The organism is Ruegeria sp. AH12, from assembly GCF_056541465.1.
Genome location: NZ_JBQFYL010000003.1, coordinates 1 through 57,671 on the forward strand (window position 1 = coordinate 1; position 57,671 = coordinate 57,671).

A 57,671-nucleotide genomic window follows, 5' to 3' on the forward strand; every position below is an offset into this window, starting at 1 on the left:
CGATCATCGACGCGAGGCTTACCGTGAGACTTCGGGAAGAAAGGCTCAAGACGCGCCATTTGCGTGTCCGTTAGCCAGAAAAGATCAGACATGGTCACCGCTCGGCTTTCCGACCGTGAATCACGCAGCCAAGCGGAAATCAATGGGTCCTGACCCTAGCTATTCCCTGAGTGGTAAAGTGGAAGCGCTAATTTTGGTATTTTCTTAATTGGCCGTAAGGCCAATTTAGTGAAGCGACTTAGACATCCAAAAATCCCAAGCCCGAGCTGTGTTTGCGAGCTGTTTTTTTTGTTATTGGCTTTGGATCGTCTCCTTCATCATGCAATCCAACGTAAACACGGGTTCGGTTTTCAGCGACTACCTCCGATCACAATTTCGTACCCGGTTAAGCCGCTTGACACCAGACTGATAAACTATAATCCGGATGCGATCCAAAACAGAGCGTGGTGCGGCAGACCAGCCGAGTGGTTTAGGTTGACGAACTCACAGCCTAAAACCTGACAGACGCATAACCGGGAAGGCGAATAGATGAAGACAGGTCGGTTCTTGATGGTTGGTGCAGGGTTGTCCGGGGCAGTTATCGGTCGCGAGTTGGCTGAGGAAGGACATGAGATTGTCGTCGTCGATAGTCGCGATCACATCGGTGGCAATTGCCACACGGAACGAGACGTGGATACAGGCGTCATGGTTCATGTTTATGGGCCGCACATCTTTCATACAGATGACCAAGAAGTGTGGAACTATATAAACCGGTTCGCTAGGTTTTTGCCATATAAGAACCGCGTGAAAACGACTTCGAAGGGGCAGGTCTTCTCACTGCCGGTCAATCTACACACCATCAATCAGTTCTTTGGCAAAACTATGCGCCCGAGCGAAGCTTACACTTTCATCACTGAGGAGCAGGCTGATACCTCAATAGCAGACCCGCAGAACTTTGAAGAACAAGCACTTCGGTTCGTTGGGCGCGAATTGTACGAAGCTTTTTTCAAAGGCTACACTATCAAGCAGTGGGGTTGCCACCCGTCTGAGCTACCAGCTTCGATCCTCAAACGTTTGCCAGTACGTTTTAACTATGACGACAACTATTTCTTCCACAAGTTTCAAGGAATGCCTGAAAATGGTTACACCAAGATGATTGAGGGTATACTTGATCACCCTGCGATCAAGGTACGGCTTGGCACGGTTTTCGATCGCAGAATGGCCGATGGTTTTGATCATGTTTTCTACTCTGGTCCACTGGACGGCTACTTTGATTATGAGCTCGGCCATCTTGGCTATCGTACATTAGATTTTGAGAAGTTCACCTATGATGGGGACTTCCAAGGTTGTGCGGTCATGAACTACGGAGAGAAGTCTGTGCCTTATACACGTATTACCGAACACAAGCACTTTGCTCCTTGGGAGACCCACGAAGGATCAGTTTGCTATCGTGAATATTCCCGCGCTGCCGGACCGAGTGATATTCCGTACTACCCAATCCGGCAGGTAAAAGAGAAAGCGCTGCTAAGTAAGTATATTGAATTGGCTAAGAAAACGCAAAAAGTTACATTTGTTGGAAGGCTCGGCACATATCGCTATTTGGATATGGACGTTACTATTCGCGAAGCTTTAGATACCGCTGAAATTGCGCTGTCCGCCATAGCCAAAGGGGAGACATTAGATCCCTTCTGCGTTTCTGTCCGCTAGGGGCAGGACCCATTAATCCCACACCACTGGTTTGTCTGAATTTAGGTTTGACCTGCGTTACAGTCGCTTGAGATTGACGGCTTCAGTCTCGACGCGCTCAAAGTCACTGCTTTCTCGCGGTTTGCGTGCCGGTGTCGCGGGACTAATGGGCGCTGACCCTGGCCAATAAAATGACATAGCCGGGGTAAGGTTGGTCAACGGTCTTGGTTTGACTTGACTCCTGGAACTTCCCTCTTTGTTAGCTTGAGTTTGCTCAACCTTTGGGAGAAGCAAACGAACGCGAAAGAGCTGTTTCAGGAAAGTGCAGACCATGGGAATGATCAAGGAATAGGAGGCGGGAATGCCGACGATAGAGGTATGCTGCAGTGCCGCCGCCAGAACCAATCGACGTTCTTCAGTCTATTCCCATAAACTGAATCAAATCGTAGCCGGTAACAGCGCTTGCACAAGTTTTCCTACAAAAAAGATAAAACCCAGATCAGAGTTCTTCTGATGCTCAAGATCATATTACCGGTCAGTTTTGAACCACTCCGTAGTCGTTTTGGATTTCGGAAACAAGCTTGGCATAGTTTTTGGCGAAAGTGCTTTCAGTATAAAGCGATTCATAAGAACGTCTGGCCCTCGCTCCCAAATCGGTGCGGCGCTCCTCGTTGCTTAGCAACTCTCGGATTTTTTTGAACAGTGCGCTGACAGAAGGTTCAGCCAGTTCGACAGCGTGGTCGGTGTCTTTGGCAACGGTTTTATTCCCGCCGGTAGCACTCGCGACTACCGTTGCACCTAGCGACATAGCTTCAAGCAATACGAGGTCAAAATAGGTATTCTTGTTCGGTAGCACAAAAACATCCGACGCGCGGATCACCTTCTCTGGTTTATCATACCACCCGAGCTCCTTCCAGCGAGGATGATCCAATGCGGGCAATCCATCCTGTTTTCCAGCAACAAGAATGGTCATGTCTTCGAACTCCGCCAGCAACTGAGCTCCAGCTTCTTTCATCAAATCGTAGCCTTTGGCTTCAATGTGCCGACCGATAAAGCTGATGACACGCTGTCCGGACAAACCAAACTCCAGCTTTGCAGCTTCTTTTGTCATATTGCAGACTTTCTCCGGCGAACCCGTGCGCACGAAGCGGATATCTTTCTTTGCTGACCACTCTTCGAAACGAGGAATCGTTGCGAAATAGGGATCCATTGCTTCTTCGCTTGGGAAAATCCAAACGTCTGCCTCGCGAAACGCCTTAGCCTCAATCAATCGGGACACACGTTCTAGGTTATCAACATGTTCACCAGAGTGTCCTTTTGAGCGCCAGATGTCCGCGACTTCCTTGCCCCAGCTTTCTGGTGCATGGCTCGAGAAAATCGTAAGCGGACGTGGCTCACCCATGCGATCAAAATGATTATACAGTGCCACCATGTCAGTGCATATATGGGCATGAATACTCTTTGGAGCTAGTTCCGCGATTTTACTTTTTGCTTGTTCCGGTAAGCTCAGATTATCGGCGTTGCTAAACCAATTTGCTAGTTTGACCAAATCTTCTTCACCATACTCCGGCTCATAGTCTGACACGCTTTTAGTCAATCTTTGAATGAAGATTGGGTGTGTTGTCTCTCCTGCTAGCCGGTCTGTACCTCTACGTAAGTTCGCCAGATAACCCGGGGGGCCGCCCGCTCCTTGCGATAGGAACCAATTGATCAACACCATATGTTGAAAGTCAGAGCTATTGAGCTGAGATTGCTTGGCCTTCTCTGGCAACGGAGTTGCCAATTTTCGTTTTGTCAGTTCTACATTAACATCTTCAAAGATTTCTGAGACTAAGCGGCGGCGCCGGCGTTTGTGACGGTCTTTGAATTTTCTGATTGCATCAGAGACTCTGCGGGACCGAAGCCCTGTTCTGACAGGTGTGTTAAGAAGAAGTCGCTGAGCATATTTCTTGCTTGCCCAAGCGGGCCTCAGCACTTCAACCATTTCATTGTCTTTTGCGTGGGAATTACCAAAGGCTTCCCAGATATCTTCTACAACACTCTGAGAATGTTGAACGAATGAATTCGCGAATTCGGAGTCAATATCCAGAGTGCAGAAGCGTTCCAAAAGCACGCGGGTTAGGTAACGCGCATATGCGGTTCTATCAGATTGCAGTTTTTTATCGTTTGCAACTATGCTCTTTACGCTGTCAATAACTGGGAAAATCTCGAAGCATCGCGCAGAGTTGTCCTTAGTGATCTGCCCCTCATGTTCGCGATAGAGATATAGAGGTTCTTCGGTGGCGACCAGGGATCTGGCCTGCTGGCCAAACTCAAAATGAAAACGATGATCTTCGTAGTAGAGGTTTTCATCGAAGCGCAGGTCGCCAATCAAACTGCGCCGCCGAATTCCCAACCACATAGAAGGCCAGATATCGAACAAGATGCTACGATCGTTCTCAAGATCAACAACGCCTGATTGTGCCGCGTATCGCGCGGATTTAGCGTGATACGGCGGTATGAACATAGGGCCGTTGTCTGCACACGTTAAAGATGAGCATATGGCCCAGTCTGCGTGGTTCATTTCAATTAGAGAAACGAGCTTCCGACATGTGTTGGGTCGTAGCAGATCGTCCGAATCGACAAATTGGACAAACTCACCTAGCGCAACATCAAGACCAGCATTTCGAGCTCCGCCCAATCCGCGGTTGGTTTTGTTGTGGATGATTTTGAAGCGAGGATCATCTCCGATTGCCCGCTTCAGCAATGGAATCGAGTTGTCCATTGTTGCGTCATTGACACAGATCACTTCAAAGTCTTTAAGCGTTTGCGCTCTTATTGAAAGTACACATTCCTGAATAAAATTTTCTACTTCATAGACTGGCAATATTATTGACAACTTTGGGTTGGTCATTCGTCTAGCTCCAGCGTGTGCATATCCGAGCGTCTCATCGGTCATCGACTTAGATGAGTAAAAGGTTTTCCACAAGTGACGAGATCAAGAAGCCTAGAACAGTTTGCTTCACTCCCGCGCCAAACAGACAGAATCGGGTTGTTTGTTCGTGAAGAGGCTCTGTCTCAGATGAACGTTTCTGAGGCCGGGAGTCTATTAGACCCTCCGTGAAGTTGACACAGAACAGAGGTCATCTTTGGTTGGTCAAATCGACAAATCGAAACATTTGATCGAGCGAATCAGCGCAGCTCACTTGTTTTCAGAGGTCTGTCGAGTGACAAACTACTCCTCAAATTGAGGGGCTGAGATTGCCAATAAACGATACAGTCTTGAAGCCACTGCGTCGCTGCTATTGCAAGATCAAGGTGCTGGGTTTGCCGTGGCCGGGTGCCAGATCGGCGCAATACAGAAGCGGCTATCGTCGATAACATAAGCTCTGTAGCGGAATGCAGCTATCGTTGGTAGCTTCTCAAAAGTTGTTGGTGCTCTCATCTCACCACCTCAGTAACTAGCTTACTCAGAACTCCTTGAATGCACAGGTATCATTTCAGTCACAGTCGTCATCAGTTTCGAGTATCAACAATACACATACCATCAACTTTGGCATCAAATCCCAAATCCTATATTTGGGGAAAGCTAGTCTAAATCTCCTCCATCTCAAGTGGTTTGGTCAACTGACGGCGGGCGATCTTGATGATTCCCGCGCGGGCCTCGCTTTTGCTTCGGAAATCCGATAGCATCGCCCACCACGCACGGCACATACGCCAGCCAACTTGCATCCGGCCCGAGATTGGCTGGCCACTGTTCAAGATGCCAGCAAATACAATCGGAACCGTGCGGCGCGAAAGATCAAACATCTCTTTCAGAACCGCCTCTTCCTCTTCCGAGCTTTGGTTGCCGCTTGCGGCCATAGCGGATTTGAGGTTCTTGCCGACCGGGCGGGTGTGATGCATCGCGATCTCATCCAGAATGGCGGTGCGAAACGCGCCCGCCTCTTGCCAGCGGCACCAGATGTAATCCAGGCCGTAACCGCTCATGGTGGACTGAAACAAGGGCAAGGCTTTTTTCAGGACATCGCGATGTAGGCAAGGGGCCATGATCTCGATGTAGTTGGTGTATCGCAGCACAAACCCGGGGCATTGGCTGAAGACAAAATGCGAGAAATAGCTTTCGGGTGTCAGTGATGGTTGTGCGATCCTTAGCCCATGGGAATCCATGGCGTTGAACAAGTCATTCACATTCTGTGCTGCAATATCTAGATCGTCATCTGGCAGCCAAACATAGTCATACGCTTCCAGATCCCTGCCCGAAAGCGTCAGAAACAGACCGTCCCATTTCCCGCCCTTGACCAGAACGGCCTCGACCCCGGGTTCGGGCTTGAACGCAGCAAATGCCTCATCCGAGAAAAAGCTGATCAGCAGATCATAGTTGCGATCTTCATACGAAATCTCTTGCCAGCGGGGATGCAAGGATTTTCCGCCTGCCCGGACAACAACGAGGTTTTTCTTCATGATCTGTCCTGAGCCCCGCTTCGGTTGTCTAGAAGGGGAGTTAGTCCCGCAATCTCGGCAGGTTTGAGCGGATGACTAAACCGCCCATAACTATATCTGAGTTGGTATAGCGCATTGCTTAGAAAGCGCCCCAGAGAAGAACCGGCTTTCTTGCTGTTGCGGTTCGCCTCGATTGTACTGTCAAAAGTTCCGCGTTCTGCAACCATTCGATGCGCCAACGTCAGAATTGGCACTTGGTGTTCCCAGTAGAACTTGAGGTCGATATCGACGGGGCGGGCAAACGGGGCATGGACAGCGGCCAGATGCGTCGCCGCTTTGCGGCCAATGAGATAGCCTGTTGTTCTAGGGGGCAGCCGATCCGACAGGACAAGGCTTTGATCTGCGACCGACCCCAAAACCTGCCCGCCGCTACCTGCCAAGCCATCCAGTTTGATCATAACGTCTTGATAGCGCTCTGATGACTCGGACAATGCATCCAGAAATGGCATCGGGTTCTGAAGAAATGTCGCATCATCTTCCAGCACAAGGGTCAAGGCATTTTCAGCCTCAGCGATTGCTTGCCAGATTTTCAGATGGCCCAAGGCACAGGCTATTTCATTGCGGCTAAGCGGTCTCTTGAACGCGCGCCGGTTCCTTTTGGCATCGTAAACGCGCGACACATCCTCGTCTGACAGTTGATCGCCGTAGATGGCGTCGAAAAAAGAGTGCGACAACCCCAGCTGTGTACATTCCGCCTCACATGCGTTGCGCCGATCAATGTCCCTTGGAAGGTTTAGAATGACGGCTTTGATCGACACTGGCGGCTTACCTAAACAAAATCTGGCAGGTTTCTAAGGGTCAAGTATAACAATCACAAGCAGTAAACGCTGCCTAGCCCTGTGCCAGCTGTCAGCGGCGCTCTGGTGGCAAATATCCGCTCAGCTGGAGAAACTCTGAATTCCCTCAATGATATAACCGTTGGGATCAGGGTTATCGAAGCACCGGATTGCCTCCAATTGTTGCGCTTGCTGTTGCATCGTGCCTGGATCGTACCTACCTGTGCACGCCTGAGCGACGGTGCGTTGCCGTCGCCCATGCGCGATCAATTGAAAGGTCACTCTGTCACGCTTGGGTATCTGCCCTTTTGGCCAAAATGATTTTAGGTTATCTGAGCGAGCGCATGGTTTCATGATCTGGAGAATGCAATGATTAAGCGCGCCTGGGATAACTGGCGGTCTGGTTATATGGGCCGCCTGATTGGCGAAAGCTTTTATGCACAAGGCTGGATGTACGGGATCGCAATCGTTGCGATGATACTGGTCGCCGCCACCACTGCCGGCGCGGCCTATATGATGGAGTACATCGTCGATGCCATGACCAGCCCCGAGATGCGTGGCTGGGCGCCGTTGATCGCGCTATCTGTTGTAGGCCTGTTTCTTGCAAAAGCGGCGGCAACTTACATACAGGCCATCTATTTGGCACGGGCTGGAAACCGGATTGTCGCCGCGCAACAGGACAAGGTTTACCGCAAGCTTCTTCGGCATGGGGTTGATTTTTTTGGGCAGAACGAGTCATCCGAACTGTTGATGCGGACGACACATGGCGCTCAAGCTGCCCGCACCTTGATTGATGTGTTGGTGACAGGCTTTGTAAGGGATTTGCTAACACTTGTCGGTTTGATCGCGGTAATGGTTTACCAGCAACCGCTTCTGTCTGTTATGTTTTTAGTTGTCGGCCCCGTGGCGCTACTGGGGGTTCGCTACCTGTTGAAGAGCGTTCGAAAAATCATGCAGGCGGAGTTTACATCGCTTGCCGAGATTATCCGGGTACTTCAGGAAACCTCTGCCGGTATCAAGGTTATCAAGGTCCTCTCGCTCGAAGAACTGATGACCAATAGGATGGATGTGGCAATCAGGAAAGTTGAGGCGCGATCCAACGATATCGCACGCTTGCAAGCCATTGCCAGCCCGCTGATGGAGTTTCTGGCGGGTCTCGCCATCGCGGGTGTTTTGGTGGTCAGCACATTGGGGATTGCCGGCTCCGAGCAACCAACGGCAGGCCAGTTGATGTCATTTATTACTGCGCTTTTGATGGCATATGAACCCGCAAAAAGACTCTCGAAAATGCGCGTCCAGATCGAAGCAGCGATGGTCGGCGTAAGCCTTGTGTTCGGTCTGCTGGACCAGGAAGACACTATGACCGAGAGCCCAGATGCCGAAGATATTCCAGATGGTCAGGGTGAGATCACACTGCGCAACGTGACCTTTGGCTATCAGGGTTCAATCTCTGTGATTGAAGATATGAACCTGACCTTTGCAGCGCGGCAAACCACTGCTTTGGTCGGTCAGTCTGGGGGTGGCAAGTCAACGATATTTGGGTTGATCATGCGGTTTTATGATCCCAACGAAGGGTCGGTCGAAATCGACGGCCAGGATGTACGCCATGCGAGTTTCGCGTCGTTGCGCAAGAAAATCTCTTACGTGGGCCAGGATACCTTCCTGTTCTCAACTACAGTGATGCAGAACCTGCGCTTTGCAGCCCCTGATGCGACGGATGAGGAGATCTACGACGCAGCCCGCGCCGCACATGCGCATGATTTCATCTCCGAACTGCCGAATGGGTATGACACACTTGTCGGTGAGAACGGTGCCTTCCTCTCCGGGGGTCAGAAACAGCGTTTGGCCATTGCCCGCGCGATTTTGCGTAAGGCTGAGATCCTGTTGCTGGACGAAGCCACCAGCGCCCTGGATGCAGAATCCGAAAACCTGGTGCGCGAAGCGCTGGATGCGTTGACAAAGGACATGACAGTGGTCGTCATCGCGCACCGCCTGTCCACGATCCTTGAGGCGGACAATATCATGGTGATTCAAGACGGGGCCGTTGTCGAACAAGGCAATCTGGATCAGCTGATCGCCCGAAACGGCAGCTTCCGCAGACTTTATGACCAACAATTTAAAAAAGGTGCTGAAAAAGCCGAGGTTGCCGAATAAAACCGGGGCAGCGGTATGATCCCGATGCCCTGGTTTTTTCGGATTGTTCACCTGTTCTAAGGCAGATCGTCCAGCAACATGGGATACAGCAGGTTGCCCGCTTGTGGCCCGGCACCCAGATAATCGACCCACTGATCCGTCGATTCATTGTAACGGCGATAGCGTTCAATCTTGTCATACAGGCCATTGACGATGGTCTGCTGTTCCGAAATGGGCAGGCGCACCCAATCATCTTCGGTAATGGCCATGATCTGTGATTTATAAGGTAGGTCCGCCAGATACTCGTCCAAAGCCACAGCCTCGGCCAGGCTTGGGTCGGATTGGCGTGACACCTGGTCGGGCCGACGGCTCATATCAGCGGCCACACCAAGAACCTGAGTAAAGAACTGATCAGGGTTCACCACGTTGCGTTCAGCCTGATCCACGATGATCCGCAGCGCCTCTTCCAGATTGCTTAGGTCGGCTTTGGAGATCAGTAGACGGATAGACAGTGGTTTCAAACCGGTGCGGTCGAAATCCCGGTCGGCCACATAAGCCTCGAACAGATCGGGTGCTTGCGCGCCTTCGGTCCGGCCCAGATAGGCCAGTTGCATGGTACGGCTGGCGGTATTGAGGCCACTGAACAACCCGCCTTCGGCTTCATCGACGATAGCATCTTCATCCAGCAGCGCGTCGCCGTCGCTGCCACGATAAGACGACGCCTGTTGCGCCACGAACTGTCCGAGCTGGCGAGCGGTGTCCTTATAGATGGTAGGGTCGCCGTTTTCGATAGGGAAGTACAGCGGGGCAGAGTTGGGAAAGGCGGTCAGTTGCTTATAGGCCGCCTCGGCCGAGGGATGATCCTTGGACCCGCGTGCTGTGCGCAGATGCATGACGGCCATGGCGCCCCCGATCCGCTCGCGAATAAGGCGGTTCAGGCTTTCAGCGCTTAGACCGGTCGAGGAATATTCATCATCAAATTCGCGCGGACCCGCATCGGTCACCAGAACGATGAACCGGCTTCCGAAATCGCTCCAATCCATATCCTGCAGGGCATGTTCGATCCCGCGATAGCTGTCTTCGCGGAAGTTCTTACTGCTGGCCTTCGCTTCCTGCATCTGGTCTATCCCGGCCAGAAAATTCTCGACATCCAGCCCCTGTTGCAAATCCACGAAAGTCTTGACGTCATATCCCAGATCAGGCGCCGCTTGCAGACTGTCGCGATAGCCAACAAGAGCAAAGCTGACTGCGTCGGCGGCGTCCGAGGATGCAGCCTCGCGGTACACTTCCTGCAGCGCATCGCGGGTGGCGCGTATGTAGGGCTCCATGGAAATGGTGGTGTCGACGACAAACACCACCCCGGTTTTTAGATCACCCGCAGCCTGACCACTTGGGGCGGCTGGTGGGTTCGGTGCATTGGCACTGGCAACGGCGACTTGTAGCAAATTTACGAAGGGCCCGATGTCAAACACCGCTTCTTCGGTCGATAGGATCGGCATCACGTACAGGTTCTGCCGTTGATCAATCGTCTCACGCGGACCAAGGGCGATTACGGTTTCCGATGGGTCTCCCCCCTGCTCGGCCGACAGAGCTTCATCCCGAGCATCCGCGGCCAGATCGGCGGGATTTTCGCTTTCGATGATGTCGTAGATCGGGTCGATATCGTTGAAGAACAAAACCCGGCCCACATTGTCACTGCCTTCCAGCGTCGCAACGATGTTTTGGTTCCAGTCGACCGTCGCGGCCTGAGGCACCCACATCAGGTCGTCTCCCTGATCAGTGGCCCCGATCTGCATCCAGTCACCATTGCGGTCATACACAAAGAACACCTGCAGCGGCGACAGGGCCGTGCCGGGGCTTTCGCTTTCCGGTTCTGCGCGCGCTTCGATCCTTTCTCGGATCAGCACGCGCTGGAAAAGGCTGGTTTTGCCCTCGATAGGCAATGGTGATTTCGATTGCGCCAGCAGCGGTCCGGCCAGCACCAGCGCCGTTACAAGAAGGAGTATCCGTTTCAACATCATATCCGTCTCCTCACTCGCCCAATCTGTTCAGGGCTTCGCGCGCCGGGTCTGATCCCAGATCAGCGGCGCGCTGATAATATCGCCGCGCCGCCGAGGGGTTGGGGCGCGGAAAAGGGGAAGTCACTGTGCTATGGGTTTCGGGGTCATACATTTCGGCAATCAGGATATTGGCGTCTGCCCGATCCTGTTCCGACAGCTCTTGATCATTGCTGATCGCAATCAAAGCACCCAGGGCCGCATCCAGATTCTGCGCCCCGCCGGCGGCCAGCAACTCGCGTGCTGCGGTCAGCGGATTATCCGCAGCGACCGCCTCTTGCGCGACGGAAACGGACTCGTTGACCTTGGCCGACTGACCTCCGGGGCCGGCAAGAAAATACCACGCGGCGCCTGCTATGACGGCCAGAGCGACGATTCCAGCCGCGATCATGGGCACATTGTTGCCGCCAGAGCTTTCCTTGGACGGCACTGCGCCTTTGGGCTGGGCCGCGCCTGCTGAGGGTTTCTTTTTTACCTCGCCGTTCAGCGCTTGACGGAACAATCCTGGCAGGTCGGAGGGGCGGTCTTTTGGGTTGGCTTTAAGCAACTGCTCCAGCGCCCATTTCAAACCAGGGGCGACCTTGGGATCGGTGATTTTGACATCCGCCTTCCGATCTTCGACGGCTGCGAACCCTTTGCCTTCACCCGGAAGCTCCAGCCCCGAGGTTCGCATCAAGACTAGCCCCAGTGCATAGGCATCTGTGGCGGTCGACACCTCATTGCCGAACAGGCCCAACTGTTCCGGCGCGCAATAGCGCAGCTTGCCGGCAAAACTGTCACCGATAATGGACTTGTCCGTCCCAACACTGTCTGAGGCCAATCCAAAATCGATGAACTTGGCCTGATTGATATCATCATGCGAGATCATCACATTATCCGGCGCCACATCGCGGTGGACGATGCCCAGCTTGTGAATGGCCTCAAGCCCTTGCGACAGGCGCAGACCCAGTTTCAACACATCATCCGAGGACAGCCTTGCCCCCTTTTTCAGGTAGTGCGCCAATGGATGACCGGGCACAAATTCCATCACCAGGAACAGACGGCCATCCTTGTCCAGCATCGAGGTTTCGAACCGCACCACGGCATCACTGCGCACGGTGCGCAGCAGGTTCGCTTCGCGCCGGAACAGATCAACGGCCTTTTGGTTCTTGGCAAAGCTGGGCGTCATGACCTTGATCGCCACCTCATGCCCGCTGGCCCGGTTCAGGCCACGAAAGGTGGCCCCCATGCCGCCCTCGCCCAGCAGGGATTTGATCTCATATGTATCCTGCAGAACGCTGCCGGGTTTCAGGCCAAGTACCGAGTGTTCCATGGGTGTCCTTACCTCCGGTTTTTCAGGCTGATGGCGCTATGTTTGCTAAAGGTGCGGATATCCATGATCTGAAAGCAGATGCCCGCGAATACCAGCGAGGAAGTGATCCCGAACACCACCGTCAGGAAGGCGGCGATGATCGTGGTTGTATCCGGACCCAGCGGCGACAGGCGCAGCATGGTCACAGCGGTGAAACAGAAAAAGATAATCGACAGCGCGGTGGTGATCCAAACCAGAACCTCCAGCGATTTGTTCAATACATCCCGCATTCTTCAACCTTTCCAAGTCAGTCTTCCATGAACGATAGGGCCAGCCCCTGAATATCGTCCGCGATTTGATCCAAATCCGAATATCCCGCGACGCTGCGCGCGCCGATGTGATCTTGCACCAGCGCCAGGCAGTTTGCCCGTTCGCGCCCCCGGCTTTCTTCGGTGGGGTAGATGAAATCGATCTGTTTGCGCAGCAGCACGGGCGAGTATTGATCGACCAGCCCTTCGATCAGATTGGCATATTCAACCACATCTGCCTTGGCTTTCTCTTCGATTTCCCTGAGCTTCGCCGCAGCCTCTTGTCGGGCGATCTCGATTTCTTTCAGCAGTTCCTGATCCCCGGCGGCGCGCGCCTCGCGTTCGATGGCATCAAGCTCGGGCTGGATTGTCAGCATTGAGATCAGAGCGTTCAGATAGCGGCGCAGAGCTTGACCGCAGACGAGAACGCCCGAGGTGAGGATCAGTCTGACCGATTGATCCCGTTGCGCGTTGCGCTCAACTCGTCCCCGATTCAGGGTGTCCTTGATCACCGCCAGTTGCGTCTTGGTTCGATCCGACAGGGATTCTGCTGAAATCTCATCCAGCAGTTCCATCGCCTCTAGTTCGCTTGCTGCCGAAGCCAGCGCTTCATCCGGGCGCGCCAGTTGGTCCAGCCCGTCCTTCAGCGCCTGATCCTGATCCGCCGAGGTGATGGCCAGGCCCTGCAGCACCAACCGGGTGCCGGTGAACCGATCCGCCGAGGCGGTATTGGACAGTATGTCAAAGGGCGGAACCTCGAACCGGGTCGAGGATGTGATGTCTGCCAAAGGCGTTCGGGCATCGCCACCGCGTTTCACGAACCCCCCTGCCTGACCATGCAATCGCCCGTGACGGACCAGAGCAAACGGATCCCCCACGATCTCGGCCGCGTTGCCCAGCATGTCGTGCAGACCCAACGGGTTGGGCTTCAGAGAACCAACCACCTGCAATTTCCCCCCCGCAGAAGCAGTGCCGCCATGGGCAATGTATTCGTCCTGTGGCGTACCCTCTGGCACCGGTGGCATTGGGGCACGGAACAACGCTTGGTCCACCGTCAGACCACCACGGGCAGAATACTCCCATTCCTCCTCGGTCGGCAGGCGCAGATAGGCCCGCGTATCGCCGACGCGGGGCAGGCTGTCGGGTGCATTCTCCATCAGCCACAGGGTGTAGGCCTCTGCAAAGCGCTGATAGTCCAGCTTGGTATTCCCAACCGCCGGAACAAAGCCCCGGCGACGCGGTTCCTTGTCGGGGCAGCCAACCATGACCACATCCCACTGCGCCTGCGCCAGCTCATACTTGGCCATGTAGAAATAGCCCTTGGCCGCACCTTCGGGGTCGGCAAACGCGCCCGAGACAAAGGCCCGGCGCAGGCCGTTCAGATAGGGCTGATCGCTGCCCTCCTGCCCCAGCACGACCGAGACATCGCCGATTACGCCATCGGTGTTGGGCGTTGCCACCTTGCGGAAGGTCATCGCCCCGCCGCAAGGCATGGGCAGGGACAGGTCGCCGTCGGCAGGCTGCGGATTATAGTACTTCTCGCGCCAACTGATGTCTTGTGCCTGCGCGGTCGCAGATAAGGCCAGAAGACCAATCAACGGAGCCAGGGCAAGGCGGGTCAGTTTAGGCATGGGTCAAGACCTCCTGAGGTTCGACATTGCGCACGGCAAATACGGCCCAGATCGCTGCGGTTGCCGCCGTCACGGCGCCCAGAACCAATGTTGCAAACACATCGCCCGCATAAAGGCGCGCGACGGATTCGCCGGGGGCGGTTTCGAACGTGGCGTTGATGGCCAACAGGAAGGGCAGGATGATGATCAGCGTCGCGATCACGCCACCCAGTACCAACGCAAGACTTTGGACCACCGGGATTACACAACGCTGCCGGTCGGGCATAGTCAGCATGGAGAACAGACTGAAAATGACCCGCTGACGTTCGACCATTCCGCGCAGATTGGCAGACATTGCCGCCCAGAAGCCAAACATGGCCAGTGCTGCGATGGCGGTGAACAGTATGTTCAGATTGCGCCGGAAGGACAGCAGCAGGGCTGCGTTCTCAGCCCGAGGGCGCGATTGCAGCCCCTGTTCGGCCAGATGGGCAGACAAGGTTCCGATATCTTCAAGCGAACGCGCATAGAGGCGGAAACTGGCATAGGTTTCGGGCTCAGCAACCGGATCGGTCCAGTTTGCGGGGGTCGAGGTCAGATCGTCGCGGAACCGCTCGACCGCCAGAAGATCGGGTAGCGACAGGAAGATGGCTGGGCGGGGCCAGATCTCGGGCGGCAGCACGCCGATGACCTGCAGATCGCGGCGGGCGTTTTCGCGTTGGCCATCTACCTCGCGCCCGATGATCATATCAACTGTATCTCCGGCCGAGACCGAAAGATCCTGCGCCAGTTTGTCCGAGACCCACACGCGACCCGGCGCAACGGGTTCGCCGTCGATCAGCGGATCGCCCGCGGCTGAGGGGATCAGGGGCACCGCGCGCTCCAGTTTGCGCTGAGCCTCATGCCGGACCGCGTTGGCGGATGTGTTGATCGAGCGGGTGGCGGGCACGATGAACCCCACATCCTGTCGCGCGCCCAGGGCGGCGAAGAAGGCAGCATCATGCTGCTCGGCCCCGATGGCCAGGATTTCGCGGTTCGACGGGTCCTCGATCAACCGGCCCACCATGGTGCCGATAATCCCGTTCTTCAGCGCCAGAATGATCAGCAGAGGGCCGAGAACGCCCGCCAGCGCGGCGACAAAACACAATGCCGACTGCCAGTCATGGCGCAATTCGCGCAGGGCCAACATGGCTGGTATCCGAACCATCACGCCACCCTCGCCGCCGCGCGGCCCGCTGTTGAGAAGATCGAATAGGATTGCCCCCGATGATCCAGAAGGCGGTGATCGGCACGGGGGGTGTCCGCAAACTCACCGGTTTGCGCCTGATGGCTGGCCAGCACGACGGCTGACCCAGCTTCGGCAGCAAGATGTACGATCAACCCTTCGACTTCGGCCACATTGGCGGGGTCGAGCGCCGAGACTGGTTCGTCCAGCAACAGCAACGCGGGCTGCCCCAGCAGAGCTCGCGCGACCGAGGCACGTTGACGTTGGCCTACCGACAGTTGACCCGGTTTGCGCGTCGTCAGGTCCCGCAACCCCATGGCGCGGATCAGGTGATCCTGCCATTCTGCATCCGGTACCTGCCCGGCGACACGAACGGGCAGTTCAATATTCTCCTGCAAACTCAGATACGGCACCAGCGTATTGGTTTGCAGCACAAAGCCCAGCTTGTCCGGCCCGGCAAATTCAGCCCTCGGGGTTTCAGGCGTGACCGTCACCCCATCGATCACATGCAGCATATCCGGCAGGTCCGTCAGCGGTAGCGCCCCGGCAATCAGCCCAAGCGCTGTGCTTTTGCCCGCCCCGCTGACCGCGTCCAGAACGATGGTCTCACCTGCGCTCAACTCAAGCTCTTCAATCACCACGAAGAAACCGGGCGCACGTTCGATTCCAAGGTTGCGGATCGACAGGACCGTATCAGGGGCGTCTGAGGACAAGCGCAACCCCCCCAAGTTCGACCTTCGATTTGGTGTTGATCTGAACCGGCTCATTCGGTTTCAGACGGCGGCCATCAACCTTGGTGCCATTGGACGAGCCAAGATCGGTCAGCATCATCTTGCGCCCCTGCAACGACAGGCTGGCATGGCGGCGGCTGAGATTGCGATCGGTGATGGTCAGCGTGTTTTCGCTGGCGCGGCCAATCGTGACACCCGACTGTAGCTGGGCGGCGCTGAACCGTTCGGATTTTCCATCCATGCTGACGGCCAGAATGGCCCGGCCCGAAGATTTGGCCGACCCACCCCCGCGCGCGGATTTTGGTCCGCCATCAGCTTTGCTTTGCGAAACTACGAAATAGATACCGCCGATCACGGCTGCACTCGCGCCAGCCAACACGGCCAAGATGATCAGCAGGCTGTTGTCTTTCGCACCACCGCCTACAAAGTCCGGGTTGTCTGGATCACATTCCTGCTGGTGCGCGTTAAAGGGAATGCCCGCATCCCGCAAAAAGCCGGATATTGGGTTCGCTGACGAGGCCCAGAATGTGTTGTTCGTTGGCGTGCGACCATCCGAGTTCCAGACCGAGATGACGGTGTTAATACCCAGTACCGATCCGCAATAGTCGATCAATGGTCCGCCCGAATTGCCGGGATTGACCGATGCGGTGTGCTGCACAATTTCGAGGGTCCGCCCCGTTTCATTGAATGATCCCGGAGCAACCTTACTGATCGCACCCTGGGTTAATGTCGTTTCAAAAAAAGGCAACATATCCCGCCCGGCATTGATCTGGTCCGAGGAACCGGGATAGCCGATGGCAGCCACCTGTTCACCCTTCAGTGCCTTGCCTTCGCGCAAAGACAAAAATCCGGGCCTATGTCCGCTGGATTCCTGCGGGACAATGCGCAGTACGGCCAAATCCAGTTCGCGTGAGGCATGTAGAACCTTCGCATCATACAGAAAAACTCGGTCATCCTGTTTGAACCCGACCTGTATGTTCAGGCCACCGTTAATCACATGATGGTTGGTGATGTAGTAGTAACCGCCACCTTCGGGTAGTTCTGACAGGACGAATCCTGATCCAGTTGCTTGCCCGCCGCTGACGTCCACGACCGCTCGTCCAACCGCCTTGTCCGTTTCCGCAACGATGTCCGGCGCGATTTGCGCAGTGGCAGCGCAGGCTATACCGATCAGCCAGGTAGCCGTAAGACAAAGGGAACGAGTTAAAGTTACAATCTTCACATCAGTATTCCATATGCAATGACGGCCCCTGCCACGATCAGGATCAATAGCAACACTAGTATCGAAGCCTTGCGGCCTCCGGTTTTTTTCTTTGGGCGCGGCCTCGGACGGCTAACAGGTTTCGCACGGGACTCTCGTTCTGGCCGGTCAGGACCGGGCACTGCACCGTGTAGATCAATGCCCACGAGCCGCGCATGGTCACGCGCTGTGCGGATGCGATCACGCGGCAGCAACTTGCAGCCAAGATCGATAGCATTCAGCAAGGCATCATCATATTTTTCCTGAACGCGATTGCGTTTCAGGTTGTGGCGTACGGGGACGTAGGGGTCACGACCTGTCGCCCGCTTTTCCTTCCAACGTTCTTCGGCGTTGGGCGGAAGGCTCTGCGAGACCATTTCATACAGGATGACCGACAGGGCAAACAAATCGCTCCAAGGGCCTTCCTGAACGCTGCCGGTCAATCCGGTCTTATCCGCCGGAAACTGCTCAATCGCCGCGTATTTGCGCGTGAACATTGACGCCAGACCACTGGATTTACCCATTAGGCGAGCAGCGCCAAAATCGATCAGAATGGGCTGCCCGTCTTTGCGGATCATGACATTTGCCGGTTTCATATCGCGGTGAACCACACCGACATCATGCACGGCATCCAGGGCATTCAGCATCGAGTGCAGGAAAGTGGTGACCAGATCGGGCGGCACCGATCCGCGGGCATCAATCATGCGCGCCATCATCCGATCCAGCGGATCGCCCTGGATGTATTCCATCACGCAATAGGCCGTGCCGTGTTTGCGGAATGCAGCCCGCACGCGCATCAGGCCCTGTTGCTGTGGCAGATCACGCAGCAGATTGGCTTCTTGCAGAAACGCCTCCAACCCCATGTGAAACAGCTGCCGCCCCTCGGACGTTGGTGAAACAGCGTTGTTGGGGCCTCGGTCCGCATAGTCAGCGGGGAAATACTCCTTGATCGCAAAACGCTCGCCGGTCTCGCGATTGCGCGAACGATAGGTGATGCCAAAACCCCCCTGCCCCAATACGTCTCCAAGAACGTATCCGGCGAAGGCTTCTCCTTTTGGCAAATGCACCGACACGGTCAGAACTACCTTCCTTCGCCACTAGGATTTTCTGGTGAAACATCATCCTCTTCCGGAGGTTGCGCAGGCGTTGCCGGGTCCACCGGTGCGGTGCCTTCCGGCGCTTCCGATGCTGGCGGTTCCGCAGGTCCCGGTGCCACCTCGTCCGGCGTGGGGGTCTCCGTCTCGGTCTCTTCGTTTTCGGGGGCCTCTGGTTCTGGTTCAGTCAGCGGTTCCCCATCGGTGTTGGGGTCAGGTACAATTGGATCATCATCGACCGTGCTGTCGCCAATGCTGCGTTCCTCTTGCGAGGGTGGGGTCGTGGCAGGTTCAGGCTCTGGCGTGACTTCGACTGGATCAGGCCGCAGCAGCCATGCGCCAGCCGCCGCAACAAGGGCCAAAGCCCCCAGACCAATCGCTGCATATTTAAGCGTATTCCCATTGCCGCCGGTGTTGTGAAACGCCCATTGGCTGCCACGCAGCATGCTGCTCATGCCGTCCTGGACATGCGCGTAGACGACGACGGTTGTGTTATCTTGTTTCGGCTTTCCTTTCGCCTCGACCGCGTTCAACAGATCCGAGGCAACACCGCGCATATCACGGCTTTTGCCGCCTTGCAGGATATCCCGGATTTCTGAATGCGACAGGGTATCCAACCCATCCGAGCAGGACAGAACCACATCACCCGGTTTCAGGCTGATGGCGTTGACATCGGTCAGAGAAATCCGATCCCCCATCAGCGCTGAACGCAAGGCATTGCGACGCGGGTGGCTGTCCGCTTCTTCCTGCGTGATCTTGCCCGCAGCAACCATCTGCAACAATTCACCGTAAAGCGAGTGATCTGCGTTCAGCTTTTTCAGGCGCCCGTCGCGCAACAGAAATAGGCTGCTGTCACCAACCGAAACCCAAACCAGTCGATCGCCCAGCTTGAGCGCTGCGATCAGAGTGCATCCCATGCCCTTCAAATCGGGCTGGCTGGCAATGCGCTGGCGCAAAGCATCATTTGCCGCCGTCAGCGACTCCTGCAACCGATCCCGCGGGCGCGGCGCCTCCGAGCCCCCGATGAAATGCTTCTTGAACGCCGACAGGGCCAAGTTGGATGCAACCTCGCCCCCTGCATGGCCGCCCATCCCATCGGCCACCAGCATCAGAATGTCGGATTTCGGGTCTCGTTCGTTCTGATAGACGAGATCGAACGCATCTTCCTGATTTTCGCGTTGGCCCAGGCTTTGTTTGCCGCTGATGATTGTCATCGGGATCAGTCGTCAGAGCTTTCGGCCAGCTCCGACCAGTCAAAATCCTCGTTACAGAAAGCGACAAAGCGCACATGCGTCTGTTTCGACAGCTCGATCAGTGCGTAGTTCTCCAAGGGCATGGTCGTTGCAACGATCTGACCATTGATCCGGCTGATATTGCGGCCCGTGCCGGGGGCGGCAAAGAATACGCGGTTGGCATCGTCAAAGATCACCCGCAAATGATCCTTGCCCGAGATCATCTTGTCACCAAAATCAAGCGAAACACGCTCACCGCTGTCGCGGCCCAATGTATTCATCCCCGAACCCAGATTGACAGACTGACCCAATCCTGGCCCTTTGACCACAACCAACCAGCCGGTAATCGGGTCGACCATCGGATCAAATTCGGCCTTGTCCGAAAAATTCTTGGACATACCACCATGGTAAATCTGTGTCTTTTCGTCTTCGACATATTCAGTCGGCGCTTCACTGAAGGATGATCCGCTTGGCATGGCATGCGTCGCCTCGTCATCCGAGGGCGAGATGCTTTCGGTGAACCCGTCATCTGCGCCAAAATCCAGATCGTCGTTCAGCTCTTCGTCGTCCTTGTCGAACAGCCAGCTTGTCTTGTTGTCGTTGCCCATGTCTTCACCTTTCCTGTGTGTATGGTCCCGGATTATGCCCGGACCAGTTTCAGGCGAACGGACCCAAGGCCCACTGTGTCACCCACATTTACTCTCTGCGCGCCTTTGATCTTGCGCTCATTGATCAGCGTTCCGTTCAGACTGTCCAGATCGCTGATGGTAAACCGTCCGTCTGGCGAACCGCTGAGTTCCGCATGCACGCGCGACACACCGCCATCGGGGATCACGACCCCGTTTGTGCTGCTACGTCCAATGGTCGAGCGGCCTGCTGGCACCGGGAAACGATGCCCGTTGTCCACCCGAACCAGAAAGGCAATCGGGGGAGGGGCGGTTGCCACCGTACGTGTCTCATCTTGCGGTGGTGGCATACCTGTTGCGTCGCCATCGTCGAAATCGCCAGCCTCCAGATCATCCTCGGGCTCACCCCCCGAACCACGCCGCGCCAGTAGCACCGCCAGCAGCAGAAGCAGCAGCAACAGAACGCCACCCGCGATGTAGACATAAAGCGCCGGGAAACCGAAAATCTCGTCCTCCGGTTCTGGCGCAGGCTCTGGTTCCGGTTCCGGCGTCGGGTCAACCACGGGCTGGAACTCGGCGGAATAGCTCTTGGTTTGGGTTTGTCCTGGTTGGCCGACAACCGGTTCGATCATTTCGATGGTAATGCGAGCGGGTGCTGGATCTCCGACCGGCACAATCAGGCCCGAGCCTTTGACCGAATTGCCATAGGATCGGATGAAATCCGATACCACGGCATTGGCGTCAGACTGATTTTGCAAAAAGACCTCTTCCATAAGGCCATTTTGCGGATCGGTCAGGCGTTTCAGCACATCAATGCCGCGTGTGGTGCGCGCATTGCCCTGTGCCCGCCAGAACATGCCAAGGGCTGAGACCGATACGCCTTCGCGCTCGGCGGCCTCGGTGATTTCTTCGACCGTGGCCAGACCTTCCTCATCTCCGTCGGTGATCAGGATCAGGTTTTTCAGCAGCACGTCATCTTGCTGGCTTAGCAATTCGATGGCGCGGGTGGCGTTGGCGACCAGACGGGTGTTCTGTTCCTTGATCTCAAGCCCCTCAACCACGTCTTCGGCCTGGGCCCGACTGGTGGAGAAGGGCGACAATTCAACAATGTCATTGCCGAACCCATAAATCGCCACCTTCTCATCCGTCGGTAGGTTGGTCACGACGCGCGAAATCAGCTCACGCTCGCGGTTCCAGCTGCGCACACGCGCGCTGCGCTCACCGACGGACAGGTCAATCAGAACCATTGTCGCCGAAAGGGTCAGGTTGCCTGGGACGTCATCCAGAGATTTGACGAACTCGAAATCGGCCTGCGCGTCACCAAGCGAGCGAAAGCTCATATCGCCACGCTGATTGCCGGACGGAACGCGAACGAGGCAGCTGTCCTCGGGTGCGGGATCAGCGGGCGCACAATCCAAGATTGCTAGCCCGGTGGCTGGCGCGCGGGTTTTCCCCTCTTGCGCGTGGGCTGCGCCCGAAATGACCAAAGCAGCGGCAAGCGCCACCAATCTGCGTGAAAATCCGTAGGTCACGATCCCAAGACCCCCCTCAGGCAAGACGTCCCGGTCGTCGCATGTGCCGACAAGCGCCGACCTGACGTGATTAGAATTATATGGACAGCGCGCGATACGCCGACTTGATCCGGCTCAGTTCCGACGAGATGGCGGCGGAACTTGCACCGCTGTTAACGTCACGCTCGACCGCGTTCAGCTGATTGTCCAGCGCCTGAACCTGCTGCAGTTTCACAGGGTCCGAGGCCGAGGCAGCGCGCGCCTTCGCACCCTGAGCCTTTACATCAGCAATCTGCCTGCGCAGCGAGTCGATTTCGGCTTTGTTGGCATTGCTTTGCGCCGCCAATTGCGCATTGCGCTGCTCGGCCGCTTTGTTCTGCGCAATAATAGCGTCAGCCTGCGCTTTGTTATTGGCGATCTGGCGGTCGTATTCACCGGAATTCAGGTTAGCAATATTGTCAAACAAAGTTGCCGTTGTTGGATCTGTTGAACCAGTACATCCCGCAACAGCGGTAACGGCGACAAGGGCGAAAGGTCTTGAAAAACGAAGAAGATCTGAAGTCATTTTCTCACTCTTACCAATTGAAAACCCGCGCCCAAGGTTAGGCGCGGGCTATTGAAACTTATAGCAGGTTGATGGATGCCCGCGTCCGTGCCAGCCGGTTCTTGTTGCTGACCGCCGCATTTGTGGCGCCGCCCAAGCCGGGTTGGCCTTTGCTTGACGCCGTCTTCAGCTCCGAGATGGTGCTGTCCATGTTCTTTTCGCTGCGCTTCAACTCGTTCGACACAACCTGACGGTTGGATTTGATCGCGTTGACGCGCTGATTGTAAGCCGACTGAGACAGTTGACCGCCGTCCAGTTGACGGCGCAGCGATTTCAGTTCTGCATTTTGCGAGGCCAATACCGAACGCAGGTTTGCTTCGACCGAGCTCAGCTGTTTGCTGACATTCGACAGGTTTGCCAGAACCTGCTTGCTGTTGACGATTTCAACATTCTTAGCAGCGGCCTGACGGCCGACCTGGTTGCCGCCGACACCACCGATCAGGCCACCTGCGGCGGCACCAGCCGCACAATCCCCGGCGTCGCCGCCTAGCAATAGGCCGAGACCACAACCGACAACCGCGCCAGCCAGCGCACCCTGAACCGTATTGTTAACAATGATGTCCTTGGACACCTGATCCAGGCTTTTAACCTGCTTTTCCAGCTGTTTTTCCTGTTGGGTTTTTCCAGCTACTGAAGATGATGAAGCAGATTGGAACGCCTCATCGGTACAAGCTGTCAGTAGAAGGGAAATAGCAGCAAAAAATGACACCGCAACTGTACGCATCTCGTTACTCCGTAAAACAATTTTTCTTCTTAGTTGATTAAGAACTCACATATTTTTTATTTTCAATCAACGATTCGCAAATGACCTGCAAAGATAGAATACTGATTCGATTGGCATTCGACCAAATACTTTTGAACATTCGATCATAGGATGAGTTTTAAGATGAGATTACCCTTTGGTTTACGGGACAAGATGGTTCTGGCGAATGAGGTTTTTGCATTTGCCGGAAATATTGGCGCCGGTATTGGCGCGTTATTAGCTATTCTGGGCATTAGTTCTAATTTCGCGAACAATACCTCCAGGCTGGTCTTTAATGTTGAGGTGGCAACACTTTCGCTGCCCGTTCGGATGATTTTGGTGATTCTCATCGCCGCAGCATTGGGCTGGGGTTTAGGGGCATTGGTGACTTGGCTCAGCCGTTCCCGGAATGAGGCGTTGAGCTTTGCTGTCTATGTTGTTGCCATCCTGTGGGGTGGATTGATTGTGGGTGCTGCCGACTGGTTGGCGGTTGCCATGAACCGACAAATCCTGTCTGAGACCTTGCTGTTCACTATTGTCGGGATGGGCCTTGCCTTGTGGGTCGCCGGGTTTCATTTCCGCAACTCCAACGCAGCCGGGAAACATGCGCTGCGGCTTCATTGTGATGCGCTCATGCTGTGCTCAATCGGAGCAGCGCTGTTCATGATTCTGACAATGCTGGGGGCACGGTGATGGCGATCGGGGGCCCTTTGGACGACAAAAACGCCGCCCGCCTGCTCAGCGCAGCTGCGCTGTTCGATTTCATGTTTCTGGCATTTGTTTGCGCCACTATCGAACCCGTGTTGCGGCAAGAGCTTGGCCTGCTGCGTGCGGGCCCCGCTCTTTCGGCAGGGCTGTATCTGGCGATGGTCCTCATCTACTGGTTGATATGTGAAGGCGTGCTGAGCGGCGCAACCCTTGGTCGCTTTGTCCTGCGCCTGACGATGCGTGACAAAAGCGGCAAGCCGGTTTCACCCGTGCGGCGATCCACACGCGCCATGAAAAAGATCATGACGCTGGGAATGACGGGTCTGAACCCAAACACTGCCGCACGATATGACAGGGCTGCCGAAATTCGCTGGTTCAGCCCGATGGCGCCGCGGCCGGTGCCTCTGTGGCGGTTAGTTGTGCAATCCGGACCGGATCGTGGAAAGAGCCTGGTGTTCAATCAGGTCAAGGGCCTCAAATCCTTGCGGCAGATTAAGATCGGGCGCGATCCCGGCTGGGCCGATCTGGCATTGACACGCAGCAAGGGCGCGTCGGGCAAACACTGCATCTTGCAGATTGCCAAAGGCAACCAGCTTCAGATTCGGGACATGGGGTCTTCGAACGGAACCTGGGTGCGTGGGCGGCAAATTGCACCGGATAAACCAGTGCGGCTTGGCCCTGTCAGTCAGTTCCGTGTTGGGGATGTCTGGATCGCGGTCATTCGTTGAATGACAAAGCCGAGACATGGCGCCACACCTGCTACTCTTGCAACTCGCGCGCTTTTCGTATACCGCCGCATACAAATTGAATGGCGAGGTAGAATTCACACCTCGCGCTCTCGCCCCAATCGTCGGAAAACGCCATGAGCCTCTATACAGATTACCTGAGTGAAATCGAAACCCGCAAAGAGCAGGGCCTTAGCCCCAAGCCCATTGATGATGGTGCTTTGGTGAAAGAGATCATCGATCAGATCCGCGACCCTCAGAACGAATATCGCGCCGATTCACTGAACTATTTCATCTACAACACGCTGCCTGGCACAACCAGTGCCGCCGGTGAAAAGGCCTGCTTTCTGAAGGAGATCATTCTTGGCGATGCGGATGTCGAAGAGATAACGCAGGAATTTGCGTTTGAGTTGCTGTCGCATATGAAAGGCGGCCCCTCGGTCGAGGTGCTGCTGGATCTGGCCTTGGGCGAAGATACAAAGATTGCTGGAGAAGCGGCTGAAGTTCTTAAGACGCAAGTGTTCCTTTATGACGCTGATACCGACCGTCTGAAGGCCGCCTTCGAGGCCGGCAATCCGATCGCGAAAGACATTCTTGAAAGCTACGCCAAAGCTGAATTTTTTACCAAGCTTCCCGAGATCGATGAGGAGATTGAGGTCGTCACCTATGTTGCCGCCGAAGGCGATATCTCGACCGATTTGCTGTCGCCCGGCAATCAGGCGCATTCGCGTGCTGATCGGGAACTGCATGGCAAATGCCTGATCTCGGAGGCGGCTCAGCAGGACATCGAGGCGCTGAAGCTACAACACCCCGGCAAGCGGGTGATGTTGATTGCGGAAAAAGGCACTATGGGTGTGGGTTCGTCCCGTATGTCGGGTGTGAACAACGTGGCGCTGTGGACCGGCAAGCAGGCCAGCCCCTACGTGCCCTTCGTCAACATCGCTCCGGTCGTGGCTGGCACCAATGGCATCTCGCCGATCTTCCTAACCACCGTGGGCGTGACTGGCGGCATTGGCCTTGACCTGAAGAACTGGGTCAAAAAGGTCGACGAAGACGGCAACGCGATCCTGAACAATGACGGCAATCCGATCCTTGAAGAGAAATACTCGGTTGCCACGGGTACGGTGCTGAAGATCAATACCAAAACCCACAAGCTGCTTAGCGAGGATGGCGAAGAACTGGTCGATGTACCGGCATCCTTCACGCCGCAGAAGGTCGAATTCATGAAGGCCGGTGGCTCTTATGCGATTGTCTTTGGCAAAAAGCTGCAGACCATCGCGGCCGAGACACTGGGCGTCGAAGCCCCCCTTGTTTTTGCGCCGTCCAAAGAGATCAGCCATGACGGTCAGGGCCTGACCGCTGTTGAGAAGATCTTTAACAAAAACGCTCTGGGCACCACGCCGGGTAAGACGCTGCATGCCGGGTCTGATGTGCGCGTCAGGGTCAACATTGTTGGCTCACAAGACACCACCGGTTTGATGACCATGCAGGAACTCGAAGCGATGGCTGCGACAGTGGTCTCACCCAGCGTGGATGGGGCGTACCAGTCGGGCTGTCACACGGCTTCGGTGTGGGACGCAAAAGCACAGGCCAACACCCCGCGCCTGATGAAGTTCATGAACGATTTCGGCCTTGTAACGGGTCGGGACCCGAAAGGCGTCTATCATGCGATGACCGACGTGATCCACAAGGTGCTGAATGACATCACCGTCGATGACTGGTCTGTCATCATCGGGGGCGACAGCCACACCCGCATGTCCAAAGGCGTCGCCTTCGGGGCAGACTCGGGCACTGTGGCACTGGCGCTGGCAACCGGTGAAGCCTCAATGCCGATCCCGGAATCGGCCAAGGTGACCTTCAAGGGCCGCATGGCCGATCACATGGACTTCCGCGACGTGGTCCACGCAACCCAGGCGCAGATGCTGGACCAGCATGGCGACAACGTCTTCCAGGGCCGCGTGATCGAGGTGCATATCGGCACACTGCTGGCGGATCAGGCCTTCACCTTCACCGACTGGACCGCCGAGATGAAGGCCAAGGCCTCGGTTTGTATCTCAAATGACGAGACCCTGATCGGTTCGCTGGAACTGGCTAAGTCGCGTATCCAGATCATGATCGATAAGGGCATGGAGCATGAAAACGGCATGCTGCAAAAGCTGATCGATATCGCCGATGCGCGCATTGCCGAAATCAAGTCGGGTGAAAAACCGTCGCTGCGCCCTGATGACAACGCGAAGTACTTTGCTGAAGTTGTTGTCGATCTGGATCAAATCGTCGAGCCGATGATCGCCGATCCGGATGTCAACAACGCCGATGTCTCCAAGCGCTACACGCACGATACGATCCGCCCGATCTCGTACTACAATGCCGAAAAGCATGTGGATCTGGGCTTTGTCGGGTCGTGCATGGTGCATAAGGGCGACATGAAGATCGTCGCTCAAATGCTGCGTAACCTCGAAAAGGACACAGGCAAGGTTGAGTTTAACGCGCCACTGGTTGTGGCTGCACCAACTTATAACATCATTGATGAATTGAAGGCCGAGGGAGATTGGGAAATCCTTCAACGCTATTCTGGTTTCGAGTTCGACGACCTGTTCCCCAAAACGCAAGCCCGCACAGAATACGAGAACATCCTGTACCTTGAGCGTCCGGGCTGTAACCTCTGCATGGGCAATCAGGAGAAAGCGGCCAAAGGCGATACGGTTCTGGCCACCTCGACCCGTCTGTTCCAGGGCCGTGTTGTCGCCGATGCACCGGACAAGAAAGGTGAAAGCCTGCTGGCCTCAACCCCGGTTGTGGTGCTGTCGGCCATTCTGGGGCGCACGCCAACCATTGAGGAATACAAGACTGCCGTCGAAGGCATAGATCTGACCAAATTCGCGCCGCCGGTAAAGGCACCTGCGACGACCAATTCCGCTCATTTCTAGAGATGTGATCTGAGTGCAGAAAAGCCCGGCCCATCGGTCGGGCTTTTTTCATGCGCTCAGGCCGCGATGTCTTTCAACACCGTCAACAACTGGGCCACTTCCTGCTCGGTATTGTAGTGGCACAGCGAGATGCGAATGCAGTCCGACAGGTCCAGCGGCGTCAGTACATTGCCCGAATAATGATCCGCTTTGCGCACATGGGTGCGAATGCCCTGCTGGTTGAGGGTTTCGACCACCTGCTCGGATGGGATGCCGTCCACCACAACTGACACAAGCCCTTCCCGCGCGGTGTTGTCTGCTCCTGCCAGAATGCGGATATGATCCATATCCCGCAGCCCCGGCAGGTTGCCAACCCCGTTGATCATCGCGCTGGTCAGGTGGGTCTCATAGGCATGGATGGCGCGACCCGCCGCCTCGATCCGTTTCCGCGGTTCTGCCTCGTCCGAGACTTCTCCGCCCAGCCAGACGAAATAGTCGATCACGTCAGACATGGTGGCGTAAGAACCGGCATCACGGGTGCCGAACTCCCACCCCGTCGCGGGCGCGTCGATCAGCATGTCATGGGGCAGCGCGCTCAGCTTGTCGGAAATCCACGCGATGCCATAGCCGTGGCGCGAAAACACTTTGTAAGGTGAGATCGCATAGCCATCGACATTATACGCATCCAGATCCAACTGCCCGTGCGCCGCGTGCTGGATACCGTCAACGATGATCAGACAGTCGGGTGAAACGGCCCGGACCGCGGCTGAGATTGCGGCCACGTCCATGCCCATACCCGTCACGGGCGAGGCATGCAGGATTGTCGCCACCGCCACATCCGGGGTCATCAGAGCGGCATAGTCTTCAGCGGTGACTAGCCCGCTTGCATCGTCATGCTGGACGTTCACGTAATCTAGCCCAGCGATCCCGGCCCAGCGGCGCGCGGCGCTGCGGGTAGCGGGGTGTTCAATCGAGGACCCGATCACTTTGGCCCCTTTAGGCGCAACCAGACAAGCTGTGCGGATCAGCCGGAACAGCAACTCGGTCCCGCTTTCACCGGCAAAGAACTGACCTGAGCTGGTATTCATGAAAACGCCCAGATCGGCCTTGGCCTTGTTGATCACGTTCTGGGTGCCCTGCCCTGCCGGATTGATCCGCCCCGGATTGTCCGGGATCGCTGCATAGAAAGCCGAGGTCTCGGCCACTTTTTTCAATGTCAGCGCACCACCTGCGTTTTCGAAGAAGATACGCTCTCCCTGAAACGGGCAGCTCTCGACATGGGCGAAACGGTCGCGGATGGCCGCGATCAGATCGGGATTGTCTTTGATCATTTGGGGTTCCTGTCGCTGCTCATCTGTGGGCCCATAAAGAACTAGCACACCGGACCTGTTTCAGTGGTTTATTCCACGACATTTTGCGCGGGGAAAGGGCCGCAAACAGTCTTGGATCAACTTAGCAATGGTGCTGATCGACCATAGAGCGCAATTCTGAACCTGCATCTCTCGAAATCAACAGAAGATCGCCTTATGTGAACCGTAGCAGTCGCAAACCCAGCTAGGGGCGATTCCTTGGCCCTATTCAATGAGTAGTCTTGATGAGCAAGAAAGTCCCTTCGCCCTGTATCGACGTCTGCAAATTCCGGCGCGAGGGTCATTGCATCGGCTGCTCGATGACGAAACCTCAGAAGAAGCTGTTCAAGTCAATCAAGCGTCCAGATCAGCAAGAGGCATTTGTGCAGATGCTTATCTGCCAGCAGGAAAAAATGGGCCGGTACACCCATTGGGGACCGGCCTATCTGAAAAAGCTAAGAAAGAAGAAGGCCAAGATCAATATTCCCCTGGCCAAATAACTTAGCGCAGCATGGCGCGCAGGAACCACGCAAATTTCTCGTGTGTCTGACCACGACCGATGCACAGATCCTCGGTTAAGGTGTCACCGTGCTCGGCCGCCAGTTCGCCTGCACCGGCCAGAGTAGCCGCAAGTGTTTCCTGAGCGTCCAGCATGAGCTTGATCATCTCTTTATCGGTGGCGTGGCCGTCATGTTCTTCAACTTTCGAGCGCTTGAGCATCCCCGCCAGCGTTCCTTCTGCATGGGCATCCAACGCCTTTACGCGTTCTGCCAGATCATCTTGTGCAACAAAGTGATCTTCGTAGATTTTCTGGAACAGTTCATGCATCGGGCTAAAGGCCATGCCGGTTACATTCCAATGAAAATTCTGCGCCAACATGGTTGTTACGGCTGTTTCAGCAACTGACTGGTTCAACGCATCTGCGATGGCGGTGCGGGCGTCGGTGGTCAGATCAACGGCTGTTTGTGTCATGGAAGTCACCTTTTTTCCTGGGGTTCGAAATGTTTTTGTCGATCAAGAACAGGGATCTTACCCCTATCTAAAGGATCAGGCAGAGATTCCAAGACTTATTTAGAACTATTCTAAAAAAGTTAGAACTGGTCCGAGACAGCCCGAACCAAAAAAGCCAAATTTCGTTGCCGCCAACGGGAAACGCGGGACTGGATCAGAAACTGGAAACTATCATCATCCTCGCGCTCGATGGCATCAAACAACCGCGCTAGCCAGGCCTCATCAAAGGATAGTTCGGACGAACCCGGGCGATGAAAGATGGGGCGTTTTTCAACCGCCTGACGGAAGCCGCGCATCAAAGTCTCCGCATGCCGCATCTGCGAGTCTGCAGGATCAGCCAACAGCAAGGCACAGGCCTGATCCAGATCGACCCGCGCAGCAGAACGGCAGCGCAGCGCAACCATTCGCAAGTGGTTGATGATCGCCAAGGGCCGATCCGCCATGTGCGGGGTTGGCGCAAGGCGCTGTTCTTCAACCGCCTTATAAACGACTGCGTGCATAGTTGGCTGAAACCTGTTCGTCTGCGTGATTGGGTTGCAAATTTAAACCTGACAATAGTAATAAGGATTGTCGATCACAAGAGGACCGACACTGACTTTTTGCCACACCTGCGTCAGAGTCGGCGTGTTCAACAACGGGTGAGATCGAACAAACGACCGGGAAGGCCGGGATGCCGTGGTAAATCCAATGCCCGGACAAGCGCAAACATCATCGCCTGGTTCGATGTGAGCACTGGTTTGCCCAGTCGGTGTTCGATCCGCTCAACCGCCTCGACCGCGCGCATATCGGTGCAGCTGAGCACGATGGCTTCTGCTTCGGGGTGATCTGCGCGACAAGCAAGATCATAGACTTCATCTGGCGTCAGCTCACCCTGACCATAGTTCCCCAATGCGCGTCCGATATCCGCGCACTGCACAGTTGAGATGCTGTTATGCGCCAGAAAGTTTACGGCCTGCGTATTGATCTCACCCAGATAGGGTGACGAAAACCCGACCTTAGCCACACCCAATGCTCTGATCGCCTCGACCAGCGCCCCGGCAGCAGTGAAGGAGATCGCCCCGGATGCGGCCTTGATATCCCGCGCAAGTTGCGCGTCAAAAGACGGCCCAAGGGTTAAGGTGGCGGAGGTGCAACCGTACAGAACCACATCAGGCCGAACACCAGCGATCATTCTCAGGTCGTGGCTTATATCCGAGACACCCAGCCCCGCCATCTGATCAGAGCCGGGGATTTCATCGACGTCATACCCTCCCATGCGCTGAAAATGCACTGTCGTATCCGGGCAGCGCATCAGCATCATGTCGGCTTCCAGATTGGTATTGGTGAAGGGCACCAACACACCGATCTTTGCCCGTGTTCGGGTCTCGTGGGTCATGACGTCACCATTCTGAGCACGGCTAAACAGCGATCCATGATCTCCTGCGGGCAGATCGTTGCCCGCAAACAATCGCCCAGCCTATAGCCACCCATGCCTCGCATCAGCAAACCTTCGGCGCGCAGGGCTTGATCGGCTTTCCGAACGGTTTCGATATCTGCAAACCTGATCAGCACAAAATTCGTATGGCTGTGCGGCACAGTCAGGCCTAGCGCCCTGCAGTCATTGGCAAAGCGGTCTCGGATCGCAGCCGTTCGGTTCACCGTTTCCTGCATATGCGCCTGATCCCGCATCGCTGTCGCTGCCATGATCTGAGAGGGAATCGATACGTTGTTCGGGTTCAGGACTTTTCGCACCTCAGATGCAGTCTCTGGCGGAAAGACACCCCAGCCCACACGTGCGCCCGCTAACCCATATGCCTTTGAGAACGTGCGCAATACCACCGTATCACCACGTTTCGCCAAGGCGAAAATTTCAGCCGGGTTCTGGTCTGTATCTGAAAACTCTGCGTAGGCTTGATCGATCATCAGCAGCACATCGTTTCGCAGAGCGTCGCGAAGACGGATGATTTCGGCGTTCGGGATCAGAGTTCCTGTCGGATTACCCGGGTTGCAAACAAAAACAATCCGCGTTTTGGGTGTGACAGTGGCCAAGACATCATCGACCGAAACGGTCAGATCGACCTCACGCGCCTGCACATAATCCGCCTCCACCTGCGCGGTGGCAGACGCCACATAGGCATAGCCGTAATCGGTGCCCAACACCCGGTCCCCCGACCCGGCATAAGTTCGGATCAGGCAACCGATCAACTCCATCGACCCTGCCCCGCACAGGATCATTTCAGGGTCGAGGTTATGCACCTCGGCAATCGCTGCACGCAAATCGGACCAGTCCGGATCAGGGTAGAGCAGCGTCTGATTCATCACCGCCTGCCCCGCTGCAACGGCCATTGGGCTGGGCGGAAAGGCGCTTTCATTCTGTGCCAGAGAAACGGTGTCTGCATCCCCAAGATCGGCCAGAGCGTAAGGAGCCATCGCACGGATATGGTCGACCGCTCGGATCATGGCTTGCCCCCATAGGCCTTGGCCCCTTCGGGTGTTACCAATCCGCGCCTCAGATCCAGCGCTACGGCGTCCGGGTCCCGATCTGCCGGATCGCCGAACCCGCCACCGCCGGGCGTGTCAAAGATCAGATAGTCTCCGCCTTCGACCCTTAGCTCGGCCTTGCCGGGGATGTCGCTGACCCCGTCCCGAAACCGGATACGTCCCGGCGCACCGGGTTGGCCGCCCATGCGACCCAAAGCGGGGAATTTCAATCGCTCAACCGACAGGAACACGATGAAGGGCGCGTCATTGGACGAGGTCATCTCGATCCTCTGCCCCAGCCCGCCGCGATATTTGCCCGCACCGCCCGAATCCGGCAGCAACTCGCGCCGCCACATGATCACCGGAGCCACGCTTTCGGTAATTTCGACCTGTGAGCCAAAGACTCCGGAAGGATAGGCCGTGGCCGACAGCCCATCCGCATGAGGCCGCGCACCGGTGCCGCCATTGTGCACGGGTTCAATGGCAAACTCGCGCCCGCCATTGGCCGCAACCTCAGGCGCGTGGCGCATGGGTAGGTCAAACATGCAGCTTGCCCCCTCGGCCGGAACATTGTCGGGCAGCGCCTGATGCAGGCAGCCAAGAACCAGGTCGGGCGTCACCTGCCCCAGTGTGTGACGCATCGCCACCGGAACCGGGCGCTGTGCGTTCAGGATGCAACCTTTTGGGCCATCCACTGTGAACGGCTCCAGCGATCCCGCATTGTTGGGAATATCGGGCCCGACAATGCAGCGCAGGGCAAAGACCGTATAGGCCGTAGCGTAGTTTAGCGGCACGTTGATGCCTTTCTTGGAACAACCCGATGTGCCGGTGAAATCCACATGCATGCCGTCGCTGCTAACGGTCAGCGTGGCGTGCAGTTCCAGCTCATTCTCGTAACCGTCCATGCGCAGCACGTTCTTGTAGACGCCTTCAGGCACCTCGGCTATGGCCTCCAGCGCGCCTTTGCGCGACGTGTCAATGATATAGCTGCCCAAATGGTCTAGATCGTCGACCCCGAACTCATCCATCATCGCCACCAGACGGTTCACCCCAGCCTCACAACAGGCGATCAGGGCGTAAATGTCGCCCTCATTGGCGATCGGCTCGCGCGAATTGGCGCGGATGATGTCCATCAGCAGCGCATTCGGCGTGCCTTCTTCGACCAGTTTGCAAGGAGGGATCAGCAGGCCCTCGTCGTAAACATCCGATCCTTCCGGCCCCATGCCCAGACCGCCCAGATCCACCAGATGAGAGGTGCAGGAGGTAAAGCCAACCACCTTGCCATCCTTGAACGCGGGCATCATCAACAGGAAGTCATTCAGGTGACCCGAAGCCAGCCAGGGGTCGTTTGTCATGTAGATGTCACCGGGCCTCATGTCTTGAATGGTAAAGCGCTGACACAGATGCAAAACCGCCTCGGCCATAGTGTTGATGTGCCCGGGCGTTCCAGTCACGGCCTGGGCCACCATCCGGCCATTGACGTCGAAGATTCCGGCAGAGATATCGCCGCATTCTCTTACAATGGGCGAAAAGGCAGCGCGGATCAGGGTCTGGCCCTGTTCCTCAACCACTGCCAGCAGGCGGTTCCACATGACTTGCAGTCGAGCGGGAGAAAGATCGGGTTTCATCATGCGCCTCCTTTCTGATGTTGGATCAGCACTAGGTTGCCAATTGCATCCATATGGGCCGAGAAATCTGCGGATACGAGCGTGGTGGTCTGAGGTTCATGGATCAGCGCTGGCCCCGGTACGTGATCACCGGGCTTCAAATCGACGCGTGCGATGAAAGCCGCGTCTTTCGCCCTGCAGTCTACATCGCAGGTGATTGGGCGCGTCTCGGTTGCGTTGAACAGGGTGCGGTCGGGCGTATCGAGCACAGGTGCAACTGTGTTGTCCAACGTCGCTACCCTAACGGCCCAGTTCAAGATCTCGATCTGCATCCCCGGCACGGGGCGCGAGAATTGCTTGCGGTACTCCTCCTCAAACGCGGTGGTCAGCGGGGCAATGTCTTCGGGCATCACCGCACGATCAGGCAGGGGGATTTCGATCTCATGCCCCTGCCCGTGATAGCGCATGAATGCCGTGCGCCGGGTTTGAGTTTGCGCATCGCCTGCCCCTTTGGCCACGACCTCTTCCGCCTCGGAAATCATCGCATCAAACAAGGCGTTCACCCCATCAAGGTCCATGCTGTTCAGAAGCGAATAGTGTGAGCGCACAATCTCGAACGAGACCGGCGCGAACAGGAAGCCCACCGCCGATCCGACGCCCGGATTGGGTGGGATCACGATGCGAGACACGCCGGCAGAACGGGCGACGCGACTGGCGTGCAACGGGCCGTTCCCACCAAAGGCGATCATTGTGCGTGGGCCGAGGTCTTTCCCCGACTCGACCGCATGCATGCGTCCGGCGCTGGCCATGCTTTCATCGACAATGCGGCTGACCCCATCTGCGGAACCGACCGCATCCAAGTCCAACCGCTCCCCAATTGTACGGGCCAACGCCGCCTCGGCGCTGATAGCGTCCAACTGGATATGCCCTTCGGCAAAAGTATCCGGTACAATGTAGCCTAATGTAATATCACTGTCGGTCACCGTCGGTTCCGTTCCACCACGCATAAAAGCCACCGGCCCGGGCTCTGACCCTGCAGATTGCGGCCCGACGGTCAGGCGGCCCAAACGATCCACACCGGCAATCGAGCCACCACCCGCTCCAATCTCGATCATCTCGATCACCGGGATACGCACCGGCATACCCGAGCCTTTGATGAAACGCGCGGCGCGGGCGATTTCGAAAGAACGTGAAGACTGTGGCCGTGCATCGTCTATCAGGCACAGCTTGGCGGTCGTGCCACCCATGTCAAAGGATAGAACTTGATCGAGCCCTGCTTGCGCGGCGATGCGTGCGGCCAGAATGGCCCCGCCCGCTGGGCCGGATTCGACCAGACGGATTGGAAAGCGGGCTGCAGTTTCGACCGTACACATGCCTCCGCCTGCCGTCATCATCAAGATCGGGCATGTCACACCTTCGGCTGCGAATTTCTTGGCGAACCGGGCCAGATAGCTTTGCATCAGGGGTTGGATGTAAGCGTTTGCGACCGTGGTGCAGAGCCGGTCGAACTCTCGGGCTTCGGGACTGACATCTGATGAGATCGAGACGGTTAGGTCTGGGCGGCGCTCAGCCAAAGCATCACGCAGACGCTGTTCATGCGCAGGGTTGGAATAGGCGTGCATCAGGCAGATCGCGACAACCTCGGCCCCGCAGGTGTCCAATTCAGCCAACAGGTTATCCAACCGCGCCTCGTCCAGCGGGATCAGCACTTTGCCTTCGGCGGACATACGTTCGCGGATCACAAAGGACCGCTCACGCGGGACAAGAAGATCAGGCTTTTCCAGATTGATATCGTATTGGGAATAGCGCCTCTCATACCCGATATCGAGGATATCTCGGAACCCTTCGGTGCAGATCGTCGCCACCACGGCCCCGCGCCGTTCGATCAGCGCATTTGTTGCCAGGGTGGTGCCATGGATGAACCCCGTCACCTGCGGCAGAGATCGCCCGCTTGCGGCCATCACCCTCCGCGCCCCCTCCATCGCCCCGTCCGTCGGGTTCTGATGGGTCGTCAGGGTTTTGGTCGAGGCCAGTATGGTCTCATCGCCTTCGACCAGAACCGTGTCGGTAAAGGTGCCGCCAATATCTATGGCTAGGCGCAGCGCATATGTCATGTTTCATCTCGTTTTGCATGTGACTTCGATCAATCAGAACGCCCCTTGGGCTTCTATTGGCACATCACAACGAGATCACAGCCGGTAGCCCGGCGGTCCAATGGGTTGGTTAACAAAACACTGCGCATATCTATTTGTTGCGCTGGATAACCGCCAGAACTAGCGCATTTGCGACACATCTGACCCGGAGCGACATACCCAACGGGGTATCCACCACTTACCTTGCTTCTGTCGTCCAGCTCCCCGTGCTGAGGCTGTTCGGTGAATATTCGGTCAATTCCGCACGAAACGGCAACGCGTCATGTATCCGAATGCCGCTGACCAACTCAAACCGCCAGCCACGGTGTGCACCTTGAAACACCGCGATGTCTGGATGCTGTTCCTGCAGAACGTCTACCGTTCCTGTCAGCATCAGCACATCGCCGGTTTGATAGTTAGGAAATAGTAAACCTGCACGCGGCGTGACAAGAAAGTTGCCCAGCGTGTTGAAGAAGTTGTTTCCTTGAAAGTCCGGCACCAGAAGGTTGTTGCCTTGCACCTTCACAAATCCCGACCGCCCACCGCGATGCGAAACGTCAACGCTGCGAACCTTATCGGTGTCTGCATAGCTTGCGACGTAGAACGCATTTGCTGAGGCGACCATGTCGCGCGCGGCGGTGTCCAGTTCATTGAACCGCGCAATTTTTGAGTGCTTCGTGTCGCTGCCCGGCTCTCGGATGAAGTCAACGTCATGCGTTTGAATGTATTTCGGACAATTCCCGAAAGACTGCGTCACATCCAACAGTATGCCGGTCTCTGATACTTCATCGATCGTTGCATTCAGACGATTCCGCCGCCGCGTCGAAAGCTCGAGCCCCAGCAAACCCACTGGTGCGTCACGAACCACAGTGTCTGCCAATGGATCATCGGGATGAGGCCAGGCCTGCACCCTCAACTGTCTGTCATTCGGTGAGGACAAAAATCCAGGCTGGCCCGACAGGATCGATGCCCAGGGCCAGCCATCTTGATCGACACTGCCCAGAAAAACAAAGGGCAGCTGTGCAAAGAATTCACGATGCTGGTCCGGCATGAACGGGCGGATCACCGTCCGACCTATCTTTTCCATTGTGTCTTGTTTTCCGATGCGGCTCTGCATCTCGCGTTCGCCGCGGTGAAACGGAGAGTGCTCGGTTTGAAGGGGCGCGTTCATGGCGGACCTCGCGGTGTCTTTTGGGTTCAGATTCTGCTTTAGGCGGCGTTTAGCCCGGCTGCGGTTTTGGGCATTGGTACAAAACCTTCCAGCGCCTCGATATTGGCTAGCAGGCGCCGCACATTCGGGTAGGGTTCCAACGAAACATCGCCTTCGGGGGCGTGGGCGGTGTAACTGTAGATGGCCACATCAGCGATTGTGGGCCGATCACCGACCAGCCAATTGCGCCCGTCCAGATGTGCGTCCAGTTTGCCCAGCACTTTGGCTGCTGTTGCATGGGTAAACGCCTTGTCTAATGGTGCGTTGAACACATTGATCAACCGGGCGGCTGCGGGGCCAAAGGCGATCTCGCCAGCGGCAAGGGTCAGGAATTTCTGAACCTCAGCCTCAAGCACCGGATCATTTGGCAGATAGTCTGGGGCGTATTTGCGGGCAAGATATACAAGGATTGCATTGCTGTCGCACACGACAACATCGCCGTCCTCTAAAACCGGCACTTGCCCTGCAGGGTTCAAGGCCAGAAACGCATCCTGTTTATGCGCCCCGCCCGCCAAATCCACATTGACAACCTCATGAGGGATATCGGCTAGACTGGCGAACAAAACTGCCCGGTGGGCGTGGCCAGACAGTGGAAAGCTGTGAATGCGGAGAGGATGTGTCATCAGATGGCTCCTTCTTTTCGATTGCATTGGAGCCATAGATAACTTGCTGAGGGTTAGGCGATAATATACTCACTTATTGAATGACTATGAACATGGCGTAGATAATGGACACCATCGCAGGAATGCGGGTTTTTGTGGCTGTCGCGAGCCACGCATCGTTTACAGACGGTGCCAGACAGGTCGGCATCAGCACGAAACTGGCTAGCAAATACATAGGGCAACTTGAGCAGCGTCTGAATGCTCAGCTTCTTCATCGCACCACCCGCAGCGTCACCCTGACCGAGACCGGCACGGCCTATTTCGAACGCTGCCTACCGCTATTGGAACAATTCGATGAGTTGGAAGGGCTGGTTCAGCAACGGCAGACCGAACTGGCTGGGCGCATCCGGATCACGGCCCCAACCGGTTATGGATCGGCCGAGTTGGTCCACCTGCTCAAACCCTTTCAGGATGAACATCCCGGCGTTCTGATCGAACTGCATTTGTCTGATCACCATGTGTCCTTGGTGGATGAAGGGTTTGATCTGGCCATTCGCTTTGGGGTTCTGAAAGATTCCTCGCTGGTCGCGCGCAAGTTGACCGATATGCGTATCGTTTGCTGTGCTGCGCCGGACTACCTGGATCGCATGGGCCCTCTCGAAACACCAGAAGATCTGTCACGGCACAATTGCCTGCTGCAAACGACGGGCAATGTGATCGACAGTTGGGATTTCGAAACCTCGGACGGAAAGCTCTTTGTGCCAGTCTCGGGCAATTTCCGCGCCAATTCGCCCCGCGCGGTTGCGAACATGGCCGCCGATGGGTTGGGAATCGGGCGGGTGCCTTTGTACACCGCAAAACCGTTCTTGGCGGAAGGACAGCTCAAATTGATCTTGGAATCTTATGAAACCCGAGTGCTAGGCCTGTACGCAACCTACCCGCCGAACCGGCACTTGACCGCCAGAATTCGCGCTTTGATCGACTATTTGGTGACCGCTCTGGCGCGTTCATAGCGGTTTCGAGGGTTAAATGCTGGTGGCACGTTTGATAAAACCGCTATTTGAAACTTGGTATTGAAATTAGCCTACCTAATAGTAGATATACAGAAAGAGACTGATATTCTATTCTACCTTTCCCGAGAAGGAACGTCCTATGGAACTGAACTCCGATTTCTCCGCCCGCGTCGTTGTCCACTCGGATCAGTTAGACTGGTTGCCCTCGCCAATGAAGGGCGTTGACCGTCGGATGCTGGACCGGATCGGAGGCGAAGTGGCCCGTGCCACCACCATTGTGCGTTATGCACCGGGCAGTTCGTTCTCGGCCCACACCCATACCGGAGGCGAAGAATTCATCGTACTGGACGGGGTGTTTCAAGACGAACACGGCGATTTCCCTGAAGGTACCTATGTGCGCAATCCACCAACCTCATCCCACACGCCGGGTTCAGAGCCGGGATGTACGATCTTTGTCAAACTCTGGCAGTTTGACATGGAGGATCGAACGCAGTTTCGCAAAACCATGGCGGAGGAGCTTAGCTCACCAGTGAAGGGCGTTGCGACAGCGCTACTGTACGAAGATCCCCGCGAACGCGTCACCTATAGCCATCTTGATCCGGGTGCGGAACTGACCTCAGATGCAGCTGGTGGGCACGAGCTGTTGGTCATAGGTGGCCAGATCACTTCGGGCGGGGATACTCTGGCTAAAAACGCATGGCTTCGGTTGCCTGACGGCGAAAACCTGACGGCTTTGGCAGGTCCTGATGGTGCAAAGGTCTGGATGAAGACCGGCCATCTGCCCTATGCCAAAGCGCCTGCGGCTTGATCGCGCCGTGCACATGAGCTCTCGACCCAGACTTCGGACGCAGACCCTGATCATCGGGGGCGGTCTTTCGGGCCTGAGCCTCGCGGCAGAGCTGGCGCGACAAGGGCATGACTTTGTTCTGGCCGAGGCTCGGGATCGCCTGGGCGGTCGTATTCTGACCTGGCATATTGGCGATACCGGCTATGATCTGGGTCCTGCCTGGTTCTGGCCCGGTCAACCAAGGATTGCAGACTTGATCGGCCAGCTTGGTCTATCCTGGTTCGATCAGCATTATGCAGGCGAGCTGACCTATGAGGACGAACATGGCAGCGTGTCGCGGGGCCTTGGATTTTCATCCATGCGGGGATCACTGCGATTGGACGGCGGCTTTGGTGCGCTGATCGATACTTTGGCGGCAAGCGTCAACCCGGACCGGGTTCACCTGTCGATGCCAATACAACAGATCGCGCGTGGCGAAGATGGCGTGATTGCAACAGCTGCCGATGGCCGGACCGTTCACGCAGACCGGGTTGTGCTCGCCCTGCCCCCGCGGGTTGCTGCGCAGTTGTCTTTTATGCCCGCGTTGCCTGATAAAGCGCTGAGCGCGATGCTCGCGGTTCCTACTTGGATGGCGGGTCAGGCCAAGGCTGTTGCACTCTACGCATCACCCTTCTGGCGCAACGCCGGACTGTCCGGCGACGCGATAAGCCGTCGGGGTCCGATGGTTGAAATCCATGATGCCTCGCCCGCCCAAGACGGGCCTTATGCGCTATTCGGTTTTGTCGGAGTGCCGCCGCAGGCGCGCCAAGATCAGGTGCGTCTGCGCCAGCTGGTCTTGGATCAACTCGTGCGGCTGTTCGGGCCAGAGGCTGCACAGCCACTGGACCTGTTTGTCAAAGACTGGGCCGATGATCCGTTCACGGCAACATTGGAAGATCAGCAGCCGCAATTCAGTCACCCAACCTATGGCCTGCCCTCACCCCTGAAGGGTCTTTGGGACCAGGCGCTGATTTTTGCTGGGACCGAGGTTGCCCCTCAGTTCGGTGGATACGTTGAAGGTGCATTGGAAGCCGCGGAACAGGCCGCAAGGCATATCATTCACCAAAAGGTTGAGTTTTCATGATGACCGATACGAAAACAGCCCTTCTGAACGTCGCCGAGCAGGCCGCGCGCACCCGTGGGTTTGATGGGTTCAGCTATGCAGATCTGGCCGATGCGGTCGGCATTCGCAAAGCATCGATCCACTATCATTTTCCGACCAAGGCAGCACTATCTGCCGCGTTGATGGATCGATACCATGACGCACTGAAGGCCGATTGTGATCGGATCGATGCCGCCTGGCCAACTGCGGGCCAGCGTCTGCTGGCGCTGATCGATATCTATCGGGACGCGCTAAGCGGTGGCAAAACGTTGTGTCTGTGCGTGGCCTTGATCGGCAGCCGCGAAAGCTTGTCGGATGAGGTGATCCAAAAGATATCTGAGTTCCGAGCAATGATGGTGAACTGGCTGATCCGAGTGTTCGAACTGGCGGCGCAGGATGGGTCTATTTCATCTTTGGGCGCCGCCCCAGCTGAGGCCCGCGCGGCCCTTGCCCTGTTGGAAGGGGCACATTTGACCGCACGGGCCGAGGAAAACACCTCGAGCTTCAATCAGGCTGTTGAATTGCTTGAGGCGCGGTGTTGAGTGCGGTTAACAGCTGAGGATCAGAACGTCGCGCGGGCCTGCATCGCGTTGGCCCCGTCATGGCGGCGGGCCCAAAGGTCCAAACCATTATCGTGCGCCCGGCCTTCAAGGTGAAACGCTTCCATCCCGGCGATGGGAGACAGGCCTTTTAATGCGAATGTTTTCAGCGGTTTACCGACGCTCCGACTGGCCAGATCGGCCAATAGTGTCGCTGTCAACGGGCCGTGAAAAACCAGCCCACTATACCCTTCGACGGTGCGGGCATAGTCCACGTCGTAGTGGATGCGGTGGCCATTGAAAGTCAGGGCCGAATAGCGGAACAGCATGACCTCGGACGGCGTAACAATTTCCGAAACCTCTGCGTCGGCAGGCGCGACAGGTTGCGCGGGCTTTGGTGCGTTGGGGTTCGGATCTTCGCGATAAACGATGTCATGTTCTTCGGTCAGGGCAAGCGTGCCCTCTTCGGCCAGAACCTCATGCATCACCGTGACAAAGCACAGTTCCCCGCTGCGCCCGCTTTTTTCAGTGATGGCTTTGATGGTCGAGCGTTTCTTGACACACGCCCCCAGCAGCAAGGGTGCATGAAACGCAAATCGACCCCCTGCCCACATACGCCGGGGGAGTGTGACGGGGGGCAGAAAACTTCCTTTCTTCGGGTGTCCGTCCCGCCCCAGCTGACCCAGAGGTTTGGCGTCGAGAAAGTAGAGCCAATGCCACAGCGGGGGGAGCGAATCGCCAATCCCCAAGCTGGGCTCCTGCGCCAGCGTGGCCTGCATAAGCCGCGCTGGTTCGGGACGCAGGATGTCGCTGTGGCTTTCGCTGCGCCCGATCCAACTGTCGAAAGTATTTGGCATAGTAAGCCTAAAGCTTGCGCCACTTACGATCCGTGGCTGATCGGGTCACCCTAGGATCGCGCGGTGCCAACGACAAGACTGAGCACGCGATGAATTGGATCAGTCGATGATTGCAATCGGCTGGCCCAGCGTGTCAGCATTGGGCGTGATACCCAAACCGGGGCCCTCGGGCGGAGTGATGCGGCCATTCTGACGCACGGGGCAATCCGGAGCCAAGCGGGGTCCGACATAGTGGCTCAGGTCGCAAGTATTCATGATGCCGCGCGCGGGTGTCGATGCTGCCAGATGCAGCACGGCCGCCGTTGTGATGTCACTACCCCAAGTGTCTTCGATACACATCTGGGTGCCGAGCGTCAGACACAGGTCACGGATTTGCCGCATCGCGGACAGCCCCCCCATCTTGGACAGTTTCAACGCCGCCGCCTGCATGCAGCCCAGTTGGTGCGCCTCAAGCACCGAGGTGATGTCATGGGCGTTTTCGTCGATTTTCATCGGCAGGCCTGTTGCGCGCTGGACATGGGCGCATTCCTGCAGGGTGGCGCAGGGCTGTTCCAGCATCACATCCAGATGGGATGCGGCGCGTCCGACCCGGATGGCTGTCAACGCATCGCTACCGCAATTCCAGTCGCCGTACACCAAGGGACCTGCCCCAACGGCTTCGCGCACCTTGGCCAGACGTTCCACATCCGCTTGCCAGTCGTCGTCCGCGCCTAGCTTCACTTGAAACTGGCGCATGCCGTTGTCGTAAGCGTCCCGTGCCATTCGCGCCATTTCATCCGGCGCGACGCAGGTGATCGAGTGATAGAGCGGCATGTCCTTGACCTGTCGCCCGCCCAACAGACAGTACAGTGGTAGGTTCGCCACCTGTGCTGTCAAATCCCACAAGGCCATATCGATGGCCGATTTGGCATAACCATGGCCATACAGATAGGTGTTCGCGCGCTCCATCAACGCCTCGGGGCCGACCGGATCGGCCCCGATCAAAACCGGGGCCAGTTCTAGGACGGCGGGGCCCACGCCTTTGGCATAGGCTGGTAAGTAGTGAGGAATCGGGCAGACCTCACCCCATCCTTGCAGCCCGGCATCCGTCTCGATCCGCAACACCACCGAGGTGGTGGTGTCACAGGTCTTTCCATCTGCCATGTAATAGGTCTCATGGCTCGTCAGCGGGATTTCCCACAGCGCGATGCGCGTGATCTTCACGTCAGGCTTCCTCTACTTGCTCAAGCTGTGGGGCGTCGGTGCGCGGCAGCAGGCTGGCCGGGTCATAGGCCGGTTCCGTCAGGATGCGCCCCTTGCGTGGCCTGCCCGCAATGATGACCTCGATCTCGGTGCCGGGCAGATGCGCGTGGGGTTTGATATAGGCAAAGGCCAGGATTTTACCGACCGTATGGCCATAAGCGACCGAGGCTGTGGCGCCCACGATTTCACCATTCACAACAACGGCTTCGCCGCCATGCCCGTCCTCGACCCCGTCCGGTTCGATCTCCAGATAGGAACAGATCCACGGCATTTCGCCTGTCTCGGCCTGTTCCGCGCTGACCCGCGTGGCCTCGACGCCCAGATAGTCTTTGTCCAGCTTCATGAAGCGGCCCACATTGGCCTCGGGCAGCGTGACCTCGTTGGTCAATTCACCTGCACCGGGGAAGGCTTTTTCCATCCGCATCGCGTTCATAGCGAAAGAACCATAGTTTACGATGTCATATGGCGCACCCGCGGCCCAAAGTGCGGTGTACACGTCGACACAAGCCGCGTCGGGCATGTGTAACTCCCAACCCAATTCGCCTGCATAAGACATCCGAAACGCCCAGACCTTATGGCCTGCAACGGTGATTTCCTGCGCCGACAGCCAGCGGAACCCTGCATTGGACAGGTCCGCATCAGTGCATTGCGCCAGAACATCGCGTGATTTCGGACCGTTCAGCGACAGGGCCGACCATTCGGCAGACAGCGCCGTAATGGTTACGTCCTCATAGGCGCGGTTGTGGTTCAAATGGTCCAGCAAGCGCTGTTCGAAGAAGGCGGCGCAGACCAGATAGAACCGATCATCCGCCATGCGCACCAGCGTGGTTTCCAACTCGACCCTACCCCGGCGGTTCAGCATATGGGTCAGCGTGATCGAGCCGGTTTTCTGCGGCATCTTGTTGGCGGTCAGACGGTCCAGCAGAGCATAAGCGTCCGGGCCCGACACTTCGACCTTGGTGAAGGCGGTGACGTCCATAATGCCAACGCCTTGGCGCACGGCTTTCACCTCGGCCCCGACCACATCATGCACCACGTTGCGGCGGAAGCTGTAATGATCGCGCTGCTCGACGCCCTCCGGCGCAAACCAGCGGGGGCGCTCAAACCCATAAACCTCTTCGTAGACCGCGCCTTTGTCTTTGAGGATTTCATAGAGCGGCGACGGCTTGATCGGGCGACCTTCCAGTCGGTTGAAATGGGGGAAGGGAATCTCGTGGCGGAGCTTGTAATCCTCATGCGCTTTGATGACCTGCCAGTCCTTTTGGGCATAGCTGCCAAAGCGGCGTGGGTCGTAGTCGCGCATCGAAATGTCAGCCGCTCCGTAGACCATCCACTTGGCGAGTTCGCGGGTCAGGCCGGGGCCCCAGCCGATGCCGATCTGAGTGCCGCAACAGCACCAATAGTTCTTGACGCCCGGCGCGGGGCCAACCATCGGGTTGCCGTCGGGCGGATGGCTGATCGCGCCATGCACTTCACGGGTGATACCCAGCTCAGCAAAGATCGGCATGCGTTCCAGAGAATTCTCCAACCATGGCATCACGCGGTCATAATCGGCCTCGAACAGCCAGTTCTCGTATTCCCAAGGGCATTCGTCATGCCAGACCGAGTTTGAGTTCTCTTTTTCGTAAATCCCGATCAGGCCCTTTTTCTGCTCCATCCGGATATAGCCCGAGACCATCTTGTCGTCGCGGATCACGGGCAGTTCAGTGTCCAGATCCTGAAACTCGGGCACATTCTCCGTCACGAAATAATGATGGGTCATCGAGGTCATCGGCAGTTGCAAGCCGGACCATTCGCCCATTTGGCGCGCATAGGTGCCACCGGCATTGACCACATGCTCGCAAATGATTGTGCCCTTTTCGGTTTCAACCACCCATTCGCCCGCATCATTCTGGGTGATGTTGGTGGCGCGGCAATGGCGAAAGATCTTCACGCCCTTCTGACGCGCGCCGGTGGCCATCGCCATGGTCACGTTCGACGGGTCCACATGGCCATCATCCGGTGTGTAAAGCGCGCCCAGAACGCCATCCAGATTATAAAAAGGGTGCTCTTCCGCGATGAATTCGGGCCCGACCAGCTCGATATTGAACCCCAGCGAGCGACCGACAGACAATGTGTGGCGCAGCCAGTCCATCTCATCCTCGGTATAGGCCAAACGGAAGCTACCGCAGCCATGCCAGGTGACTGCTTGCCCGGTCTCTTCCTCAAGCGTCTTGGAATACAGGCCAATGTTGTAATCGACCATCCGCCCCAGTCCGTAGGAGCTGGTGGAATGGGTGATCTGCCCGGCTGCGTGCCATGTCGACCCGCTGGTTAGTTCGGCCTTTTCCAGCAGGATCGTGTCTTCGCCCCAGCCTTCATGCCCCAGATGATAGGCCAGGCCACAGCCCATAACGCCGCCGCCAACAATGACGACCTTCGCACGCTGCGGCAGTTCTTTTTTGGACATTACAAAATTCCTGTTCGAGAGTCGCAGATTTCTGTGGATTTGATATTCAAACAAATGTACCACGGTCAATGAAAAATGATACAAATGATTGCGGCACAGGTTTTCGAGACCGAATTGGCTGCTTATCGCTAGGGCTTTGTTACGAGGTCAGGGAATGAATAAACCGCTCACCCATTCGCTGGAGGCCAACTACTACACCGATCCAGCCGTCTTCCAGAATGAGATGAACGGGCTATTGTCTCGTACCTGGCAATTTGCAGGGCATGCGGCAGACATCCCGAATGTGGGTGACTATTTTGCCTTTCAGATCGCCGGGCAGAACCTGTTTGCCATTCGTGGCCGGGATGAGGTGATCCGCACTTTCTACAATGTCTGCCAGCACCGCGCGCATGAGATGGTGACGGGCACGGGCAACACTCGTGTGGTCGTTTGCCCCTACCACCAATGGACCTATGAGCTAACCGGCGGGCTGCGCGCCGGACCGAATATCAAAAAGGTTCCCGGATTTGATCGTGAGAAAATCTGCCTGACTGAGGTTCGGACCGAAATTTTCCTGGGCTTTATCTTTGTCAATTTGGACAGAGACGCCGCGCCAATGGATGACTGGTATCCCGGTGTGCGGGAAGAGATCGCCGCGTTTGTCCCTCAGATTGATGAGCTGGCACCGTTGGAATGGGTTGAAATCCCGGAGAACTGCAATTGGAAGGTTTCGGTCGAGAACTACTCGGAATGTTACCACTGCCCGACCAACCACCCGACATTTGCAGAAGGCGTAGTGAAACCCGAAACCTACGATATTCAGCCCGATCTGGGTGGTGGCTATGTTTTGCGCCACACGACCGAGTGTCAGAGCCTGGAAAAGATGACTTATCCCATCGACATGTCAGTGCCACATGCGGGCGACTACCAGTCATGGTTCCTGTGGCCGATGTTCTCGTTCCAGTGTTATCCAGGCAATGTGCTGAACACCTATCACTGGCGCGCCGAATCCGTTGATACCTGTACGGTCTGGCGCGGCTGGTACACGACCGGCGGACATGAAAGCGATGTGATCCGCGGGCTGGCGGTTCAGGATCGCGAGACAACCGTGGCCGAAGATATCCGCCTGGTCGAATCCGTATATCGCGGTCTGAAATCCAAGGGATATGTTCCCGGGCCTCTGGTTCTAGACCCTGATGGCGGGGTGATGAGCGAGCATTCGATCGCTCGGCTACAGCAATGGATGCGCGACGCGGTCGATTGATCTATGTGAAAATCTGGAATTGTGGTCTGGTTGCGGGCAAAGGGTCGCGTGGCCTTCAAAGTATTGAAACAGGAGAAAAATGATGGACAACGATCTGTTCGAAAAGGGGCTACAGCAGCGTAAGGCGACGCTGGGGGCCGACTATGTCGAAAAGAACCTGGCCGCCGCCGATGACTTTACCCGCCCCTTTCAAGAGGCGATGACCGCCTGGTGCTGGGGTTTTGGTTGGGGTGACGACACGATTGATGCCAAGACCCGCTCGATGATGAACCTGTCGATGATCGGCGCGCTGGGAAAGATGCACGAGTGGGAGATTCACTGCAAAGGCGCTTTGAACAATGGTGTCACCAAAGAAGAGATTCAGGCAATCATCCACGTGATTGGCATCTATTGCGGCGTGCCGCAATCGCTGGAGTGTTTCCGCGTTGCCCGCAAGGTGCTAGAGGAGCGCGGCCTTCTCTGACCCGCCGCCAGTTCAGTTCAGATTGCGCAGCAGCTCTTCAAACCAATGCTGTTCATGGACAGATTCGGTGCCTTCAAAAGCGCGCAGGGTTGCGGTGATCTGCCAGTTCTTCGGCGAAGCAGTCATGCAAACTTCGGTTTCGGTTCGGATCGACCAATCGCCGCGTGACATCTGGTAGACCCAACGCGTCTTGCCTTCTGCGCCCGCCGGGTTCTGAGCGGAAGCGCTAAAGACTTCGCGGCCTTGCACCTCGATCTCAAGGCCATTTTGCACGATCCTGTAACGGCCCGTCTCATGTCTTGTGTCGACGATCACAATATCGCGGACCACATCATGAGTGATGCTTCGGCCGCCTGCACCTTCCGCCAACGTCACTGTTTCAAGCGGTGCGGCTTGCTCGGGCCCTGGATAGGCGTGAAGCGTTTTATCTAACGGGCTTGGTTGCCGGTCTGGCAGCGTCAGACAACAACGATCCAGATTGAGCGTCAGGGTCGCCGCTTCGGGTGTTGGCCAGATCAATGGGAAATAGCTGGTGGAAAGCGCAACGCGGATGCGATTGCCGACGCCGAACCGGTGGGCGATGGCGCGTAATGGAACCTCGATCTCATAGTTCTGTCCCGGCACCAAAGCCTCGGGAGTTTCGTGGCTATTGCGGTGGGTCAGGTTCAAAACGGCATAGGTCACGCGTGATGATGATCCGCTGGGCAAAACTTCGTTCAGGCGCACGGCGATTTGTGCAACCGGCTTGTCGGATGAAAAGGCCAGTCGCAGCACCGGTTGGCCCACAATGTCGAATGAATCCATGAGCGGTGCGCTGTCAAAACAGGCCGACAGCGCATCGTCATGCCGCTGATCGCCGGGCAAGTCCCCATCGCTGGCAAAGGCGCACCAGAACCCAGCATAACCACCCGACATGACAGGTGAGTTCACTGATACTGTTCCCGATCCGGGGGCATCGGTCGCCAAGGTACCTTCGGCGCTTGGGTACCAGTCAGATGACCCTATGGCTGGCGATGGCCAGTTGCTTTCTGCCACCCAGTGCCCGTCGCGGTGGGTCATCGCTTCCTTCGGCTCGGTGCTGTGCTGCATGTAAAGGCGCAGCATTGGCTCATCCATGATGCCGGTGTCATGCCCTTTCAGCCAATGATCCCACCAACGCAGAACCTCTTGCAGGAACCCCATCTGAGGACCGGGCAAGCCGGCATTTGGCATCAGATGTGCCCAGGGCCCGATCAGCCCTTTGCGCGGCCCTTGCAGATGTTCCATCATGCGAAACACCGCAGGATAATACCCGTCCGCCCAGCCTGAGACTGCAAAGACTGGGATTTTGATGCGTGAGAAATCTTCACATACCGATCCGTGTTTCCAGAACGCATCGCGGGTTTGGTGCTGCATCCAGGTTTTTAGCCAAAGCCCCGAGCCACGCAGGCGGTCCAACCACATTTCGCGCCAGCGTTCACCCACATTTGCCGGGTCTGGCGGCATGGTGTTCTTGCCAAACATTATCGAGGACCACGTCAATTGCTCGCCCAGCACGCAGCCACCGGAGTAGTGGATATCATCGGCATAGCGATCATCGGTTGAACACAGGGTCATGACGGCCTTCAACGCAGGCGGTTGCAGAGCTGCGATCTGCAACCCATTGAACCCGGACCACGATTTCCCGGTGATCCCGACCTTGCCATCGCACCAGTCTTGTTCAGCGATCCAAGCGATCACTTCGCACCCGTCTTGCAGCTCCTGAGGGGTGTATTCATCGGTCAGTACGCCTTCGGAATCGCCGCTGCCGCGCAAATCGACACGGACAACTGCATAGCCGTGCCCTGCGAGATAGGGATAAAGCGTCACATCCCGCTCGGCCATGATGTCATTCTTGCGATAGGGCTGAAACTCGAAGATCGCAGGCACCGGCTGTGACGGGGCGCTTTTAGGCATCCAGATGCGCGCACCCAGTCGGCAGCCATCCGACATTGGAATCTCGACGTGATATATTTCTTCAACAGAATTAGGGAATTGCGAGACAATCTTCATGTTTGAACCAGCCTATCCGAGGATGACAGAGGCAGCATAGCCGCGGTTGATTCATTACAATCCGATATACATTGGCATGTCATCCCAAAACCTGTTCCGGGTTCTGGCCAAACGCCTTCGTTGTGCTGTCAGCCGAGCGCTTTTGTCGTTTGTCGGTTTATCAGGCGGACATCAGTTCGGGTTTCGGCCTCGGGCATCTCGTCCTTTTGCAGCCAACACAAGATCGTATCTGCCACTTGTCGCCCAAAGGCCTCAACGCCGCAGTGAACCGAGGATAGCGCGGGCCAACATTCTGACGCCTCGCGAATGTCGTCGAACCCGATGATCTGAAAGGAATTTCCGATCTCAACGCGGGCCTCGTGGCAGGCGTTGATCATGCCGAAGGCCACCAAATCGTTGAAACACAGTGCAGCATCGCAATCGGGGTGGTTCCTGAACAGATCAATCGCTGCTGAGTGCCCAAACGCGCGACTGGTTTTGCCCGTCATGACAATCGGGTCCAAACCACTTTCCTGTATAACCTCGAGATAGCCTGAGAAGCGTTCCTGGGTGACCTGCCGCCCCTCGAGCCCGCCCACAAAGGCAACCCGGCGTGCGCCGGCGTTCAATAGGTGCTGGGCAGCGGCCTGCCCCCCCGCGCGATAGTCAGGGGCGACGAAGGGGTGTTTGCCCGTCTCGTTTTCGACCTGACGCAGGACCTGCATCATCGGGATACCAGCACGCTCGACAGCCTCAAGTGTTTTTGAGACATCCCCGTAAGCAGGGGACAGGATCAGGGCTGAAACACCGTGCTCCAACATCGCGGTGACCACCTGGTCCTGAATATTGGGGTCTTCATTGGTGTTGGCGACCACCACCGCATAGCCCCGCGACCCCAAAGCCATTTGCAGCGATGTGGCGAATTCGGTGAAGAACGGGTTGGTCAGATCGTTGATCACCAGCCCGATCAGCGCGTTCCCGGTTGACCTCAGATTGGCCGCGGATCGGTTATAAACATAACCGATCTCTTTCATCGCTGCATGAACTAGCGTTCGGGTTTCCGCTTTGACCTGCGCGCTGCCCTGCAACACAAGGCTGACCGTGGATTTCGACACGCCCGCCTTGTTGGCGACATCTATGATCGTCGGTCTGCGCATTCAGTCTATTGATCTACCCCATGCAGCTTCAGCAATGTTGTCATCCGCGCTGTAGCCCGATCCGGGTCCGAGAGCAAACCCGCCTGATCTGCAAGCCGGAACACTTCGGCGTAATGGCAGATGTCGCGGCTGGATTGGAACCCGCCGGGCATAATGAAATGGGACTGCGCGCCGTTCAGCCAAGCCAGATAGGCAATCCCGGCCTTATAGAACTGCGTCGGTGCGCGGAAGATTTCACGGCTGAGCGGCACAGTCGGCACAAACAGCGCGTGGTAGCGATCCATATCATTCTGCGCCAGGGCCTCAAGCGCCTGAGCGGCCGCCGGGGCGATGGCTGCAAAAATACCTAGCAGGGCATGAGAATAGCGGCTCCCATCCCCAGCAATCAGATCGGCATAGTTGAAATCATCCCCGGTATAGAGGCGCACACCGTCCGGCAGGCGCTTGCGAAACGCCTCTTCATGCGCCTGATCGAGTAGTGAAATTTTGATACCATCGACCTTGCCGGGGTTTTCAGCGATCAAAGACAGCACAAAATCGCTGGCCTGATCCACATCCGTGCTGCCCCAATAGCCGGTCAGGGCCGGGTCGAACATATCGCCCAGCCAATGCAGAATGACAGGTTCCGCCGCCCCATCTATTAATGCGCGATAGACGTCGTGATACGTGTCCGGTTCGGCATTGATGGCCGGAAAGGCGCGTGAGGCCATAAGGATCAGTTGACCACCGGCGGCCTCTATGGCCTCGGCCTGATGCTCGTAAGCCGACAGGATTTCCCCGTCTGTGTTCAAGGCACTAAGAGGTACATGATCCGTCCCGGCCCCGCAGGCAACGCGTGGCGACAGAGGGTGCGCTTTGGCGGCCACCATAGTGCGTTGGATCAATTCCAGCGCTGTTTCCCAATCTACCCCCATCCCTCGCTGCGCGGTGTCCATTGCCTCAGCCAGGCCAAGTCCCTGGTCCCACAAGCCTTGGCGGAAACTCAGGGTCGCGTCCCAATCCACCGCCGGGCGGCCATCCCACGGGTTTCGCTCCGCTATCGGGTCAGAAACCACATGGGCGGCCGCGAAAGCGGTACGTGTCAAAGCCACCCGTGGCGCGCGAGCGACCAAAGGCGTTCCGGTCAGTGTGTAACCTTCCAACTGTCCGTGGCGGTTTGGCAAGATTATTGTCATCGCCTCAGACCTCCAGATCCAATACCAGAATGCCGTCGATGCCACCCTCTGCATTTGCCACCAATTGCGCACCGCAAGCCTTGTGATCCTCGTTCGCCTGATAGGTCGCCAAGGCGTCCCAATCGTCAAAATCGATCACAAACCCATGCATATAGCCGCGCTCGATCTGTTCCGGGCTTTGGCTGCGGCCCCCGGTGAAGCCTTGGGCACCGGGCAGAGCTTCGGCCACCTTGGCCAGCCCGCTGTAGATTTGGGCGATCGTCTCCTCGGTCACATCCGGGCGGAATTTTGTCAGAACGATATGACGGATCATTGCGTAAATCCTTGATCTTGCTTGATCATGTCGGCGGCTTTCTCGCCGATCATGATCGTAGGCGCGTTGGTATTCGAAGAATTGACCGTTGGCATGATCGAGGCGTCGGCCACGCGCAGACCCTCGATCCCGTTGAAGCGCAGGCGCGGGTCCAGAACGGCCTCGGCGTCATTGCCCATGCGGCAGGTGCCCGCGCAGTGGTGCGAGGTTTTAGAATGCACGCAGATAAAGTCGAAATACTCCTGCTCGGTCTTTACAGTTGGACCGGGCAGACGTTCCGCCAGAACGTATGGCTTCAACGCATCCTGCGCGAGGATGTTCTGCACCAGTTTCAGACCCCGGATCGACATCTCTCGGTCATAGGGATCGGCCAGATAGTTCGGATCGATCAAAGGCATCGCTGCTGGATCACTGCTTTGTAACCGCACCGTCCCCCGAGACCGGGGCCGCAGGAAACACGCATTCAGGGTCACACCGCCATTGGGCATCGCTTCGACCCCGGCCTCGATCCCCGTACCCAGCCCAAGATGCATCTGAATGTCGGGCGAACGCGCTTCGGGGTCGGCGTACCAGAAGCCGCCGGTTTCAAACAGGCTGGACGCCACCGGCCCTTTGCGGGTGAACAGATATTGCAGCGCGGCCCAAGCTGACAGGTGCAGCTTGGCGAAGCGGTCGTAAGTGTGCGGGCCGGTGACTTCGCAAATCGAATAGAGATCGAGGTGGTCCTGCAGGTTCTCACCAATCTGCGTCTGATCATAAACCGGTTTGATCCCAAGGCTTTCCAGATGATCCGCCGGTCCGATCCCGGACAGTTGCAGCAGGCGGGGCGAGCCAATGGCACCGGACGACAGGATCACCTCACGCGCAGCGGTGATCTTTTCGCCGCTCATCATCTCGATACCGGTCGCGCGGCCTTTTTCGACCATGATCTGACGGACCTGAGCGTCCATACGCACGGTCAGGTTCGGACGGTTCCGATTGGGTGCCAGAAACGCCATCGCTGCCGAGGACCGTCGCGCATTGCGTTGGGTCAGCTGGTAATACCCCGCCCCGTCCTGTTTCGCGCCATTCACATCCCGCGTTTCGGGAATACCAACCTGCCCGGCGGCCCTGATATAGGCGTCACAGATCGGCAAAGGGGCGGCGGGCATCGACACGCCCAGCGGACCGCTCTTGCCGTGGAACTCATTGTCGTAGCTGTCGTTATCCTCGGATTTCTTGAAATAGGGCAGGACATCGTCATAGCCCCAGCCCTCGCACCCCATCTGCCGCCAGTCGTCATAGTCCTGCGCAGCACCGCGTGTGTAGATCTGGGCATTGATTGCCGACCCGCCGCCGATCACCTTGGCCTGGGTGTAGTTGAACACCTTGTTTTGCATGTGCTTCTGCGGCACCGTCAACCAGCCCCAGCTGCCAATACCTTTGGTCATCTTGGCAAAGCCCGCAGGCAGGTGAAAAAACGGATGGCGGTCCGAAGACCCGGCCTCTAACAGCAGGACCTTGGCCTCGGGTTCCTCGGACAGGCGCGCCGCAATGACCGAACCTGCCGAGCCGCCGCCGATCACGATGAAATCGTATCCTTCAGACATCTTGTCCTCTGAGTTCCTTACAGGCGCGAGATCGAAAGCCCGCCATCCACGGGGATTGCGGCCCCGGTGGCGAATTGCATCTGGCCGTCCACGATGGGAACGATGACCGAGCCGATATCCTGCGGCTCACCCCACCGCGCGGCGGGTACCAACCCGCCTTCGATCCGGTCGGTGTATTTGTCGCGCACACCAGCCGTCATTTCGGTGGCGATGATGCCGGGGCGCAGTTCGAACACGCCGATCCCATGCGGGGCCATCCGCACCGCAAACAGCTGTGCCATCATCGCGGCGGCGGCTTTGGACACGCAGTATTCTGCGCGCTCGATAGACACCATCGTGGCGCTGACCGAGGTGACAAAAGTGATCGAGCGGTAGCTGTCCTGCGGGTCGGCCAGCATGCGCCGCGCGACGTCTTGCGCCAGAAAAAACGCGCCGCGCAGATTGATGTTCTGCACAAAGTCCCAGTTCTCGGGCTTCAGATCCAACATGTCACCGCGGACAGGTGCCCCGACACCTGCGTTGTTAATCAGTGCGGTGATCGGGCCCAGTTGGGCCTCGACCTTATCCAGCAACGTGGGCACGTGATCGATGTCTGACACATCATGCTGCACATAGACCGCACCCGGTCCCAATTCGGCCAAGGCTGCTTGCACCGCAGGTTTGTCCGGCGCGGACCGGGACGCCAGTGCCACCTTGTACCCGGCGTCGATAAGCGCGCGCGAAATTCCAAGTCCGATGCCTTGCTGGCCGCCTGTGATCAAAGCCACTCCGGTCATGCTGCAAACTCCGTTTCAATGATGTGGCGACCGGCGCGCAGGGCCAGCGCCGCGATGGTAAGGGCCGGATTGACGGCAGCCGAGGTCGGCAGGACCGAGGCGTCAACGATGAACAGGTTCCGGTGGTCATGGCTGCGGCAGAACGGGTCCACCACGCTGCTGGTTGGATCGCGCCCCATCCGGGCTGTCCCGCATTGGTGCGAGGGCGTGCGCCGGTCGAAGGGCCGCGACAGGACAATCGGAAACCCAGCCCGGCGCAGGTGCTGTTTCAGCTTGGCCACCAGTGCCTCATGCGCCTGCCAGTTCGAGCGTTTCCAGTCCAACCGGATCTGATCACCTTCGACTGTTACCCGGCTGTCCGGATTGGGCAGGTCCTCGGACATCGCATAGAAATCAAAGCTGCGGTTTGCGATCATTGTCGCAATCGGACCGGGTATACCGGGCTGGGATGCCAAAATCGGCCCGGTGATCTTGCCCAGCATCTGGATATTGCCCAAGGGCGCACCGCCCTGCCCGTCATCATTGTAGTAGTCGTTGAACATCAACGTCTTCTGATAGACCGCGCGGTTGCGGCGCAGCGGATGCAAAGCCAGAACCGCCGAGCAATTGTGGTTCATGAAGTTGCGCCCAACCTGATCGGATCGGTTCGCCAATCCGGCGGGGCAATTGTCATTGGCGGATTTCAACAACAGCGCGGCGGACTGAACCGCCCCGGCAGATAACACGATCACCGGCGCGTGCAGCGTGCCGTGCCTCGCGACCTCAACACCTGTGATGTGTCCGTCCTTGTCGCCCAGCAGTTTTTCGGCGGGTGCGTTGGTCAACAGTTCGACATTCTCGTGCTTCAGGGCGTCCGCCAGAGCGCAGGTTTCCGCGTCCATTTTGCCACCGCAGGTGTTCGGAAACGCATCCCACGTGGTTTGCCCGGCCAAGAGCCAGCGGTCGATATCCACCCCCAAAGGGACCGATGCAGGCGACAGCCCAACGCTACGCAAACGCGCGCGCAGATCCGCGATGTCAGGCTCATCGGCCACGGGAGGATGCGGATATGCGCCGCTATGCGGCGGCTCGGTCGGGTCCTCATCGGTGGTTCCACGCACTGCATATAGCTGCTCGGCCGCCGTGTAGTCCGGTTCCAGTTCTTCGTAACGGAGAGGCCAGCCAGGAGAGCGACCCCCCATATGCTGGCGCTGTTCAAAATCCTCGGCCCGGTAGCGGATCAGGGCGGCACCGTAGAATTTGGAGTTGCCGCCAACGCAGTAATAGTTGCCGGGACTGAAGGGCTGCCCCTCGCCATCCAGCCATGTTTCATCGGGGCGGAAATGCCCATCCGCAAAGATCGCCTTCGGATCCCGATCCACGGGCGACGGGCGCAGATGCTCTCCCCGCTCAAGGATCAGAATGCGGCAGCCCGTAGGGGCAAGTGCTGCGGCTAGCGTAGCCCCTCCGATCCCAGATCCTATGATTATGACATCCGGGTTTGTCACGGAACAATCCGCATCTCGCTTTCCGGGTCAAAGGCCACGGCCTTTTCCATATTGACGGCAAAGTCGAAATCCTGTCCCGCCGCAACCTCAGCGTCAGAGCGCATCCGGGCAATCACATCGCGGCCCCCCAACTGCATCGAGACAAAGGTGTCCGAGCCTGCGGGTTCGGTAACAACAATCCGGTTGGCCATCTGCGCAATGTTCGAGGATTTCCGGTCTGCACCATCCATATCGGTGATGGTTTCCGGTCGGATACCCAAAAGAATATCGCGCCCATCCCAAGCGGCTAGGTTGTCTTGGCTGAACGGCAGTTGCGCCATTGATCCATCATGGGTGGCAACCTCGGCATGGGGCCGACCGTTCAGCATGGCCACTTTCGCGGGCATCACGTTCATTGCGGGTGAGCCCATGAAGGTTGCCACAAAGATATTGGCCGGGGTGTCGTAGATTTCCTGCGGGGTTCCGAGTTGCTGCACATAGCCGCCATTCATCACGGCGATGCGGCTGGACAGGGTCATCGCCTCGATCTGGTCATGGGTCACGTAGACGATTGTGGTGCCAAGGTTCTGATGCAGCTTCTTGATCTCGGTCCGCATATCGACACGCAGCTTGGCGTCGAGGTTGGACAGAGGCTCGTCAAACAGGAACACATCCGGTTCCCGCACCAACGCGCGCCCCATGGCAACGCGCTGACGCTGACCGCCTGACAATTGGCCGGGCTTGCGGTCCAGCAACTGCTCGATCTGCAATAGGGTGGCGACCTCTTGCATCGCCTTGTCGCGTTCGGGCTTTGGAACGCCGTGCATCTCAAGCCCGAAGGTGATGTTCTGCCCGACCGTCATGTTCGGATACAAAGCATAGCTTTGGAATACCATGGCGATGTTACGGTTCGACGGGTGCACCCCGTTCATCACCTGATCTTTGATACGAATCTCTCCGCTGGTGATTTCTTCCAGCCCCGCGATCATGTTCAGCAGGGTCGACTTGCCACAGCCCGAAGGGCCGACAAGCACCAGGAACTCTCCCTCCTGCACAGAGATGTCGACCTTGTGCAGAACCTCAACCGCCCCATAGGATTTGGTTGCGTTGTCTATGTCCAGAAAACCCATGAGGCCTTATCCTTTCACGGAACCCGCCATCAGGCCGCGGACGAAGTATCGACCGGCCACGATGTAGACGAGCAGAGTTGGCATGGCGGCCAGAATGGCGCCTGCGAAATGAACATTGTATTCCTTCACACCGGTTGATGACTGCACCAGATTGTTCAGCGCTACCGTCATCGGCTGGCTATTGGCGTCGGCGAAGGAGGCACCAAACAGAAAGTCGTTCCAGATATTGGTGAACTGCCAGATGATCGATACCACTGCGATCGGCCCGGAACTTGGCAGCAGGATGC

General features: G+C 56.9%; 49 protein-coding genes and 1 pseudogene (1 of these 50 running past the window's edge). 12 read left to right on the forward strand and 38 right to left on the reverse strand.

All coding sequences use genetic code 11. The annotated features are described in order from the left end of the window. Window positions 1–92: pseudogene (locus ACR0EL_RS06775) on the reverse strand (IS5/IS1182 family transposase); the annotation flags it as partial. Window positions 93–528: 436 nt separating this feature from the next. On the opposite strand from ACR0EL_RS06775, the gene glf reads away from it, so the two are divergent. Beyond that, window positions 529–1,686, forward strand: coding sequence for a UDP-galactopyranose mutase (gene glf / locus ACR0EL_RS06780; protein ID WP_480499012.1), 1,158 nt, complete (start codon window positions 529–531; stop codon window positions 1,684–1,686). Between the two features lie 514 nt (window positions 1,687–2,200). Here glf and ACR0EL_RS06785 read toward each other — a convergent pair. From ACR0EL_RS06785 to ACR0EL_RS06795, 3 genes are all read right to left on the reverse strand, one after another. Further along, window positions 2,201–4,558 carry a glycosyltransferase gene (locus ACR0EL_RS06785; RefSeq protein WP_480499013.1) on the reverse strand — a complete coding sequence of 786 codons (2,358 nt, stop codon included), beginning with the start codon at window positions 4,556–4,558 and terminating at the stop codon, window positions 2,201–2,203. Between the two features lie 680 nt (window positions 4,559–5,238). Next, on the reverse strand, window positions 5,239–6,108 hold the full coding sequence (locus tag ACR0EL_RS06790) for a hypothetical protein (protein ID WP_480499014.1): 870 nt from the start codon (window positions 6,106–6,108) through the stop codon (window positions 5,239–5,241). After that, entirely contained in the window at window positions 6,105–6,905 is an 801-nt protein-coding gene (locus ACR0EL_RS06795; RefSeq protein WP_480499015.1) for a glycosyltransferase family 25 protein, read from the reverse strand. Before ACR0EL_RS06795 ends, ACR0EL_RS06790 begins: the two co-directional genes overlap by 4 nt. Window positions 6,906–7,292: 387 nt before the next feature. Here ACR0EL_RS06795 and ACR0EL_RS06800 point away from each other — a divergent pair, with 387 nt between their 5' ends. Further along, the gene (locus ACR0EL_RS06800) at window positions 7,293–9,077 is read left to right on the forward strand and encodes an ABC transporter ATP-binding protein (RefSeq protein WP_480499016.1); all 1,785 of its coding nucleotides are present in this window, start codon (window positions 7,293–7,295) and stop codon (window positions 9,075–9,077) included. Window positions 9,078–9,133: 56 nt separating this feature from the next. On the opposite strand, the gene ACR0EL_RS06805 is transcribed toward ACR0EL_RS06800, so the two are convergent. From ACR0EL_RS06805 to ACR0EL_RS06865, 13 genes are all read right to left on the reverse strand, one after another. Further along, window positions 9,134–11,077: a vWA domain-containing protein gene (locus ACR0EL_RS06805; RefSeq protein ID WP_480499017.1), complete on the reverse strand. Its 1,944-nt coding sequence runs from the start codon at window positions 11,075–11,077 to the stop codon at window positions 9,134–9,136. Between the two features lie 10 nt (window positions 11,078–11,087). Next, on the reverse strand, window positions 11,088–12,425 hold the full coding sequence (locus ACR0EL_RS06810) for a serine/threonine-protein kinase (protein ID WP_480499018.1): 1,338 nt from the start codon (window positions 12,423–12,425) through the stop codon (window positions 11,088–11,090). Between the two features lie 8 nt (window positions 12,426–12,433). Further along, the gene (locus tag ACR0EL_RS06815; RefSeq protein WP_170535048.1) at window positions 12,434–12,694 is read right to left on the reverse strand and encodes a hypothetical protein; all 261 of its coding nucleotides are present in this window, start codon (window positions 12,692–12,694) and stop codon (window positions 12,434–12,436) included. A 17-nt stretch (window positions 12,695–12,711) separates the two neighbouring features. Beyond that, window positions 12,712–14,343, reverse strand: coding sequence for a formylglycine-generating enzyme family protein (locus tag ACR0EL_RS06820; RefSeq protein WP_480499019.1), 1,632 nt, complete (start codon window positions 14,341–14,343; stop codon window positions 12,712–12,714). Further along, window positions 14,336–15,526: an ABC transporter permease family protein gene (locus ACR0EL_RS06825; protein WP_480499020.1), complete on the reverse strand. Its 1,191-nt coding sequence runs from the start codon at window positions 15,524–15,526 to the stop codon at window positions 14,336–14,338. Before ACR0EL_RS06825 ends, ACR0EL_RS06820 begins: the two co-directional genes overlap by 8 nt. Then, on the reverse strand, window positions 15,526–16,257 hold the full coding sequence (locus tag ACR0EL_RS06830) for an ATP-binding cassette domain-containing protein (protein ID WP_480499021.1): 732 nt from the start codon (window positions 16,255–16,257) through the stop codon (window positions 15,526–15,528). The genes ACR0EL_RS06825 and ACR0EL_RS06830 overlap by 1 nt, the downstream gene beginning before the upstream one ends. Then, window positions 16,238–17,365: a trypsin-like peptidase domain-containing protein gene (locus ACR0EL_RS06835; protein WP_480499022.1), complete on the reverse strand. Its 1,128-nt coding sequence runs from the start codon at window positions 17,363–17,365 to the stop codon at window positions 16,238–16,240. Before ACR0EL_RS06835 ends, ACR0EL_RS06830 begins: the two co-directional genes overlap by 20 nt. 128 nt (window positions 17,366–17,493) lie before the next feature. Then, window positions 17,494–18,582, reverse strand: a complete 1,089-nt coding sequence (locus ACR0EL_RS06840; RefSeq protein WP_480499023.1) for a serine/threonine protein kinase — start codon at window positions 18,580–18,582, stop codon at window positions 17,494–17,496. Window positions 18,583–18,596: 14 nt separating this feature from the next. Beyond that, window positions 18,597–19,823, reverse strand: a complete 1,227-nt coding sequence (locus ACR0EL_RS06845) for a PP2C family protein-serine/threonine phosphatase (RefSeq protein WP_480499024.1) — start codon at window positions 19,821–19,823, stop codon at window positions 18,597–18,599. Between the two features lie 5 nt (window positions 19,824–19,828). Next, the gene (locus ACR0EL_RS06850) at window positions 19,829–20,449 is read right to left on the reverse strand and encodes an FHA domain-containing protein (RefSeq protein WP_480499025.1); all 621 of its coding nucleotides are present in this window, start codon (window positions 20,447–20,449) and stop codon (window positions 19,829–19,831) included. 32 nt (window positions 20,450–20,481) lie between these two features. Next, a complete protein-coding gene (locus tag ACR0EL_RS06855; RefSeq protein WP_480499026.1) occupies window positions 20,482–21,999 on the reverse strand; it encodes an FHA domain-containing protein in 1,518 nt (505 codons plus the stop codon). Between the two features lie 76 nt (window positions 22,000–22,075). Continuing rightward, window positions 22,076–22,543, reverse strand: a complete 468-nt coding sequence (locus tag ACR0EL_RS06860; RefSeq protein ID WP_353010189.1) for a hypothetical protein — start codon at window positions 22,541–22,543, stop codon at window positions 22,076–22,078. Between the two features lie 58 nt (window positions 22,544–22,601). Further along, window positions 22,602–23,306: a hypothetical protein gene (locus tag ACR0EL_RS06865; protein ID WP_353010186.1), complete on the reverse strand. Its 705-nt coding sequence runs from the start codon at window positions 23,304–23,306 to the stop codon at window positions 22,602–22,604. A 162-nt stretch (window positions 23,307–23,468) separates the two neighbouring features. On the opposite strand from ACR0EL_RS06865, the gene ACR0EL_RS06870 reads away from it, so the two are divergent. From ACR0EL_RS06870 to ACR0EL_RS06880, 3 genes are all read left to right on the forward strand, one after another. Then, on the forward strand, window positions 23,469–24,017 hold the full coding sequence (locus tag ACR0EL_RS06870; RefSeq protein WP_480499027.1) for a hypothetical protein: 549 nt from the start codon (window positions 23,469–23,471) through the stop codon (window positions 24,015–24,017). Further along, the gene (locus tag ACR0EL_RS06875) at window positions 24,017–24,760 is read left to right on the forward strand and encodes an FHA domain-containing protein (protein ID WP_353010181.1); all 744 of its coding nucleotides are present in this window, start codon (window positions 24,017–24,019) and stop codon (window positions 24,758–24,760) included. The genes ACR0EL_RS06870 and ACR0EL_RS06875 overlap by 1 nt, the downstream gene beginning before the upstream one ends. Window positions 24,761–24,894: 134 nt before the next feature. Then, complete coding sequence (locus ACR0EL_RS06880) at window positions 24,895–27,684, forward strand: bifunctional aconitate hydratase 2/2-methylisocitrate dehydratase (protein WP_480499028.1); 2,790 nt, start codon at window positions 24,895–24,897, stop codon at window positions 27,682–27,684. A 56-nt stretch (window positions 27,685–27,740) separates the two neighbouring features. Here ACR0EL_RS06880 and ACR0EL_RS06885 read toward each other — a convergent pair whose 3' ends face one another. Next, window positions 27,741–28,994 (reverse strand): aminotransferase class V-fold PLP-dependent enzyme, encoded by a 1,254-nt coding sequence (locus ACR0EL_RS06885; RefSeq protein ID WP_480499029.1) that lies wholly within the window; start codon window positions 28,992–28,994, stop codon window positions 27,741–27,743. Window positions 28,995–29,257: 263 nt separating this feature from the next. Here ACR0EL_RS06885 and ACR0EL_RS06890 point away from each other — a divergent pair, with 263 nt between their 5' ends. Further along, window positions 29,258–29,512, forward strand: a complete 255-nt coding sequence (locus ACR0EL_RS06890) for a DUF1289 domain-containing protein (protein WP_480499030.1) — start codon at window positions 29,258–29,260, stop codon at window positions 29,510–29,512. 1 nt (window position 29,513) lies between these two features. On the opposite strand, the gene ACR0EL_RS06895 is transcribed toward ACR0EL_RS06890, so the two are convergent. The 8 genes from ACR0EL_RS06895 to ACR0EL_RS06930 all read right to left on the reverse strand — a co-directional run bounded on the left by ACR0EL_RS06895 (window position 29,514) and on the right by ACR0EL_RS06930 (window position 38,055). Next, entirely contained in the window at window positions 29,514–29,984 is a 471-nt protein-coding gene (locus ACR0EL_RS06895; protein ID WP_480499031.1) for a Dps family protein, read from the reverse strand. A 119-nt stretch (window positions 29,985–30,103) separates the two neighbouring features. Next, complete coding sequence (locus ACR0EL_RS06900) at window positions 30,104–30,523, reverse strand: hypothetical protein (RefSeq protein WP_480499032.1); 420 nt, start codon at window positions 30,521–30,523, stop codon at window positions 30,104–30,106. Window positions 30,524–30,651: 128 nt separating this feature from the next. Further along, window positions 30,652–31,398 (reverse strand): maleate cis-trans isomerase family protein, encoded by a 747-nt coding sequence (locus ACR0EL_RS06905; protein WP_480499033.1) that lies wholly within the window; start codon window positions 31,396–31,398, stop codon window positions 30,652–30,654. Next, window positions 31,395–32,462, reverse strand: a complete 1,068-nt coding sequence (locus tag ACR0EL_RS06910; RefSeq protein WP_480499034.1) for a pyridoxal phosphate-dependent aminotransferase — start codon at window positions 32,460–32,462, stop codon at window positions 31,395–31,397. Before ACR0EL_RS06910 ends, ACR0EL_RS06905 begins: the two co-directional genes overlap by 4 nt. Further along, entirely contained in the window at window positions 32,459–34,111 is a 1,653-nt protein-coding gene (locus ACR0EL_RS06915; RefSeq protein WP_480499035.1) for a hydantoinase B/oxoprolinase family protein, read from the reverse strand. Before ACR0EL_RS06915 ends, ACR0EL_RS06910 begins: the two co-directional genes overlap by 4 nt. Beyond that, a complete protein-coding gene (locus ACR0EL_RS06920; RefSeq protein ID WP_480499036.1) occupies window positions 34,111–36,204 on the reverse strand; it encodes a hydantoinase/oxoprolinase family protein in 2,094 nt (697 codons plus the stop codon). The genes ACR0EL_RS06915 and ACR0EL_RS06920 overlap by 1 nt, the downstream gene beginning before the upstream one ends. Before the next feature lie 217 nt (window positions 36,205–36,421). Then, entirely contained in the window at window positions 36,422–37,393 is a 972-nt protein-coding gene (locus ACR0EL_RS06925; protein ID WP_480499037.1) for a pyridoxamine 5'-phosphate oxidase family protein, read from the reverse strand. A gap of 38 nt (window positions 37,394–37,431) precedes the next feature. Next, window positions 37,432–38,055 carry a glutathione S-transferase family protein gene (locus ACR0EL_RS06930; RefSeq protein ID WP_480499038.1) on the reverse strand — a complete coding sequence of 208 codons (624 nt, stop codon included), beginning with the start codon at window positions 38,053–38,055 and terminating at the stop codon, window positions 37,432–37,434. A gap of 104 nt (window positions 38,056–38,159) precedes the next feature. Between ACR0EL_RS06930 and ACR0EL_RS06935 the strand changes: the two genes are divergently transcribed. The 4 genes from ACR0EL_RS06935 (at window position 38,160) to ACR0EL_RS06950 (ending at window position 41,517) form a co-directional block, all read left to right on the forward strand. Then, window positions 38,160–39,047, forward strand: a complete 888-nt coding sequence (locus ACR0EL_RS06935) for a LysR family transcriptional regulator (RefSeq protein ID WP_480499039.1) — start codon at window positions 38,160–38,162, stop codon at window positions 39,045–39,047. Between the two features lie 139 nt (window positions 39,048–39,186). Continuing rightward, window positions 39,187–39,855, forward strand: coding sequence for a cupin domain-containing protein (locus ACR0EL_RS06940; protein ID WP_480499040.1), 669 nt, complete (start codon window positions 39,187–39,189; stop codon window positions 39,853–39,855). A 13-nt stretch (window positions 39,856–39,868) separates the two neighbouring features. Next, window positions 39,869–40,957: a flavin monoamine oxidase family protein gene (locus ACR0EL_RS06945; protein ID WP_480499041.1), complete on the forward strand. Its 1,089-nt coding sequence runs from the start codon at window positions 39,869–39,871 to the stop codon at window positions 40,955–40,957. Continuing rightward, window positions 40,957–41,517, forward strand: a complete 561-nt coding sequence (locus ACR0EL_RS06950; protein ID WP_480499042.1) for a TetR/AcrR family transcriptional regulator — start codon at window positions 40,957–40,959, stop codon at window positions 41,515–41,517. Before ACR0EL_RS06945 ends, ACR0EL_RS06950 begins: the two co-directional genes overlap by 1 nt. 20 nt (window positions 41,518–41,537) lie before the next feature. Here the strand turns inward: ACR0EL_RS06950 and ACR0EL_RS06955 are convergent, their stop codons facing one another. The 3 genes from ACR0EL_RS06955 to ACR0EL_RS06965 form a co-directional block, all read right to left on the reverse strand. Then, on the reverse strand, window positions 41,538–42,371 hold the full coding sequence (locus ACR0EL_RS06955; protein ID WP_480499043.1) for an HTD2 family dehydratase: 834 nt from the start codon (window positions 42,369–42,371) through the stop codon (window positions 41,538–41,540). Between the two features lie 99 nt (window positions 42,372–42,470). Beyond that, a complete protein-coding gene (locus ACR0EL_RS06960) occupies window positions 42,471–43,574 on the reverse strand; it encodes a mandelate racemase/muconate lactonizing enzyme family protein (protein ID WP_480499044.1) in 1,104 nt (367 codons plus the stop codon). A 1-nt stretch (window position 43,575) separates the two neighbouring features. Further along, window positions 43,576–46,062 (reverse strand): FAD-dependent oxidoreductase, encoded by a 2,487-nt coding sequence (locus ACR0EL_RS06965; protein ID WP_480499045.1) that lies wholly within the window; start codon window positions 46,060–46,062, stop codon window positions 43,576–43,578. A 154-nt stretch (window positions 46,063–46,216) separates the two neighbouring features. Between ACR0EL_RS06965 and ACR0EL_RS06970 the strand changes: the two genes are divergently transcribed. Continuing rightward, window positions 46,217–47,305, forward strand: a complete 1,089-nt coding sequence (locus ACR0EL_RS06970) for an aromatic ring-hydroxylating oxygenase subunit alpha (protein ID WP_480499046.1) — start codon at window positions 46,217–46,219, stop codon at window positions 47,303–47,305. Window positions 47,306–47,384: 79 nt separating this feature from the next. Continuing rightward, complete coding sequence (locus tag ACR0EL_RS06975) at window positions 47,385–47,768, forward strand: carboxymuconolactone decarboxylase family protein (protein ID WP_480499047.1); 384 nt, start codon at window positions 47,385–47,387, stop codon at window positions 47,766–47,768. Window positions 47,769–47,780: 12 nt separating this feature from the next. Here ACR0EL_RS06975 and ACR0EL_RS06980 read toward each other — a convergent pair whose 3' ends face one another. The 9 genes from ACR0EL_RS06980 to ACR0EL_RS07020 all read right to left on the reverse strand — a co-directional run. Continuing rightward, complete coding sequence (locus tag ACR0EL_RS06980; protein ID WP_480499048.1) at window positions 47,781–49,799, reverse strand: CocE/NonD family hydrolase; 2,019 nt, start codon at window positions 49,797–49,799, stop codon at window positions 47,781–47,783. Between the two features lie 128 nt (window positions 49,800–49,927). Next, entirely contained in the window at window positions 49,928–50,935 is a 1,008-nt protein-coding gene (locus ACR0EL_RS06985; RefSeq protein WP_480499049.1) for a LacI family DNA-binding transcriptional regulator, read from the reverse strand. 5 nt (window positions 50,936–50,940) lie between these two features. After that, window positions 50,941–52,110 carry a dihydrodipicolinate synthase family protein gene (locus tag ACR0EL_RS06990; RefSeq protein WP_480499050.1) on the reverse strand — a complete coding sequence of 390 codons (1,170 nt, stop codon included), beginning with the start codon at window positions 52,108–52,110 and terminating at the stop codon, window positions 50,941–50,943. 4 nt (window positions 52,111–52,114) lie between these two features. Continuing rightward, the gene (locus ACR0EL_RS06995) at window positions 52,115–52,423 is read right to left on the reverse strand and encodes a Dabb family protein (RefSeq protein WP_480499051.1); all 309 of its coding nucleotides are present in this window, start codon (window positions 52,421–52,423) and stop codon (window positions 52,115–52,117) included. Then, the gene (locus tag ACR0EL_RS07000; RefSeq protein ID WP_480499052.1) at window positions 52,420–54,012 is read right to left on the reverse strand and encodes a GMC family oxidoreductase; all 1,593 of its coding nucleotides are present in this window, start codon (window positions 54,010–54,012) and stop codon (window positions 52,420–52,422) included. The genes ACR0EL_RS06995 and ACR0EL_RS07000 overlap by 4 nt, the downstream gene beginning before the upstream one ends. 17 nt (window positions 54,013–54,029) lie before the next feature. Beyond that, window positions 54,030–54,788: a 3-ketoacyl-ACP reductase gene (locus ACR0EL_RS07005; protein WP_480499053.1), complete on the reverse strand. Its 759-nt coding sequence runs from the start codon at window positions 54,786–54,788 to the stop codon at window positions 54,030–54,032. Continuing rightward, window positions 54,785–56,275 carry a GMC oxidoreductase gene (locus ACR0EL_RS07010; protein WP_480499054.1) on the reverse strand — a complete coding sequence of 497 codons (1,491 nt, stop codon included), beginning with the start codon at window positions 56,273–56,275 and terminating at the stop codon, window positions 54,785–54,787. The genes ACR0EL_RS07005 and ACR0EL_RS07010 overlap by 4 nt, the downstream gene beginning before the upstream one ends. Then, window positions 56,272–57,384: an ABC transporter ATP-binding protein gene (locus ACR0EL_RS07015; RefSeq protein WP_480499055.1), complete on the reverse strand. Its 1,113-nt coding sequence runs from the start codon at window positions 57,382–57,384 to the stop codon at window positions 56,272–56,274. Before ACR0EL_RS07015 ends, ACR0EL_RS07010 begins: the two co-directional genes overlap by 4 nt. Before the next feature lie 6 nt (window positions 57,385–57,390). Next, a protein-coding gene (locus ACR0EL_RS07020) for a carbohydrate ABC transporter permease (protein ID WP_480499056.1) crosses the window boundary here: on the reverse strand, window positions 57,391–57,671 show its 3' end. 601 nt of this gene lie beyond the right edge of the window; the window shows 281 of its 882 coding nt (coding positions 602–882); its start codon lies beyond the right edge, outside the window; it ends in the stop codon at window positions 57,391–57,393.

Coding starts and splice junctions, on each gene's coding strand:
- ACR0EL_RS06910 (WP_480499034.1), bottom strand. CDS start 32,462: ATGATCCGAGCGGTCGACCATATCCGTGCGATGGCTCCTTACGCTCTG.
- ACR0EL_RS06975 (WP_480499047.1), top strand. CDS start 47,385: ATGATGGACAACGATCTGTTCGAAAAGGGGCTACAGCAGCGTAAGGCG.
- ACR0EL_RS06915 (WP_480499035.1), bottom strand. CDS start 34,111: ATGAAACCCGATCTTTCTCCCGCTCGACTGCAAGTCATGTGGAACCGC.
- ACR0EL_RS06865 (WP_353010186.1), bottom strand. CDS start 23,306: ATGCGTACAGTTGCGGTGTCATTTTTTGCTGCTATTTCCCTTCTACTG.
- ACR0EL_RS06875 (WP_353010181.1), top strand. CDS start 24,017: ATGGCGATCGGGGGCCCTTTGGACGACAAAAACGCCGCCCGCCTGCTC.
- ACR0EL_RS06985 (WP_480499049.1), bottom strand. CDS start 50,935: ATGCGCAGACCGACGATCATAGATGTCGCCAACAAGGCGGGCGTGTCG.
- ACR0EL_RS06885 (WP_480499029.1), bottom strand. CDS start 28,994: ATGATCAAAGACAATCCCGATCTGATCGCGGCCATCCGCGACCGTTTC.
- ACR0EL_RS07005 (WP_480499053.1), bottom strand. CDS start 54,788: ATGACCGGAGTGGCTTTGATCACAGGCGGCCAGCAAGGCATCGGACTT.
- ACR0EL_RS06785 (WP_480499013.1), bottom strand. CDS start 4,558: ATGACCAACCCAAAGTTGTCAATAATATTGCCAGTCTATGAAGTAGAA.
- ACR0EL_RS06810 (WP_480499018.1), bottom strand. CDS start 12,425: ATGGAACACTCGGTACTTGGCCTGAAACCCGGCAGCGTTCTGCAGGAT.
- ACR0EL_RS06925 (WP_480499037.1), bottom strand. CDS start 37,393: ATGAACGCGCCCCTTCAAACCGAGCACTCTCCGTTTCACCGCGGCGAA.
- ACR0EL_RS06900 (WP_480499032.1), bottom strand. CDS start 30,523: ATGCACGCAGTCGTTTATAAGGCGGTTGAAGAACAGCGCCTTGCGCCA.
- ACR0EL_RS06815 (WP_170535048.1), bottom strand. CDS start 12,694: ATGCGGGATGTATTGAACAAATCGCTGGAGGTTCTGGTTTGGATCACC.
- ACR0EL_RS06930 (WP_480499038.1), bottom strand. CDS start 38,055: ATGACACATCCTCTCCGCATTCACAGCTTTCCACTGTCTGGCCACGCC.
- ACR0EL_RS06845 (WP_480499024.1), bottom strand. CDS start 19,823: ATGACAATCATCAGCGGCAAACAAAGCCTGGGCCAACGCGAAAATCAG.
- ACR0EL_RS06995 (WP_480499051.1), bottom strand. CDS start 52,423: ATGATCCGTCATATCGTTCTGACAAAATTCCGCCCGGATGTGACCGAG.
- ACR0EL_RS06950 (WP_480499042.1), top strand. CDS start 40,957: ATGACCGATACGAAAACAGCCCTTCTGAACGTCGCCGAGCAGGCCGCG.
- ACR0EL_RS06805 (WP_480499017.1), bottom strand. CDS start 11,077: ATGATGTTGAAACGGATACTCCTTCTTGTAACGGCGCTGGTGCTGGCC.
- glf (WP_480499012.1), top strand. CDS start 529: ATGAAGACAGGTCGGTTCTTGATGGTTGGTGCAGGGTTGTCCGGGGCA.
- ACR0EL_RS06860 (WP_353010189.1), bottom strand. CDS start 22,543: ATGACTTCAGATCTTCTTCGTTTTTCAAGACCTTTCGCCCTTGTCGCC.
- ACR0EL_RS06820 (WP_480499019.1), bottom strand. CDS start 14,343: ATGCCTAAACTGACCCGCCTTGCCCTGGCTCCGTTGATTGGTCTTCTG.
- ACR0EL_RS06880 (WP_480499028.1), top strand. CDS start 24,895: ATGAGCCTCTATACAGATTACCTGAGTGAAATCGAAACCCGCAAAGAG.
- ACR0EL_RS06825 (WP_480499020.1), bottom strand. CDS start 15,526: ATGGTTCGGATACCAGCCATGTTGGCCCTGCGCGAATTGCGCCATGAC.
- ACR0EL_RS06970 (WP_480499046.1), top strand. CDS start 46,217: ATGAATAAACCGCTCACCCATTCGCTGGAGGCCAACTACTACACCGAT.
- ACR0EL_RS06790 (WP_480499014.1), bottom strand. CDS start 6,108: ATGAAGAAAAACCTCGTTGTTGTCCGGGCAGGCGGAAAATCCTTGCAT.
- ACR0EL_RS06990 (WP_480499050.1), bottom strand. CDS start 52,110: ATGACAATAATCTTGCCAAACCGCCACGGACAGTTGGAAGGTTACACA.
- ACR0EL_RS06905 (WP_480499033.1), bottom strand. CDS start 31,398: ATGACCCACGAGACCCGAACACGGGCAAAGATCGGTGTGTTGGTGCCC.
- ACR0EL_RS07015 (WP_480499055.1), bottom strand. CDS start 57,384: ATGGGTTTTCTGGACATAGACAACGCAACCAAATCCTATGGGGCGGTT.
- ACR0EL_RS06935 (WP_480499039.1), top strand. CDS start 38,160: ATGGACACCATCGCAGGAATGCGGGTTTTTGTGGCTGTCGCGAGCCAC.
- ACR0EL_RS06965 (WP_480499045.1), bottom strand. CDS start 46,062: ATGTCCAAAAAAGAACTGCCGCAGCGTGCGAAGGTCGTCATTGTTGGC.
- ACR0EL_RS06800 (WP_480499016.1), top strand. CDS start 7,293: ATGATTAAGCGCGCCTGGGATAACTGGCGGTCTGGTTATATGGGCCGC.
- ACR0EL_RS07000 (WP_480499052.1), bottom strand. CDS start 54,012: ATGTCTGAAGGATACGATTTCATCGTGATCGGCGGCGGCTCGGCAGGT.
- ACR0EL_RS06895 (WP_480499031.1), bottom strand. CDS start 29,984: ATGACACAAACAGCCGTTGATCTGACCACCGACGCCCGCACCGCCATC.
- ACR0EL_RS06955 (WP_480499043.1), bottom strand. CDS start 42,371: ATGCCAAATACTTTCGACAGTTGGATCGGGCGCAGCGAAAGCCACAGC.
- ACR0EL_RS06920 (WP_480499036.1), bottom strand. CDS start 36,204: ATGACATATGCGCTGCGCCTAGCCATAGATATTGGCGGCACCTTTACC.
- ACR0EL_RS06870 (WP_480499027.1), top strand. CDS start 23,469: ATGAGATTACCCTTTGGTTTACGGGACAAGATGGTTCTGGCGAATGAG.
- ACR0EL_RS06980 (WP_480499048.1), bottom strand. CDS start 49,799: ATGAAGATTGTCTCGCAATTCCCTAATTCTGTTGAAGAAATATATCAC.
- ACR0EL_RS06890 (WP_480499030.1), top strand. CDS start 29,258: ATGAGCAAGAAAGTCCCTTCGCCCTGTATCGACGTCTGCAAATTCCGG.
- ACR0EL_RS06940 (WP_480499040.1), top strand. CDS start 39,187: ATGGAACTGAACTCCGATTTCTCCGCCCGCGTCGTTGTCCACTCGGAT.
- ACR0EL_RS06945 (WP_480499041.1), top strand. CDS start 39,869: ATGAGCTCTCGACCCAGACTTCGGACGCAGACCCTGATCATCGGGGGC.
- ACR0EL_RS06850 (WP_480499025.1), bottom strand. CDS start 20,449: ATGGGCAACGACAACAAGACAAGCTGGCTGTTCGACAAGGACGACGAA.